Below are 55,814 nucleotides of genomic sequence, written 5' to 3'. Positions count from 1 at the left end.
TCGGGCCAATCGTCATCAGTGTTCCCGATATCACCAACACCGAGGCGGTGCTGACCAGGGTGATGAACATGCGCAAGGTACGCGACTATGCCTCGCCGGACGGCGAGGGCCAGGTCCACGTCTTCGAAATGGGCGCGGGCGGGCCGGCGGCGGAGCTTCATGTCGCCGTGCAGCCCGGGCTGGCGCCCGCAAGGCAAGGCGCCGGTGCGGTTCACCACGTCGCCTTCAGGGCGCCGGACCAGGAGACGTTGCATCATTGGACGGCGCGCCTTGCCGAATTCCGGCTGCCGTCGAGCGGCGAGGTCGAGCGTTACTACTTCCGCTCGCTCTATTTCCGTGAGCCGAACGGCATCCTGTTCGAGATCGCCACCGACGGGCCGGGGTTCACCGCCGACGAGCCGCTGGAAACGCTCGGCGAAAGCCTTGCCCTGCCGCCGTTCCTGGAGGCAAAACGCGCTTCGATCGAGGCTGGCCTCAAGCCGCTGAAGTAGATCGTTGCGCGGTTAGGTGCGGGCGCCGCGTTCCGGTTCTGGATCGCGTCGTCTTTCTTTCCCGGAGACCGAGCGAAACCGCTTTGACAGGTGACGGCGTTGCTGGTCAAAGGCGGCATGACGAAACTCCTCGCCCTTGTCATCGTCGGGTTCATGGTGATCCAGCTCATCAAGCCGCTCGGTTGGCCCGGGCTCAGGCGACGCGGCGATTTCTGGAAATTGGCGCTTCTTGCCATGGCGGCGATTTCGCTGGCGGCCGTGCTCGGGCATTTGACCTAAGCTGTCGCGCCGCTTGGCCATAGATATTCAGTCGCCAAGCACAGGGTCGACGAGATGTTCCGCCCAGGCCCGGTAGCCGGCCTCCGAGGCATGGAACCCGTCGGAGGCAAAACCGGCTTCAGGGTTGGTGATCGGCAGGCGCGGCGCTGGCACCGCGCCGCGTTCCAGGCAGAGGCGTTCGCCCATCCGGTTCATCGCGGTGGCGCGGACCTCGAGGATCTTGCCGAGCAGCGACGGCATGGCCGGCGCGCGCGTGAACTCCAGCACCGGCGACCATATCACGCGCGCCTCCGGCCATTTGGCGCGCAGCGCGTAGAGCAGGCCGCCGAACTCCTTCTTGAAGCGCGGCACGGAATGAAAATTCTTGGTGTCGTTGGTGCCGATGGCGAGCACGATATGCGTCCACGGATCGGCCGACAGGTTGGGCAGGACATGGTCGCGGATCTGGCCAGATGTCGCCGAATTGAAGCCGGCGGCACGCCAGCGCACAGCGCTGCCCGTGCGCTGCGCAATCAGCACGGCGAGCTGCGCGGCAAGGCCGTTTTCGGAATTGCCGATGCCGACCGACGCGGCGGAGGAATCGCCCAGGACCAGCAGCGAGATCACCGGGGCCTGGCCCGAGATCTCGTGCATGACCGGGCCTTGCGCCGGCAGCATGCGCGAGGTGCGGCGGCGCACGCCCAACCCCTGCCAGACATAGACCGGGAAGGCGAGCCAGGTGAGGACGGTCGGGAAACGCATGGCAATACCGTGAAATGACGAGGCAGCCTTAGCGCATGTTTTGATCGGCGTGAACGGATCCCGCCTCATCGACCCATGCCCTTTGTTTTGGCGCAATTCCGGACGGGAAACCGTTTCACGCTTTTTCTGAAATTGCCCTAGGGGCAAGCGTCGTCCTGCAGCGACCTGTTTCCATAGTCGTCGTGCAACCGCACCCAGTCCATCGAAGTGCCATAGGGGCCGGTCTCGCCGCGGCCTTTCGGCGCCATGTCGAGATATTGATAGGCGCCGATGAACTGCTCGCTGCCACGGGCGCGCGACATGAAGGTCAGGAAGATGTCACCGGCTTCCTCCCTGTAGAAGACAGTGGTGCCAGGCAGGTCCTTCGACGTCGATACCGGTGTCTCGAAGTTATAGACGGCTTCGCCGGAGGCGATCTGCCTGTCGGTGAAGGAGACCTGCATGTCGAAGTTGAAATCCGAGGCATAGGAGGACACCCAGTCGAATTTCCATCCCATGCGCTGCTTGTAAGGCAGCAGCTCGGCGAGCGGCGCGCGCGCGATCACGACAAGCGACACGTCATGATGCCTGAGATGCTGGTTGGCGCCGTCGATGTGATCGGCGACGAAGGCACAGCTCTCGCAGTGATGCGTCGAGCCCGGCGCGAACACGAAGTGATAGACGATCAGCTGGCTGCGGCCGGCGAAGAGATCGGCCAGTTTCTTTGGTCCGTGTTCCGTCTCGAAGACATAATCCTTCCGCACCTTCAGCCAGGGTAGCTGCCGCCGCTCGGCCGCAACGCGTTCGCGTAACCGCGTCAGTTCCTTCTCGCGGTTTAGATGTGCCTTGTGGGCCTCGAACCAGTCTTCGCGCGAAACGACCTTGTTGCGATGCATGTACTTCTCCCTGTCTGCACCCCAAGGACGAACGGGATGGGCGCGAGCCGACATCGCCGCTGCCAGGAATGCCCAGAGGAAATAAGAATGCGAATGCCTCGCCCCAAGGCCGGCGCGCCAAAACAAAAACCCGGGCACGTCGGCCCGGGTTTGAAGGGAAGGGATAGCAGGGGGTCTTCAGGCAGCCTGTTCCAGGCTCGCCTTCCATTTACCGAGTGCGGCCAGATGGTTCATGTGGGCGCGATGGGTGAAGGCGGCCTGGCCGGCGGCGATGTTCGATGCCTTGCCGCTCCAAGCCTTCTGCGGCGCGGCCTGCAGCGCGCGGCCGTAGGAGAAGGTCAGCTTCCACGGGTGTGGGCCGATGGCGTTGATGGCGTTGAGGTTGGCGGTCGCCTCCTCGTCCTCTTGGCCGCCGGAGAGGAAGGCGATGCCCGGTACCGCCGCCGGCACTGTCTCGCGGAACAGCTTTATGGTCTTTTCGGCGACGTGCTCGGGACTGTCCACGGTGCCCGACTTCTTGCCCGACAGGACCATGTTCGGCTTCAGGATCGTGCCTTCAAGCACGACGCGGGCCGCGTAGAGTTCGTCATAGAGCCTTGTCAGCGTCGCCTTGGAAACCTCGTAGCAGGTGCCGATGTCGTGGGCGCCGTCCATCAGCACTTCAGGCTCGACGATCGGCACGATGCCGGCTTCCTGGCAAAGGGCGGCATAGCGGGCGAGCGCATGGGTGTTCGCGCCGATCGAGGTGGCCGAGGGGACGCCCTTGGCGGTGTCGATGTCGATCACCGCGCGCCATTTGGCGAAACGGGCGCCGAGCTTGTAATAGTCGGCAAGCCGTTCGCGCAGTCCGTCGAGGCCTTCGGTGACGGTGTCGCCGGGAAATCCGGCCAGCGGCTTGGCGCCGGCATCGACCTTGATGCCGGGAATGGCGCCTGACGCCTTGATGATGTCGACCAGAGGCGTGCCGTCGGCGGCCTTCTGGCGGATGGTCTCGTCATAGAGGATGACGCCGGAAATGTACCTGGTCATCGCGTCCTTGGCGCGGAACATCATCTCGCGATAGTCGCGGCGACTGTCGGCGGTCGATTCGACGCCGATGACGTCGAAGCGCTTCTTGATGGTGCCGGAGCTTTCGTCGGCGGCCAAAAGGCCCTTGCCGTTGGCCACGATCGCGGCGGCAATGTCTTCGAGACGTTCGCTCATTCTGCTTCTCCTGAACCGGTTGATCTGCGCCTAGCAGAACACTACCGCCAAAGGAATGACGCCGGAAAGCTCGAATCGATTGAAAGTCGCCGGCGCCGCCGCCGGCTCCCTTCGAGTTGATCGGATTGCCGGGGAGCCGCCGAACGCTTCAGCGCTTCAGCACGTCGACGCCGGGCAACGGCTTGCCTTCCATCCACTCCAGGAAGGCGCCGCCGGCGGTCGAGACATAGGTGAAGTCGTCGGCGACACCGGCATGGTTGAGCGCCGCCACCGTATCGCCGCCGCCGGCGACCGAGACCAGCTTGCCGGCCTTTGTGCGCGCGGCCGCATGTTTGGCCGCCGCCACCGTGGCGTGATCGAACGGCTCGATCTCGAAGGCGCCGAGCGGACCGTTCCAGACCAGCGTCGCCGCGCGGTCGATCCATTCGCCGATCGTCGTCACGGTCTTGGCGCCGACATCGAGGATCATGCCGTCGGCCGGCACGTCGGAGATGGCGACGGTCTCGCAGGCGGCGCCCGCCTTGAACTGCTTGGCGACGACGCCGTCGACCGGCAGGATGATGGCGCAGCCGGCTTCGGCGGCCTCGATCATGATCTGCTTGGCGGTCGGGGCCAGGTCATGCTCGCAAAGCGACTTGCCGACATCGGTGCCGCGCGCGGCGAGGAAGGTGTTGGCCATGCCGCCACCGATAACCAGCGCGTCGACTTTCTTCACCAGGTTCATTAACAGGTCGATCTTGGTCGAGACCTTGGCGCCACCGACGATGGCGACGACCGGACGCACCGGATTGCCCAGGCCCTTCTCCAGCGCCTCGAGTTCGGCCTGCATGGTGCGGCCGGCAAAGGATGGCAGCAGGCGCGCCAGCCCTTCCGTCGAGGCGTGCGCCCGGTGGGCCGCCGAAAAGGCGTCGTTGACGAAGATGTCGCCATTGGCGGCGAGCCGTTCGGCAAAGGCGGGATCGTTCTTCTCCTCGGCCTTGTAGAAGCGGGTGTTTTCGAGCAGCAGCACGTCGCCCTTGTCCATGGCGGCGACAGCGCTGCCCGCCGTGTCGCCGACGCAATCGGAGGCGAAGCCGACGGGGCGGCCGAGCACCTGCGCGGTGGCCCTGGCGATAGGCTCCAGCGAGAATTCGGCCGAGGGGCCATCCTTGGGCCGGCCGAAATGGGCGAGCAGGATGACCTTGGCACCCTTGCCGGACAATTCGGCGATGGTCGGCGCGATGCGCTCGATGCGGGTGGCGTCGGTGACCTTGCCGTCGGCGACGGGAACGTTGAGGTCGACGCGCACCAGCACGCGCTTGCCGCTTATGTTGCCGATGTCGTCCAGTGTCTTGAAGGCAGCCATGCCGGTCCCTTTCGTCTGAAAATCGCCGGGACCATACCCCGCATCGGCGGCGATGCAAGGCTTAGGCCGAGGTCGGATGCGAAATTTTGAGACCGGCGCGGACATAGTCCGTGAATACCACTCCGGCGTATGTGGGGGCGGTGCAAACGGTCGCCCGAGTCAGCGTTCGACCGATGCCTTCTCGACCGGCGGCTCAGGGGTGTCATCCGCTTGTGCCGCCACCTGCGCCTCGGCCGGCTTGCGCCAGTTGCGGATAAAGGCGCTCAGACGGTCGCCCATCTCGCCGGCGCTGAGGAAGACCGGCACCCGCGCCACCGGCGCGGTCGGCTCGAAGGACAGGCCGAGGCCCGTTATTCTGCCCTTGTCGTCGACATCCCTGACGATCAGCTCGATCGGGCCGAGCAGCACGCGGTCGGCATATTCGGCATGGCCGCCGAGCCGCGCCGTGACCAGCGCGCCGACGGTCTGTTTCTGCTCGGCCTCGGTGAGACCGGGCGCATAGGCGGCTTCCAGTTCGGCTGCGGAACGCGCCGGATCGACGGCGAAGGCACCGAAGAAATCGGCATCCTCCGGGTCGACTACGGCGCGGCTGGCAAACAGCTTGTCGAGCAGGCGCGGATAGCGGTCGGGCACGAAGATGTAGACCTGATCGCCGGCGGCGAGCCGGCCCATGTCCTGGAAACGCATCGAACGGCCGTCACGCAGCACCAGCGAGGGCCGGGCCCAGCGCGGGATGCGCTCGCCGCGCGCCACCGGGCTGCCCGGCGCCACGCGATAGGCAAGGAGCTCGTGATGCGCGGAGCCAGGCAGTTCCAGTTCGACCTTGTCCAGCGGTCCGAGCCGCGCCGGCACGATCAGACCGAGGCGACGCGCCAGCGGGCCGACCGTCCAGCCCTGGATGACCAGCGACACCAGAACGATGATGAAGGCGGCGTTGAAGATGCTGCGGCCGTTCTCCAGCCCGCCGAGCAGCGGTGTGATGGCGAGCAGGATCGAGACGGCGCCGCGCAGGCCGACCCAGGAGACGAAGGCGACTTCGGGACGCGGCAGGCGGAATGGGATCAGGCAGAGCCACACGGCGACAGGTCTGGCAATGAACATCAGGAACAGGCCAAGCGCTATCGCAGGCACCATGATCGCCGGAAATTGCGAGGGCGTGGCGAACAGGCCGAGGATGAGGAACATGATGATCTGCGCCAGCCACGACATGCCGTCCTGGAAGCGCTTCAGGATGGTGACGGCGCGGATGTCGGAATTGCCTGCGATGAGCCCGGCGATATAGACCGCCAGGAAGCCCGAGCCGCCAATCGCGCCGGCGGCCGCGAAGACCATCAGCGACAGGGTCAGCACGAAGATCGGCAGCAGGCCATGGTCGAGGTTGAGCCGATCGACCAGGCGTACGATGGCGAGGCCGCCAAGCACGCCGACGATGGCGCCGAGGCCCATGTTGACGAGGAAGCCGAGGATCAGGTTGGTGACCAGGACATTGGCTTCGGGATTGGCGTGGGCGGCGATGATCTCGACCAGCGTGATGGTCAGGAAGATGGCGATCGGATCGTTGGTGCCCGATTCCACCTCGAGCGTGGAGCGCACGCGCTCGCGCAGATTGATCTCGCCGGCGCGCAGCAGGAAGAACACCGCCGCCGCGTCGGTCGAGGCGACGGCGGCACCGAGCAGGAAGGATTCCAGCCAGCTGAGATCGAGCAGATAGTTGGCGGCGGCGCCGAACAGGCCGGTGGTGAGTAGCACGCCGAAGGTCGCCAGCGACAGGGCCGGTCCTGCCGCCTGCCGCAAGGCGTTGAGCGGCGTGCCGAAACCGGAATCGAACAGAATGACGGCGAGCGCCAGTGAGCCGGCAAAATAGGCGATACGGGCGTTGTCGAACTGGATGCCGAGGCCGTCGGCTCCGGTGGCGAGCCCGATGCACAGAAACAGGAGCAGGAGCGGGGCGCCGAAGCGGAAGGCGATCAGGCTCGAAAACGCGGCGGCGACAACAAGCGCCGTGCCGACCAGCGTAACGAGATAGATCGCATGCTCCATCCGTGATTTGCCCCTCGAATTCCTCTGCTTGCTGGCTTTACGGGAGAGTGGGGCGAAGGCGTGACCAGTGCAAGGCGGGAGGGTGGTTTTTTGCCCCGCGCCGCCGATTTTCGCGTTGCTGCTCCGGCAAACGAAAACGCCCGGACGAAGCCGGGCGTTTCGAGTGTCGGGAAGACAGATCCTCGATCAGGCGATGGTCTTGCCGAAAGCCACGGCGGTGTCGCTCATGCGGTTGGAGAAGCCCCATTCATTGTCGTACCACGACAGCACCGAAACGAAGTTGCCGTCCATCACCTTGGTCTGGTCGAGCGCCATGATCGAGGAGCGCGGATCGTGGTTGAAGTCGATCGACACGTTCGGGTGATGGGTAACGCCGAGGATGCCCTTCAGCTTGCCGTTGGAGGCGGCGATGACCGCTTCGTTGATTTCCTGGACCGTGGTCGCGCGCTTGGCGATGAACTTGAAGTCGACGACCGAGACATTCGGCGTCGGCACGCGGATCGAGATCCCGTCGAGCTTGCCCTTGAGATCGGGCAGCACGAGGCCGATCGCCTTGGCGGCACCGGTCGAGGTCGGGATCTGCGACAGGGCGGCGGCGCGGGCGCGGTAGAGATCCTTGTGCATGGTGTCCAGCGTCGGCTGGTCGCCCGTATAGGAATGGATCGTCGTCATCATGCCCTTTTCGATGCCGACCGTTTCATGCAGGACGGCCGCAAGCGGCGCCAGGCAGTTGGTGGTGCAGGACGCATTCGAGATGACGATGTGGTCCTTGGTCAGCTTGTCGTGATTGATGCCGTAGACGACGGTGAGGTCGGCGCCGTCGGCGGGAGCCGAGACCAGCACGCGCTTGGCGCCGGCGGTCAGGTGCGCGGCGGCCTTGTCGCGGGCGGTGAAGATGCCGGTGCATTCGAGCGCGATGTCGACGCCGAGTTCCTTCCACGGCAACTGTGTCGGGTCCTTGATCGCCGTGACCTTGAACTTCTCCTTGCCGACGGTGATCTGGTCGCCGTCGACCGACACTTCATGGGGGAAGCGGCCGTGCACGCTGTCAAAGCGCAGCAGGTGGGCATTGGTCTCGACCGGGCCGAGATCATTGACGGCGACGACCTCGATGTCCTTGCGGCCGGACTCATGGATGGCGCGCAGGATGTTGCGGCCGATGCGGCCAAATCCGTTGATGGCAACTCTGACGGTCATTATTCTCTCCCTGGGAGCTGGAAGGCGATTGGTCCGCAGCTTCATAGCGGCGGACGGGCGAAGAATCCAGCCGCAGCGGGCCAGATTTAAATCGATTAGGTTAGGCCAGTTCGGCGAAACCGCTTTTCACGCGATCTCGCCGGATTTTGTTTGGTGCATGTCGTTCCCAACGCCGCGATGCAATTTTGGGCGACCTGCCCGGGCCTCACTTGCCGTGAAGGCGGGCTTCAGCGGCCTTGGCAGCCGCATCGGCGGTGATGCCGAAATGCGGATAGAGCTGCTCGATGGTGCCGGAGGCGCCGAAGCCGGTCATGCCGATGAAGATGCCATCGGAGCCGATGAGATGGTCCCAGCCCTGGCGGATGCCGGCCTCGATCGCCATCTTGATCGGCGCGTCGCCAATGGTCTTCTTGCGATAGGCGTCGCTCTGCTTGTCGAACAGTTCGAAGCAGGGCACCGAGACGACACGGGTCGGGTGGCCATGCTTTTCCAGAAGGTCGCGGGCGCCGAGCGCGATCTCAACCTCGGAGCCGGAGGCGAAGATCGTCACCGCGGCTTCACCGCTGGCGGCGGCGAGTTCATAGGCGCCCTGGCTGCTCAGGTTCTTTTCGGTGAACTCGGTGCGGACGGTGGGCAGGTTCTGCCGGGTCAGCGCCAGCGTCGACGGCGTCTTTTCGGATTCGAGCGCGATCTGCCAGCATTCGGCGGTTTCCACGGCGTCGGCCGGACGGAACACATTGTGGTTCGGGATGGCGCGCAGGGCCGCCAGGTGCTCGACCGGCTGGTGGGTCGGGCCGTCTTCGCCCAGACCAATGGAATCATGGGTCATGACGAAGATCGAGCGAATGCCCATAAGCGAGGCAAGCCGCATCGAGGGGCGGGCATAGTCGGAGAAGCACATGAAGGTGCCGCCATAGGCGATGAGACCGCCATGCAGCGTCAAGCCGTTGATCGCGGCAGCCATGCCATGCTCGCGGATGCCGTAGTGGACATAGCGCTGGCCGTAGTCGTCCGGCGTGATGTTCTTGGTCTGGCTGGTCTTGGTGTTGTTGGAGCCGGTCAGATCCGCCGAGCCGCCGATGGTCTCCGGCACCGCGCCATTGATCACTTCGAGCGCCATTTCCGACGATTTGCGGGTGGCGACCTTCGGCTTGTCGGCCGAGAGCTTCTTCTTGTAGTCGGCGATGACGGCGTCGAAATTGCCCGGCAGCTTGCCGGCGAGGCGGCGCTCGAATTCGGCCTTCAGCTTCGGATCGGCCTTGGCCAGGCGGCCTTCCCAGTCGGTGCGCGGCTTGGCGCCGGCCTTGCCGGCGGTGCGCCAGGCGTCGAGGATGTCAGCCGGAATCTCGAAGGGCGGCGAGTCCCAGTTGAAGAACTTGCGCGCGCCCGCGATCTCGTCGGCGCCGAGCGGTGAACCGTGCGCCTTGTTGGTGCCGGCCTTGGTCGGGGCGCCGAAGCCGATGGTCGTCTTGCAGGCGATCATCGTCGGCTTGTCGGAATGGCGGGCAGCTTCGATGGCATAGGCGATCGCTTCCGGATCGGTGCCGTCGATATGGCTGGCGTTCCAGCCGGAGGCCTGGAAGCGGGCGACCTGGTCGGTGTTGTCGGCGAGCGATACCGGGCCATCGATCGAGATGTTGTTGTTGTCCCAGAAGACGATCAGCTTGTTGAGCTTGAGGTGACCGGCAAGCGCGATGGCTTCCTGGGACACACCTTCCATCAGGCAGCCGTCGCCGGCCAGCACATAGGTGTAGTGGTCGACGAGGTCATTGCCGAAGGCGGCGTTCATGATGCGCTCGCCGAGCGCGAAGCCGACCGAATTGGCGAGGCCCTGGCCGAGCGGGCCGGTCGTGGTCTCGATGCCGGTGGCATGGCCGTATTCGGGATGGCCCGCCGTTTTCGAACCCAACTGGCGGAAGTGCTTGATCTGGTCGATGGTCATGTCTTCGTAGCCTGTCAGATGCAGCAACGAGTAGAGCAGCATCGAGCCATGGCCGGCCGACAGGATGAAGCGGTCACGGTCGGCCCAGTGCGGGGCCTTGGGGTCGTATTTCAGGAAGCGGGTGAACAGCACCGTGGCGATGTCGGCGCAGCCCATGGGCAGGCCGGGATGGCCGGAATTCGCCTTCTCGACGGCGTCCATGGAGAGAAAACGGATCGCATTGGCCATCCGGTCATGTTGTTCACGCGACGTCATGGTTCCTCCGAGGTGGGGGTTTGAGGGCTTGGGAGAGCCCTTGAAAAGGGTGCGCGACACATAGCAGGCGCGGGCTTTTAGTCAACAAATCGGGTGCAGATTTGCCGGTCTTGTGATGCCGTCGGCGGGCCTACATTAGCGTTAGCGGGGGACAGTCGCGAGAGCTTTGTTGACGTTGCCTTCACCCGGTGCCTAATGTTTCTGACATAACGCGTTCTGAACGCGAACGATTCGGTGATGGGCAGGGCACAGGACGAAGGCCATGACCGGGGAAACCACGCTCAAGGAAGTAATCGCCAGGCTGAGCAAGGCCATCGAGGGGCTGGAAAATGCCGTCGCGGCCAAGCTCGAGCATGAACGAGACTATTCGGAAGCCGAGGCCGAAGTGCAGCGGATGAATGCCGATCGCTCCCGGCTGGCGCAGGAGCTCGACAATTCCGAAGCGCGCGCCGAACGGCTGGAAGACGCCAACAAGGAAGTCTCGCGACGGCTGGTGACCGCGATGGAAACCATCCGCGCCGTGTTGGACAGATAGGAGCTGGCCCGATGGCACAGGTCACGGTTTCAATCGACGGCAAGCAGTACCGCATGGCCTGCGACGAGGGCCAGGAAGAGCATCTGATCGATCTCGCCGAACGCTTCGACCGCTATGTCTCGCATCTGAAGGATTCCTTTGGCGAGATCGGCGACCAGCGGCTGACCGTCATGGCCGGCATCATGGTGATGGACGAGCTTTCCGAACTGCAGAAGCGCGTCAAGGGCATGGAAAGCGAAGTGCTGACCTTGCGCAAGACGCGCGACGAGGCGCTGACCAAGGCCGACAAGAGTGACAGCGTGCTGACCAGCGCGCTTGGCGCCCTGGCGCAGCGGATGGAAGATCTGGCGACGTCGCTGGCGATCACCAAGGCCTGAGGCGCGCCTCGCCGATCCCTGGCGTTTGTCTCATGCCCGATGTCGCGCCTTATTTTTCGCGCCCGATCCGCGGACACGGAAAAATTTTTGCCCGCCGGCTGAATAGCCGTCATCTCCAGCGTTTAATCAGTCACGCTGCGGTGCTACGATCGGGTGCCGGCACCGGCCGGCGAAAAGAATACCGGCTACATTTCACAAGGGGTAGGGATAGGTCATGAGTCTTCGTATCAACGACATTGCGCCGGACTTCACCGCAGAAACCACGCAGGGAGCCATCAAATTCCATGACTGGATCGGCGACGGCTGGGCGATCCTGTTCAGCCATCCGAAGAATTTCACGCCGGTCTGCACGACCGAGCTTGGTACGATGGCGGGTCTCGAGGGCGAGTTCAAGAAGCGCAACGTCAAGATCATCGGCATTTCGGTCGACCCGGTCGAAAGCCACGGCAAATGGCAGGACGACATCAAGACGGCCACCGGCCATTCGGTGCATTATCCGCTGATCGGCGACAAGGACCTCAAGGTCGCCAAGCTCTATGACATGCTGCCAGGCGGCGCCGGCGAGACCTCGGAAGGCCGCACGCCCGCCGACAACGCCACCGTGCGCTCGGTCTACGTCATTGGACCGGACAAGAAGATCAAGCTGGTGCTGACCTATCCGATGACGACAGGGCGCAACTTCGACGAGATCCTGCGCGCGGTCGATTCCATGCAGCTCACAGCCAAGCACCAGGTGGCGACGCCGGCGAACTGGAAGCAGGGCGAGGACGTCATCATCACCGCCGCCGTTTCCAACGAGGATGCGATCAAGCGCTTCGGCGCCTACGAGACCATCCTGCCTTATCTCAGGAAGACCAAACAGCCTTCCGCCTGAAGCCAACGCGTCGCAACCGTTTTTGGTTTTTCCGCTTCTGCGAGCCAAGTCATGCTTGACTGGCCCGCGGGAGCGGACAACCATGCCCGCAATGGGTTCCGGTGGAGAAAATCGTTCCTGCCGGCCGTGGGGTGAGGGAGCCGGACGTGGATGTAGCTTTGGCCAGGCCTTTGGTCAGCGGCTTCTATGACAAGCCGACCGGGGCCATTCAGTATGTCGTCACGGACCCGGCGACGAAGCGATGTGCCATCATCGATCCGATCCTGGATTTCGACGAGAGATCCGGCGCAACCGGTACGAGGAGCGCGGATGCCCTGCTCGGTTTCGTCGGGGAGAACGGGCTGGAGCTCGAATGGATCCTCGACACCCACCCGCACGCCGACCATATCTCGGCGGCGCATTACCTCAAACAGAAGACCGGAGCGCCGATGGCGATCGGCGACAGGATCGTCGACGTCCAGGCCCTGTGGAAGGTCATCTACAACTGGCCCGATTTTCGCGCCGACGGCACGCAGTGGGACAGGTTGTTCGCCGAGGGCGAGACGTTCCGGATCGGAACCCTTCCGGTCAAGGTGCTGTTCTCGCCAGGACATACGCTGGCGTCGATCACCTATGTGGTGGGGGATGCGGCGTTCGTGCATGACACGATGTTCATGCCCGACAGCGGCACGGCGAGGGCGGATTTCCCCGGCGGCAGCGCCGCACGGCTCTGGCGCTCGATCCAGGGCATCCTGGCGTTGCCCGACGAGACGCGTGTCTTCGTCGGCCATGACTATCAGCCCGGTGGCCGCGAGCCCTTGTGGGAAAGCACCGTGGCGATACAGAAATCCACCAACACCCATCTTGTCGCCGCGCGCACCGAGGCCGAGTTCGTGGCGCTACGCGAGGCGCGCGACCGCACATTGCCGATGCCGCGGCTGATCCTGCATGCGCTGCAGGTCAACATGAATGGCGGCCGGCTGCCGGAACCGGAAGCCAATGGCCGGCGGTACCTCAAATTTCCACTGGACGGGTTGTGAAGTTTAGTCCTTCTCCCCGTCACTATACGGGGAGAAGGTGGCGGCAGCCGGATGAGGGGCGGCGCCGACGTTTGGCGATGATGTTTGGCAGTTGCTGCGCCGGTGGCAATCGCGCAATCTCGGTGCCGCCCCTCATTGTCCTGCCGGACATTTCTCCCCGTAGAGTGACGGGGAGAAAGGGCTGTGTCGTCGGCTTCGCCAAACAAAAAAGCGGCGCCAGTTTCCTGACGCCGCCTTGATATTCCTGGCTGATCCCGGCTTTAAGCCGCCGGCTGTGCCTCGATGGTACGCAGCGCCTGCATCTGGCGCTTGGCGGCGGCCTTGACGGCATCCTGCACCTTCTCGAAGGCGCGCACCTCGATCTGGCGAACGCGCTCGCGGCTGATATCGAACTCGGCCGACAGTTCTTCCAGAGTGAGCGGCTCCTCGGCGAGACGACGCGCCTCGAAGATGCGCCGCTCGCGATCGTTGAGCACGGCCAGAGCGCCCGACAGCATGCCGCGCCGGTTTTCCAGCTCGTCCTGCTCGATCAGCATCTCTTCCTGGCTTTCGTGGTCGTCGACCAGCCAGTCCTGCCATTCGCCGGACTCGCCTTCCGTCGCCCGGATCGGCGCGTTGAGGGACGCGTCGCCGGACAGGCGGCGGTTCATCGACACCACTTCGGCCTCGGAAACGTTCAGCCGCGTAGCGATCTCGGCGATCTGGTCGGGCTTGAGGTCTCCGTCGTCCAGCGCCTGGATCTTGCCCTTCACCTTGCGGAGATTGAAGAACAGACGCTTCTGGTTGGCAGTCGTGCCCATCTTGACGAGGCTCCACGAGCGCAGGATGTATTCCTGGATCGAGGCCTTGATCCACCACATGGCGTAGGTGGCGAGACGGAAACCACGCTCGGGTTCGAATTTCTTGACGGCCTGCATCAGGCCGACATTGCCTTCCGAGATCACCTCGCCGATCGGCAGGCCGTAGCCGCGATAGCCCATGGCGATCTTGGCGACGAGCCGCAAATGGCTGGTGACGAGCTTGTGCGCGGCCGTGGTGTCTTCGTGCTCGGCGTAACGCTTGGCGAGCATGTACTCTTCCTGCGGCTGCAGCATGGGAAAGCGGCGGATTTCTTCCAGATAGCGGCTGAGGCCGCCTTCGCCGGAAACGATACTGGGTAATGACTGGGCCATGATAGCGCCCCCTCTCTATTGGAGTGATGCCCCCGAAACGCGGCGGGCATGTGACGCGAGCACCAAAAGGCTCGCCCGCGACATCAGAACTTATACAGGAACAAAACCAGAAAAGACAGGCATTTGTTCAACACGAAACAGTGTGTCACGTTGAAGTGAACAATGCCACTCAGGTTTTTTGATGGCAGGTTCAGAGTTTGCGAAAGCTGCCGACGAGTTCCTCCATGTCCCCCGGTATCGGCGCCTCGAACCTCATCGTTAGATGGGTAGTGGGATGCCGAAATGCAAGGAGCCAGGCATGCAAAGCTTGCCGGGAAAATGCCTTGACCTGACTTTTCAGGGGCTCCGGCAGTCGGTTGGCCTTGGTGCGGAACGCCAGGCCGTAATCGGGGTCGCCGATGACGGGGTGGCCGATATGGGCCATGTGAACGCGGATCTGGTGGGTGCGGCCGGTTTCCAACCGACATTCGACGAGGCTTGCGGTGGCGAATTCCCGCTGGTCCTCGCCGAAACGCTCCTGCACGGCAAAGCGGGTGACGGCGTGGCGCGCGTCGTCGCGGCCTTCCGGCACGACAGCGCGGCGCACCCGGTCGGCGGCGCGGCCAAGCGGCGCGTCGATCGTTCCGGTCGGCCTCTGGGGTATGCCCCAGACCAGCGCAAGGTAGGCGCGTTCGAGGTCGCCCGTCAGGCCGTGGTCGGCGAAGGCCTCCGACAGCGCCTTGTGGGCGCGGTCGGTCTTGGCGACCACCATGACGCCGCTGGTCTCCTTGTCGAGGCGATGGACGATGCCCGGCCGGCGTACTCCGCCGATCCCAGACAGGCTGTCGCCGCAATGGTGGATCAGCGCATTGACCAGCGTGCCGGTCCAGTTGCCGGCGCCGGGGTGCACGACCAGCCCGGCAGGCTTGTTGATGACGATCAGTTCGTCGTCTTCATAGAGCACGTCGAGCGCGATGTTCTCGCCCCGTGGCTGCGCCGGTTCCGGCTCCGGCATGGCGACCGAAACATTTTCGCCTGCGCTCATCTTGCGCTTGGTTTCGTCGACCGGCTTGCCGTCGATGACGACGGCGCCTTGCCTGATCAGCATCTGCACGCGACTGCGTGACATGTCCGGGCCGAGGGCCGCCGCCAGCCACTGGTCCAGGCGTTGGCCGGCCGCATCCGCGCCGGCGACCAGCAAGGTGGGCGCAGCCCCCATCAACAGGTCCTCTATCAATTCGGGGGCCTCTTCGCTATGAGCGCTCATCGAAAAACCATTCTGGAATATTTGCCATGGCCCGGCCCGATGCCGATGAAGAACAGGAAAAGCCGCTTGACCCCGAGGTCGACAAGCTGCGCGGCAAGCTCATCCGCTTCATGGCCATTAATCTCGGCCTGCTCTTTCTGGCTCTTATGGTGGTGATCGCGGCGATTGTCTACAAATCACGCAAGGCGCCGCCGGCCAACCCGGCGCTGTCCGGCGACGTCCAGACGCCGGCGGGCGAGCCGGCCAGCGCCGATATCGTGCTGCCGGTGGGCGCCAAGGTGGTCAGCCAGTCGCTGTCGGGCGATCGTCTTTCGATCGATGCCGATCTCGCCGACGGCAGCCGTGCGATCTTCGTCTATGACATCGCCGAGCGCCGCCTGATCGGCCGTTTTGCAATCCGCAACAAATAGACAGGCAAAGACGATGGCCGGATACTCCGAACATCGCCGTGTCGCGACCGTGGCGCTGGTCGTCGCCGACTATGACGAAGCGATCGCCTGGTATGTCGGCCGGCTGGGCTTTCTGCTGCTCGAGGACGTCGATCTCGGCGACGGCAAACGCTGGGTGATCGTCGCGCCGGCAAACGGGCAGGGCGCCAGGCTGCTGCTTGCCGAGGCATCCGACGAGGCGCAGAGGAAAAGCATCGGCAACCAGACCGGCGGCCGGGTTTTTCTCTTCCTCGAAACCGACGATTTTGCCGGCGATCATGCCGCGATGTTGGAGAAGGGCATCGAATTCCGCGAAGCGCCCCGTTTTGAGCCCTATGGAACGGTGGCGGTTTTCGCCGATCTCCACGGCAATCTGTGGGATCTGATCCAGCCGAAACGCTAGCTTGCGGGCTGTTTTTCGTCCGCTGCCGCAAAGCCGCCGAACCCCAGTTGCTTTTTCCCAGCCGCCAGCCTATATCGCCCCTTCTTGAGCGCGCCCATCGTCTAGCGGTCAGGACACCGCCCTCTCACGGCGGGAACAGGGGTTCGATTCCCCTTGGGCGTACCAAGCAACGGCGCGGTCGTTGATCTCCAGACAATCCAACAACACCGGCCAGTACCGGCATGGGCTCTGCATGCCTCGAAAGAGCGCGCAAATGCCGCGAGAGCCGGGGACGTCGTGTGCCCGGATCCACCCAATTTAAGTCAGGCCGCGGCGCTTGAAAGCGCTGCGATCTCTGATACTTGCGGGGCGGGGTAGCTTTCGCGGCAACGCGGATTTCGGGTCGGGTAGAGTTTGGAATGACTTCCGTGACGATGATATGCACGCACTGCCATGGCGGCGGCAAGGTTTTCGATTGCTCCAGATGGCGTGCGTCAAAAGGGCATTGCTGCCCGCAAGGGACGCATCAAAGTGGTTGTCCCGGAAAGACCATGGTGTGCGCGCAGTGCGCGGGTCTCGGGACGGTGCCAGAAGCCGAATTCAGGGCGGTCGCATAGGCCGTCCTGCCGCAAGAGGATGGCTTCGCGGCTCAGCGATTCCCGACTGGGCGCGTGGGACGACAGGCGCGTTAAGGTTTGGTTTACCAATAGCCTGTCTATTGGGGTCAATTCGCTTTCGGCCCGCGACCACGGATGTACTGGCGCAACTGCCGAGGTGAAAAGGAAAGGTCGGCTCAGTGCCGGCCTTTTTGTTTTCGGCTATTGGCTCACATTGGCCATGCTCTGTCCGAACAACTTTTTGGCAAGGGATATTGCCATTGCCGGTGTTGGCTCTACCATCGATCCCGGCGGTCCCGTGCGGATTGCCGGCTGGTCGTGACGATGAGGGCTTGCGATGAAGGGTGTTGCCGAACTGGTCATTGCGGGTGTGATGTCGACAGGGATCGTCTGTCCGTCGAATGCCGCAACACTCAACAACATGGACGATGTCGGAGCCGCGATCCAGTCATGCTGGACGCCGCCCGCCGATGCCGGGAATTCGACTGTAACCCTGAGCTTCAGCTTCAAGCGCGACGGCACTCTGATCGGTCCGCCGCGGCCAACCGCGGCCAAGGTGGCCGGGGACGAGAAGGCGCGCAAGTCGTTCATCGACGCGGCCGTCGCCGCGGTCAAGAATTGCACGCCGCTGAATTTTTCACCTGATCTGGCGCAAGGCATTGGCGGCAACGTCTTCACGTTGCAACTCGTTTCACCCAAGAAATAGCTTTCAAGACAATTGCTGCCGGGCCTTTTTCCCCAGCCGGCAGTTCAATGGCTCAGGCGCCGCAGTTCTGCATGCCGTGCCAGGTCCGGTGTCTCAAAGACATAGTCGCTCCAGGCCGATTCCGGAATCTGCCCGGCCAGATAGCACTCCAGCAATAGGTTTTGCTCGGCATTGAGCGGCCGTGGGGCACGGTCGTGATCCAGCCCGAGAGAGTGAAAAAGGTTTCTTGTCAGTTCCGATACCGTGAAGTGGATCGACATCTGCGTTCTCCTTCGCCCTTCAACGCAGCAGCACGGGCAAAGGTTTCAAGGCCAGTCAGCGGTAACGCCTGATTGATCGCGTGGCTCGACGCATCGGCCTGCCGACGGCCGCGACCCCGGGGCTGTCTCCGTTGTTTCCCGGTTCGTCTCAATCTTGAAATAAAAATGTAATATCGAATTTACAGGCCGAACTATATTACACTAGATGAAGGTCTGCTCAGGCAAGAATTCTTAAAGCATTAGATACAGCTCATCTAGTGAAAGTTTATCCAAGTCGAAAGAGCGTGGTTCCGGACTATCGGCAAGAAGGATCATGGCGTTCAGATGACCCGTTTCTACCTTTTCATGATGATCGCGCTGGTAACGGTCGCCGCGTCTACGCTTGGCACGACATCTTCCTACGCGGACAGTTGTGGTGCGATCAGAAGTCAGTTGCTGTCAGCTGGCGGAGGTGTGAGCCCGGCACTGGCTCAGCTTCGTCGCCAGCTCGCGGCAATCCAGGGCCTGGAGAAGCAGCGCAGATGCACCGCGCAAAGTGCCGCGGGCGGCTTCTTCAACGCTTGCGCCGACCTGGCTCGAAACCGGACGGAGGTGCAGCGCCAGATCGCGGCTGCTTCCAATTCCGGTAGGGACAATTCGAGCCTGCGGGCACGGTTCGCGGCGCTCGGCTGTTCATCGGGAGCGAAGCAGGAGCGCCCGGCGCAGAGGGCCCAATCCGCGACGGCAGCGGCCGGGACCATGGTCGGCGGCAATGCGATGCTGTTTTGCGTTCGCCTGTCGGATGGATATTTCTTCCCCGCGCCAAAGTCGCAATTCGCCGGCAGCGGCGATCTCAAGGAAATGGCCGATCAATGCCGCTACATCTGCGACGATGCGGCGGTCGATCTCTACACGCTGAGCGATGTCAGCCAGGAAACCGACAGCATGGTGGCGCTCGACACGCGCAAACCATACACCGAGTTGCCGGCCGCTTTCCGGTATCGTGACGATGCCAATTTCAAGGCCTGTGACGTCAAGCGTTACTATCAGCGGGTTGCCGAACTGAGGGCCAGGACGGTGACGCCCACGAACATGACCAATGCCATTATCCCTTTGCCTCAGGCAAAGCCGGACCTCGGCAGCGTCGCGGCAATTCCAGACTCCGACAGCGAGGCTCCGGGTGCCGCCCAGCTGCAGTCGATCGAGGCCGGCAAGCGGACCGTGCGTGTGGTCGGCCCCGCCTTCTTCCCGGCTGAGTGACCACGAGCGTTTTCGCGGGAACGGCCGTCTTCGGTGAGCCTGTCGTTTGCCCGCAGGAACCAGGATCCGGCTGGAACATGGACCTGTTCCCGGCGTTGAGGTCGGTATCGGGCAGGAGAAACGCCATGGCCACGTCTAGGGAAATGAGGGTCCTGGAGATCGTCGAAGACGGCTCCCTGACTACCGACCAGAAGATCGCCGAATTGCGCAAGATCGAACCCGAGGCGCGCGGACTGCAGCGGGCGGCGTCGGAGGGGCCAATGGGCGACGATGACGGCTGGCAGGACGATCTGCGCCAGGTTCGGCTAGCGCTCGACAAACTCGGGGCCAAGGAACCGAGGAAGGGCACGGCATCGCTGTAGGATCCTGTTCGCCGGAGCAGCTCGGCGATCCTGTCAAGCGCAGAGCCGTCCTACTCGCAGACCATGCGAACCCTTTGGCCGGGTGCGCTCACGTTCCTGCATGCCAATTGTTTTTCGGAGTCCGATGACTGCGGAGGCGGCGGTGATACCTTGGTCTGATACCGCCTGTGCACGGCAGGCTTGGCTCTGCGGTCGGAAACCCGCCCGGGTTGCTGGGGCGGTCCCGGAAAGGCGCCAGTGCCGACCTGAGGCTGGTAGTCGATATTGGGCGGCGGCCGGTCCCAGATCCGCCTGGCGTCGAGCGGTCGTGGGATAATGACCGTGCCGTCATAGCTGCGCGAGCAGCCGCCGCCGAAAAGCAGCGCCACGCCCAGCAAGAAAGGCCCTATCCGTCCATACATTAGCACCACCCCTGCGCATGCTTATAGCGCGGCCTTGCTCCACGCCACAACCGGACGGAATAACGCAGCAGGAACAGGCCGGTTGCGCCGTTAAGGTTAGCGGATCGTTAATGCTTCTGCGGCACATTCCGCCGACGAACCGCGGAGGGAGGGTTCGGCCTTGATTTTCGGGGTGGGGACAGCATGGCGGAAGTGGACGAAACAATCGGCGCGCGCGGCAAGCGCGACCCCGGCAAAGCCGCCGCGCATGGCGGCGACGGATCATCCGGCGTCGACATGGATGGCGCCGACGTGCTGCGCCAACTCGTCGACGCGGCTTCGGACTGGACCTGGGAAACCGATGCGGAACTGCGCTTTTGCTGGCTCTCACAAGGCTACCAGGCGGCGACGGGTATCGATCCGGCTGACGTGCTTGGCCGGTTCCGCTTCGATTTTCTCAATCAGGTCCTGAAGGGCAACCGCAGCGCGGCAGGCCATCTGGAGGATTTGCAGGCGCACCGGCCGTTCCGCGACTTCGTCTACGAACTGAAGGGCGGCCGCCCCGACTGCCGCTGGGTGCTGACTTCAGGCTTCCCGCGTTTCGACGGCGACGGAAAATTTGCCGGCTATCGCGGCATGGGCCGCAACGTCACCGCGCTGGCCAGCGCCTTCGAGGGCATGGAACCGCCGGTTGGCGGCGAGCCAGTCCGGCATCTTGCCGATCTCGAGCGGACGATGGACGCCATGCATATGGGCGTCGTGCTTCTGGACGCCAGGCTCGACACACTGATCGTCAACAAAGCCTATCGCGATCTCTCCAGGATTCCGGATGGGGCCGTGACCGTCGGCGCGCCGTTCAGCCTGTTGATGGAACTCAACCGCCGCAACGGCATCTATGGCGACATCGACGAGAAGCAATGGCAGCGCTACCTCGCCACCCGCGTCGAGGAGATCAGGGCCGGTACCGTCGCGCCTCGGGAGTTTGCCCACGCCGACGGGCGGACCATGATGTTCTCCGTCACGGCTCTATCGGGAGGCAAACGCCTGTTGACCTACTATGAGGTCACCGAGGTCAAGCGGCGTGACGCCGAGATCGAGAATGCCAACGCCAAGATCGCCGAGACTTTCGCCAATCTGCGCACCATGGTCGATCAGATGCCGATCGGTGTTCTCGTCCTCGACGCCGACATGCGTGCCGAGGTCATCAACCGCGCCTTTTACGATTTCTGGCAGATCGACGCCCGGCGCGCCGAGACCGGCTGCAGCTTCCGCGAGCTGATGGACGCGAGCCGCGACATCGACCCGTATGGTTCGGACGACGCGACATGGCAGCGGCATGTGGCCGAGCGCGAGGCTGAAATCAGGGCCGGCATAGCCGGATCGCGGCAGTTCCCGCGCAATGACGGCCGGACGCTGATCTCGTCGATGGCGCCGCTGGCCGGCGGCAAGCGGTTCATTTCCTATGTCGATGTCACCGACATGAAGGATCGCGAGGCCGAACTCGCCGAAGCGCTGGAAAAGGCGCGGCTGGCGGAAGCGGTGATCAACGGCGTCAAGGATCCGATCTTCGTCAAGGACGACAATCTGCGCTTCGTCTTCGTCAACGAGGCCTTCGCGGCGCTGTTCAAGCAGGCGCCGCAAGCCATGCTTGGCAGGCCGGGAAGCGATTTCCTCGGGCCGGACCAGGTCGCGCTGTTCGAAAGCAGCGAACGCGAGGTGCTGGCCAGCGGACAGCAATACGAAGTGGAAGAAAGCTTCGAGGCCGGCGGCGCCGGCCGTTCGCGCATCGTCAGGAAGAATCGCGTCCGCGTGGCAAGCGGCCGCGACTATGTCGCCGGCTTTCTCTTCGACATTTCCGACATGAAGCGGCGCGAGACCGAAGCCGAAGATGCGCGCAAGCATCTCGCCAACGTGCTGGAATCGCTGCCGGCCGGCGTTATCATCTACGACCGGGACGACAAGTTCGTCTTCGCCAACCACAGGCTGCAGGATACGCTGCCGGCGTTGAAGCCCTTCTGGCAGCCCGGCCGCACCTTCCGCGAAGCGCTGGAGTTCGGCCATTCGGTCGGCTATTTCCGTTCGAGCGGCGATCCTGGGATCGACAGCCTGTACGAAGTCGACCCCGAACGCTGGCTCGACCGCATCCTGGCGCGGTACCGTCTGCCCAATTCCTCCTATGAGCGCCTCAATGCGGATGGGCGCTGGTACCAGGTCTATGACATGCGCACCGGCGACGGCACGTTCATCGGCGTGCGCGTCGACATCACCGACCTGAAGAGCCGCGAGGCGGCGCTTCGTGACTCGATGCGCCAGATCGATCTCTTCCGCCACGTCATGGACGAGTTGCCGGTGGCCGCCTTCATCAAGGCGCAGGACCTGAGCATCGAATTCGTCAACAAGGCGTGGTGCGCGCTAACCGGTCTCACCAAGGACGATGTCATCGGCCGGACCGACCGCCAGCTGTTCAGCGGCGAGGAAGCGGAGGGCTTCAGCCACGACGACACCGATGTCGTGACGAACGGCAATGTGCGCGAGGTCGAGGAGCCCGTTACCCATCGTGACGGTACGGTGCGGCAGTTGATGACGCGCAAGAGCCGCCTTGTGGCCACCGACGGATCGGTGCATCTCGTGGGCTCCAGCACCGATATCACCGACGTCAAGGCACGCGAGCAAGCCCTGGAAGAGAGCATGCGCGAGAACGAGGTGTTCCGCAGCCTTATCGACAACGTACCGGTGTCGATCTACGCCAAGCGCTCCGACCTCCGGCAATTCTATGTCAACAAGGGCTGGTGCGACCTCACCGGCTTCAGCAAGCAGGAGGCGATCGGCAAGACCGACGTCGAGATATTCGGGCCGGATGGCGAGGCCTTCGTGGCCAGCGATCTCGCCGTGCTGCGTACCGGCGAGACCCAGGAGATCCAGGAGACGGTTCGCCTTCCCGACGGCAGCGTCAGGCATCAGTTCGCCCGCAAGGGCGCAATGATCGCCTCCGACGGTTCGCTCTACCTGATCGGTTCCACTACCGACATTACGGAGCTCAAGCAACGCGAAGCGGAGCTCAGCGAGGCACGCCAGCGCGCCGTGCTCGCCGACCGCGCCAAGTCGGAATTCCTCGCCAATATGAGCCACGAAATCCGCACGCCGATGAATGGCGTGCTGGGCATGGCTGAACTCCTGGCCAAATCCAATCTCGATCTGAAGCAGAAGACGTTCACCGACATCATCGTCAAATCGGGCAACGCGCTCCTGACCATCATCAACGACATCCTGGATTTCTCCAAGATCGATGCCGGCCAGCTGGTGCTCGATCCGGCGCCCTTCAATCTCGCCGAGGCGATCGAGGACGTGGCGACGCTGGTGTCGACGCGGGCCAAGGAAAAGGACCTCGAGCTCATCGTGCGTATCGAGCCGCGGCTCGAAAGGCTGTTCATCGGCGATGTCGGCCGCATCCGGCAAATCGTCACCAACCTGCTCGGCAACGCGGTGAAGTTCACCGATGAAGGCCATGTGCTGGTCGACGTGACCGGAGAACGGGTTCCGACGGGAACCAGGCTGACGATCTCGGTCACCGACACCGGCATCGGCATCCCCGAGGAAAAGCTGAAACTGGTGTTCGAGAAATTCAGCCAGGTCGACACGTCGTCGACGAGGCGCCACGAAGGCACCGGCCTTGGCCTTGCCATTACCTCGCGGCTGGTCGACCTGATGGGCGGCGACATCGGCGTCGAGAGCGCCGAGGGCAAGGGATCGACCTTCTGGTTCACGGTGACGCTGCCCGGGGCCGGGCAGCAGAACGGGCAGCGCATCACGCCGGTGGACGTGACCGGCGCACGCGTGCTGATCGTCGACGATAATGCCGTCAACCGCGCCATCCTGACCGAGCAGATGACCTCTTGGACGTTCGATTCCTGCGCTGCCGAAAGCGGCGCCGAAGGCCTCAAGGTGCTGATCGCCGCGGCAGCTTATGGCGTGGCGGTCGACTGCGTGGTGCTCGACTACCAGATGCCCGAGATGACCGGCGCCGAAATGGCGCGCATCGTGCGCAATACCGAGGGCCTCGCGGACACGCCGATCATCATGCTGACCTCGGTCGACCAGTCGCTTGCCAACACCAGCTACCGCGATCTTGGCATCGACGCGCAATTGATCAAGCCGGCACGCTCCTCGGCGCTCCTGGAGACGCTGGTCGCGACCATCCAGCGCCATCGCCACACCACCAGCGGCCACGCCGTTCAGCCGCCAGCGGGCGAGGTGCTCGAGGTTGCCCTGCGGTCGTCTCTGGCGGTAGCCGAGCAGCGCGCGCAGCTGCAGCCGCCACCGGTTCGTCCCAGGCCGCCTGCCCCGGTCGGCGGGCATAGGCTGGATATCCTCGTGGCCGAGGACAATGAGGTGAACCAGATGGTCTTCACCCAGATCCTCGGCGAGACCGGCTATGGTTTCGAGATCGTCGGCAATGGCCGCAAGGCGCTCGACGCTTTCCGCACGCTCAATCCGTGCATGATCCTGATGGATGTCTCGATGCCTGAGATGAGCGGTCTCGAAGCGACGGCCGCGATCCGCCTGCTGGAGCAGGAAACCGGCACGCATGTGCCGATCGTCGGCGTCACCGCGCATGCGCTCAAGGGCGACCGCGAACGCTGCATGGAGGCGGGCATGGACGACTATCTGCCCAAGCCTATCAGCCCAAGGGCCTTGCTCGAGAAGGTCGAGCGCTGGGTCGGCGCCGGCCGTCAGGTCCATCGCAACGCGGGATAGCACCCGCGTCGCCCCGATTTCAGGATCCGGCGAGGCAGGGAATCAGCAGGGGATTTGCCGCTACCCCTGCGTGCAGTGACTATGGTGCGATCGCGCCATATCAAAGACCGTCTCCAGCCGGAACAATAGCAAAATCGAATTCCGCTCTTCTCGGTTACGGGCGGGAGCAGCGACCGCCTGCAAGAAACAGCGTCACCTACCCCAACGGACCTGTTTTTGGCGATGGCCCGGCCATGACACGCTCTGGCTGCGAGCAACGCGCTCCCGTCCGGATTTTATTCACGTGGGAAAGCTCGGTCGAATCCCGGGTGATTCCAGCCGCCGGTCGGCTCAAGCCCCTGATTCCGGCGGTAAACCCGGACCGGGCCGCGAGCGCCGGGCATCAGCGCCTTTCCCGGTGCGGGCGACGCGTTACCGGGCTGACACGAAACTGTCATGCGACTGTTATAATCGAAGGCTATTGGCCTCAGCGGGCGCCGGAGGAAATGGCGCCGAGAGACCATCTTCCGAACAGGAGCAGGCCACATGAGACATTTCATCCGCTCGGCGGCCGTTGCGATTGCAATGGCTGCGGCGTCCACCCTCACCCTTTCCGCAGCAATGGCAGCTGACCTTTCCGGCGCCGGCTCGACCTTCATCTATCCGGTGTTCGCCAAATGGGCCGACACCTACAAGAAGGACACCGGCATCGGCCTCAACTATCAGTCGATCGGCTCGGGCGGCGGCATCAAGCAGGTCATCGCCAAGACCGTGACCTTCGGCGCCACCGACAAGCCGATGTCCGACGCCGATCTGGAAAAGAACGGCCTCGTGCAGTTCCCGATGGTGATGGGCGGCATCGTGCCGATCGTCAACCTCACGGGCATCAAGCCGGGCGAACTCGTCCTCGACGGCAAGACGCTGGCCCAGATCTATCTCGGCGCCATCACCACCTGGGATGACGCCGCGATCAAGGCGCTGAACCCCTCGCTCACCCTGCCGTCGACCGCGATCGCCGTCGTGCATCGTTCGGACGGCTCGGGCACCACCTTCAACTTCACCGACTACCTCGTGAAGCTCTCGCCCGACTGGAAGGACAAGGTTGGTTCGGACACGGCCGTCGAATGGCCGACCGGCGTCGGCGCCAAGGGCAGCGAAGGCGTTGCCAACACCGTCAAGCAGACCGACGGCGGCATCGGCTACGTCGAATATGCCTATGCCAAGCAGAACAAGCTGTCCTACTCCAAGATGCTGAATGCAGCCGGCAAGGTCGTCGAGCCGTCGCTCGAATCCTTCGGCGCCGCCGCTTCGAATGCCGACTTCAAGACTGCCAAGAACTTCAACGTCATCATCACCAACGAGCCCGGCGACGCCACCTGGCCGATCGCCGCCTCGACCTGGGTGCTGATCCACAAGGCTCCGGACGATGCCGCCGCCACCGGCGAAGCGCTGAAGTTCTTTGCCTGGGCCTACAAGGACGGCAAGGAAACCGCCAAGGCGCTCGACTACGTGTCGATCCCCGACAGCGTCGTCGACCTGATCAAGGCTTCGTGGAAGGCCGACATCCAGGCCGGCGGCAAGCCGGTCTACGCTGGCGAGTAACATCACCCGAAGGAGCGCCGCTTTACGCGGCGCTCCTTTTTCTCAACACAAAGAGCCGAGCTTGACATGAGTGCTGTCCAGGAAGCCTTGCCAGCCATCAAGGGCTCGCGCGATGCCATCGTCAAACGTTTCGCGCTGACGGACACGATCTTCCATGCGGCGACCCGTGCCGCCGCGATCCTGGTTCTGGTCCTGCTTGGCGGCGTCGCCATCTCGTTGTTTGCCGGTTCCTGGCAAGCGCTCTCGACCTTCGGCTTTTCCTTTCTGACCACGGAAAGCTGGAACCCGGTGACCGAGAAATTCGGTGCGCTGGCGCCCATCTACGGCACCATCATCACATCCGCCATCGCCATCCTGATTGCCGTGCCGCTCGGCATTGGCATCGCGATCTTTCTCACCGAACTTTGCCCGCGCGCATTGCGGCGCCCGATTGGCATGGCGGTCGAACTGCTCGCCGGCATCCCCTCGATCATCTACGGCATCTGGGGCCTGTTCGTGCTGGCACCGTTCCTGCAGACGACGGTGCAACCCTTTATCATCTGGCTGTTCCATGGTGTTCCCGGGCTCAACAATCTGTTTGCCGGCCCGCCCTATGGTATCGGCCTGCTCACCTCGGCGATGATCCTCGCCATCATGATCCTGCCTTTCATCACCTCGATCACCAAGGACGTGTTCGACACGGTGCCGTCGGTGCTGAAAGAGTCGGCCTACGGCATCGGTTGCACGACCTGGGAAGTGACGCGGCGCGTGGTCATTCCCTATACCCGGATCGGTATCATGGGCGGCGTCATGCTCGCCCTTGGCCGTGCGCTCGGCGAAACGATGGCCGTCACTTTCGTCATCGGCAACGCGCACCGCATCTCGACTTCGCTGTTCGCGCCCGCCACGACGATCTCGGCAACCATCGCCAACGAATTCACCGAAGCCGTTGGCGATCTCTACACCTCCTCGCTGGTGGCGCTCGGCCTGATCCTGTTCGTCATCACCTTCCTCATCCTTGCCATCGCACGCTACATGCTGATGCGCATCGACGCCCGTACGGGAGCCTGACCGATGTCGACAGCCGCATCGCTTCACCAAAGCCGCAAGCGCAAGAATGGCGTGATGATGACGCTGTGCGTCGTCGCCGCCGGCATTGGCCTCGCCTGGCTGGCGCTTATCCTCGGCGCGCTGCTCTACAAGGGCCTGTCCGGCGTCTCGCTGGCCGTGTTCACCGAAATGACGCCTCCGCCCGGCGACGCCGGCGGCCTGCTCAATGCCATCTACGGCAGCGTGGTGATGACGATCATCGCCGTGATCGTCGGCACGCCGATCGGCGTGCTCGCCGGTACCTACATGGCCGAATACGGCCGCTTCTCCAAGCTCACCACCATCGTGCGCTTCATCAACGATATCCTGTTGTCGGCGCCATCGATCATCATCGGCCTGTTCGTCTACGAGCTGATGGTGCGGCCGATGGGACATTTCTCCGCCATTGCCGGCGCCGTTGCGCTGGCCATCCTGGTCATTCCGGTCGTGGTGCGCACCACCGAGGACATGCTCAACCTGGTGCCGAACGCGCTGCGTGAAGCCGGCACCGCGATCGGCGCGCCGCGCTGGGTGGTCATCAAATCTGTCGCTTACCGCGCCGCGCTCTCCGGCATCGTCACCGGCATATTGCTCGCCATCGCCCGCATCTCCGGCGAGACGGCGCCGCTGCTCTTCACCGCGCTCAACAACCAGTTCTGGTCGAGCAATCTCAACGCGCCGATGGCCAGCCTGCCTGTCACCATCTTCCAGTTCGCTCTCAGCCCCTATGAGGAATGGCAGCAACTGGCATGGACCGGCGCACTCATAATCACCCTGACGGTTCTCGGCCTGAGCATTTTCGCCCGCAGCCTTACCGGACGCAGAGAGGACAGATGAAACCGATGTTGTCCACCGAGTTGAACACGCCCGAAGTGGCCGTGGATAAGGCCAAGATCGAGGTCAAGAACCTCAACTTCTACTACGGCCAGTCGAAGGCGTTGAAGGATATCAGCCTGTCGCTGCCCGAGCGCAGCGTCACCGCCTTCATCGGCCCGTCGGGCTGCGGGAAGTCGACGCTGCTGCGCGTCTTCAACCGCATCTACGAGCTCTACCCGAAGCAGAGCGCCGACGGCCAGGTGCTGCTCGACGGCCAGAACATCCTCGACCGCTCGCAGGATCTCAATCTCCTGCGCACCAAGATCGGCATGGTGTTCCAGAAGCCGACGCCGTTCCCGATGTCGATCTACGAGAACATCGCTTTCGGCGTCCGTCTCTACGAGAAGATCAGCAAGTCCGAGATGGACGGCCGTGTCGAACAGGCGCTGAAGCGCGCGGCATTGTGGACCGAGGTCAAGGACAAGCTCAACGCCAGCGGCCTCAGCCTGTCGGGCGGCCAGCAGCAGCGTCTTTGCATCGCCCGCACCGTGGCGGTGAAGCCGGAAGTCATCCTGCTCGACGAACCAGCCTCGGCGCTCGATCCGCTGTCGACCGCCAAGATCGAGGAACTGATCGACGAGCTGCAGGCCGACTACACGATCGTCATCGTCACCCACAACATGCAGCAGGCGGCGCGCGTGTCGCGCCAGACGGCGTTCATGTATCTGGGCGAACTGGTCGAATTCGACAAGACCGAGAAGATCTTCACGTCGCCTCGCGAGAAGCGCACGCAGGACTACATCACCGGCCGCTTCGGCTGATATCACGCATACGAGGACCAGGATCATGGCCGAACACACAGTCGCAGCCTTCGATGAGGATCTCGGACAGATCAGCAGGCTGATCAGCGACATGGGCGATCTCGCCGGCACGATGGTCGGCGGCGCCACCAAGGCTCTGCTGAATTCCGACAACGCGCTGGCACAGCGCGTCGTCTCCGACGACGCCATCATGGATGCGCGCCAGCGCGAACTCGACGACCGCGCCATCACCCTGATCGCCAAGCGCCAGCCGATGGCCGACGATCTGCGTCATGTCGTCGGCTCGATCCGCATGGCGGGCGACCTCGAGCGCATCGGCGACCTTGCCAAGAACATCGCCAAGCGTGTCGGTTCCGTCGGCCTCACCGCCACGCCGCGCGACCTGTCGCACTCGATCGATTCCATGGCGCAGCTGGTGCTGATCCAGGTGCAGGGCGTGGTCGAGGAATATGCGGCCGGCGATGCCGCCGCCCTCGCCAAGCTCAGGAATGACGACGAACGCATCGACGTCAAATACACCTCGGTGTTCCGCGAACTGCTGACCTACATGATGGAGGATCCGCGCAACATCACGGCTTGCACGCATCTCTTGTTCTGCGCCAAGAATCTCGAGCGCATCGGCGACCATGTGACCAACATCGCCGAGAATGCGTATTATGTGCTGACCGGAACGCAACTGCCCGCCAATCGTCCGAAGCAGGACGAGACGGCGATGTCGGCGCCGGCGGCTTGACGATAGGATGATCTGCCAATGATCGCGCCACGCATCATGGTGGTGGAGGACGAGGAGCCGCTCGGCGTGCTCCTCCGCTACAATCTGGAATCGGAAGGCTACCAGGTCGAGGTGGTGCCGCGCGGCGACGAAGCCGAGATCCGCCTCCAGGAGAATGTGCCCGACCTCCTGGTGCTCGACTGGATGGTGCCGGCTGTTTCCGGCATCGAACTCTGTCGGCGCCTGCGAATGCGGCCCGAGACCGAGAGGTTGCCGATCATCATGCTGACGGCGCGCGGTGAGGAGAGCGACCGCGTGCGTGGCCTTTCGACCGGCGCCGACGACTATCTGGTCAAGCCGTTCTCGACGCCGGAATTCATGGCCCGGGTCAAGGCGCTGCTGCGTCGCGCCAAGCCGGAAGTGCTGTCCAGCGTGCTCAAGGTCGGCGACATCGTGCTCGACCGTGAATCGCACCGGGTCTATCGCAAGAAGAGCGAAATCCGGCTCGGACCGACCGAGTTCCGGCTGCTCGAATTCATGATGCGCCATCCCGGCCGGGTGTTCTCGCGCAGCCAGTTGCTCGACAATGTCTGGGGCGAGACGATCTATATCGACGAGCGCACGGTGGACGTGCATGTCGGCCGGCTGCGCAAGGCGGTCAACAATGGCCGCATGCCCGACGTCATCCGCACCATCCGCGGGGCGGGCTACGCGATCAGGGAAGACTAGGTCGAGGGCGGCTACGCCCCTGACTTCGTCATCCACGAGCGGAGCAAGGAGCGAAGCGACGCGGCGCAGACCCGAGGATCCGTGCCGGGACCTCGACGCGTCGCCGCAGTGCAGAATTCTGCGCCGTTGCACTCTACGATCGAGGTCACGGCATGGATCCCAGGGTCTCCGCGACGCCGCTTCGCGGCTGCTCCGCCCAGGGATGACGACCTTGAGGGCGCTCGGCCAACCTCCAGCATTGGTGGTGATTCACCGGAGCGTTCGCTCAGGCGACGCTCTTCCCAGCACTGCCTCTCGCCTGCACGCCCGGCGCGAAAATCTCCTGGTCGACGAAGGTCAAGGCGCGCATGGCGCAGCCTTCGCGGATGAGCGGCAGTTCGTTCGGCTCGGTGTCGAAGGAAATCGATTCCGAATGCTGGCCGCCGGCGGTCTGGGCGATGGCCTCGCGCAAGGCCGGCTCGATCAGGTCGAAGGCGGCGGCACTGACACCGACCATGGCGACCGGCGCCGGGTCGATCAGCGCGAACAGGCTGCCCAGCCCATAGCCCAGCGCCTCGCCCGCCTTGCGATACGCTTCGCGCTCCGGTCCGTCTTTCTCCCTTGCCGTCGCGGCGAGTGTCCGCATCTGCGCGTCGCTGACATCGGCGACCGGTTCGGCGTCCTCGCCAAGCTGCCTGGCATTACGCCAGATGGCATAGTTGCCGGCATAGGCCTCGACGCAGCCGCGCCGCCCGCAACGGCAGAGCGCGCCGCCCGGGCGATGGATCATGTGGCCGAATTCGCCGCCCGATGAATGGGTGCCGGTGAACAGTTCGCCCTTGAGCACCAGGCCCATGCCGATGCCGTGCGAGAGCAGGATGGCGATGAAGTCGTCGCGGTAGCGTTGAGGGTCGCGCCAGCGCAACGCCACCGCCATCATGTTGCAGTCGTTCTCCATGGTGGCGGGGATGCCGAATTCGGCTTCGAGTATGTCGGCGAAGGCAATGTCCGTCTGCGGCGTGATCGGCGACCACAGCATGGCACGCGCCTCGGTGTCGGTGATGCCCTGGATCGCCAGCGCGATGCGGGCAACACTGCGGACATCGAGATCGGGGTCCTCGATGCGGCGGCGCACTATTGCCGTGCATTCGCCGATCAGCGCCTCGCGCGACATGGTCAGCGTGTCCAGCCGGCGCTGCTCCTCGGCGACCACCTGGCCGGCATAATCGATGACGGCGACGGATAGGAAATTCAGCGACAGCACCACGGTCATCACAGCCGCGGCCTCGGGGTTGAGGCCGAGGCCAACCTGCGGCCGGCCGCGTTTGAGTGAGCCGGCCTCGTTCGGCTTGCCTTCGGTCAGGATACCTTCGCCGATCAGGTCGGCGGATATCGCCGATATGGTCGAGTGGCTGAGGCCAGTGGTGGCGGCGATCTCGGTGCGCGAGGGCTGACCATCCCGGCGCACGGCTGCAATCACCATTGCGCGGTTGCGCCGGCGCAGATCGTCGTGGCGGATTCCCACCGACATGCTTTCCCTCCCGGTTGCCGCGGTTCTTGATCCCCCTCGAATACCTCCGGCAACAGGGTCAAACACTGGCAGAAGCGGCCGGTGCTGTCATTTATTTATTGCGAGGCTCGAAAAAAAATTTCCGGCACCTCAAAATCCATCAGAATCGATGTTGACAGTGTTCCGGTGATGGACCAGTGTTTTTTCGAGGCTCGAAAAAATAGAGCCTTTGTGCCGGCCTTCGGGCCAGTTTGGTCGCGCCATACGCGGCGCAGGGAGGATATCATGAAGAGATTCACAGCCGCCATCCTGGCGGGTGTCGCCATGTCGCTGACACTGGTGTCGGTCGCGCAGGCGAAGGACAAGGTCATCGGCGTTTCCTGGTCCAACTTCCAGGAAGAGCGCTGGAAGACCGACGAGGCCGCCATGAAGAAGGCGATCGAGGCCGCGGGCGACAAGTACATTTCCGCCGATGCGCAGTCCAATCCCGGCAAGCAGCTGACCGATGTCGAGAGCCTGATTTCGCAGGGCGCCAATTCGCTGATCATCCTGGCGCAGGATGCCTCGGCCATCGGTCCGGCGGTGCAGAAAGCGCTCGACGAGGGCATTCCGGTCGTCGGCTATGACCGCCTGATCGAAAACAAGGACGTCTTCTACCTGACCTTCGACAACAAGGAAGTCGGCCGCATGCAGGCCCGCGAAGTGTTCAAGGTGAAGCCTGAAGGCAACTACGTCTTCATCAAGGGCTCGGGTGCCGACCCGAATGCCGACTTCCTGTTCTCGGGCTCGATGGAAGTGCTGAAGGAAGCCATCGACTCGGGCAAGATCAAGAATGTCGGCGAGGCCTATACGGACGGCTGGCTGCCCGCCAACGCCCAGAAGAACATGGAGCAGTTCCTCACCGCCAATGACAACAAGGTCGACGCGGTGGTCGCGGCCAATGACGGCACCGCCGGCGGCGTCGTCGCGGCGCTGACGGCGCAGGGGCTCGCCGGCACCGTGCCGGTCTCTGGCCAGGACGGCGACCACGCCGCGCTCAACCGCATCGCGCTCGGCACCCAGACCGTGTCGGTGTGGAAGGACGCCCGTGAACTCGGCAAGAACGCCGCCGAGATCGCCTCGCAGCTCGCCGACGGCAAGAAGATGACCGACATCGCCGGCGTGAAGGACTTCACGACGCCTGGCGGCAACACCGTCAAGTCGCTGTTCCTGACCCCGGTCGCCATCACCAAGGATAATCTCAACCTCGTCATCGACGCCGGCTGGATCAAGAAGGACGAAGTCTGCGCGGGCGTCGCCGCCGGCAGCGTTGCGGCCTGCAACTGAGTTTGACCGCTTGAAGAAATGAAGGCGCCGCGGCCCAAAGCCGCGGCGTTTTCTCAAAAAGATTTGTGTTTCCGCATCACGCGGATAGCTTCTAGGCTGGCTTCGGCATCCGCGTAGACGGCCAGCCGGTTGGAGGAAATCATGACCGATACGACGTCCAACCCGCAGGCCGATACCGCGCGCGCCTCGGAACTCGGCGCGGTCGCCCGGTTCCTGAAGGCGACCGAGATCGACACCCGCATGCTCGGCATGATCGGCGCCCTGCTGCTGATCTGGGTCGCGCTGCATGTGATTTCGAGCCTGCGTCTCGGCGTCAATCCGCTCGATTTCGACAGCCGCACGTTTCTCACGCCGCGCAATCTGTGGAACCTGTCGGTGCAGACGTCCGCGGTCGCCATCATGGCTTGTGGCATGGTGCTGGTCATCGTCATGCGCAACATCGACCTGTCCGTCGGTTCCGCCGAGGGCCTGATCGGCATGGTCATGGGTTTTGCGCAGGTGCATTTCCTGGTTCGGTTCGTGGGGCTTGAACTCGGCAACCCATGGATCTGGGTCCTGGCTCTGGTCATCGGCCTGGCGCTCGGCCTTTTGATCGGCGCCTTCCAGGGCTTCGTCATTGCCTATCTCGAAGTGCCGGCCTTCATCGTCACGCTGGGCGGCCTGCTGGTCTGGCGCGGCGCCGCCTGGTGGGTCACGTCAGGCCAGACGGTGGCACCGCTCGACGCCACCTTCCAGCTGATGGGCGGCGGCCCGGCCGGATCGATCGGCGCCACCTGGAGCTGGGTCGTGGGCATCGTCGCCTGCCTGGCCGTCGTGTTCGCGCTGTTCAACGGGCGCGTGCAGCGCAAGCGCTTCCGCTTCCCGCTGCGGCCGGTCTGGGCCGAGACGCTGCTCGGCGCCGTCACCTGCGCCGTCATCATGGGCGCGGTCTGGCTGGCCAACTCCTATCCATGGCCGATCGGCATCGTGAACCGCTACGCGGCCGCCAACAACATCACCGTACCCGAGGGCGGCCTGTTCATCGCCCACGGCATCGCGATACCGGTGCTGATGGCGGTCGCCGTCGGCCTGGTCATGACCTTCATCACCAACCGCACCCGTTTCGGCCGTTATGTCTTTGCCATAGGCGGCAATCCGGAAGCGGCCAATCTCGCCGGCATCAACACGCGCTGGATCACCATGAAGGTGTTCATGATCATGGGCGTGCTGGCCACGATCGCAGCCGCCATTTCGTCGGCCCGGCAGAACTCCTCCACCAATGTGCTTGGCACATTGGACGAGCTGCTCGTCATTGCCGCGGCCGTCATCGGCGGCACGTCGCTTGCCGGCGGCTCGGGAACGATCATCGGCGCCATGCTCGGCGCATTGCTGATGCAGTCGCTGCAGTCGGGCATGGTGCTGCTCGGCGTCGACTCGCCGCTGCAGAGCATCGTCGTCGGCGCCGTGCTGGTCATCGCGGTGTGGCTCGATACCGTCTATCGCAAGCGGGTTTAGGGATACGATCATGGCTGACAAAACCGCTCCCGCAACTGCCCCCGCAACCGCCCCCATGGGCACGCCGCTGGTCGACATGCGCAACATCTCGATCGCCTTCGGCGGCATCCGTGCCGTCGACGACGCGTCGATCGACCTTTTCCCGGGCGAGGTCGTAGCGCTGCTCGGCCACAACGGCGCCGGCAAGTCGACGCTGATCAAGATCCTGTCCGGTGCCTACAAGCGCGATGCCGGCCAGATCTTCGTCAATGGCGAGGAGGCAGCGATCTCCAACCCGCGCGACGCCAAGAAATACGGCATCGAGACGATCTACCAGACGCTGGCGCTGGCCGACAATGTCGATGCCGCCGCCAATCTGTTCCTCGGCCGCGAGCTGATGACCGCCTGGGGCACGCTCGACGACGTCGCCATGGAGGCCGAGGCGCGCAAGGTGATGGGGCGGCTCAATCCCCGCTTCCAGCGCTTCAAGGAGCCGGTGATCAAACTGTCAGGCGGACAGCGGCAGTCGGTGGCGATCGCACGCGCCATCCTGTTCAACGCCCGCATCCTGATCATGGACGAGCCGACGGCGGCACTCGGCCCCCAGGAAACGGCACAGGTCGGCGAACTGGTCAGGCAGCTCAAGTCCGACGGCATCGGCATTTTCCTGATCAGCCACGACATCCACGACGTGTTCGAGCTCGCCGACCGGGTTTGCGTGATGAAGAACGGCCAGGTGGTCGGCACGGCACGCACCACGGACGTCACCCAGGACGAAGTGCTGGGCATGATCATCCTGGGCAAATGTCCTCCAGGTGCCATACCGGGGCCGGGGGCGCTGAGGATCGCCGCCTGAGGCCGGCCGCAGGCCGGCCGGGCCGCTCGGGCACGCCCCGTTGCCGTTCACGTGATATGCCAGTGATCACGATGGCTTGGCCTGACCATTGTGTTGGCCCGGCGACTTGCCCATAAAGGTCCTGTTTTGCTCATGGACCGCATCATCCGTTGAAGAAGCTTTTTCCAATCGTCGCGTTCATAGCCGTTGCATTGATCAGCATGACCATGGCGGGGTTCGCTTATTTCGCGACGCAGGAGGCCGCCCGCATTAAGTTCGAAGGGGCGGCCGATGACGCCCTCAACCGGATCGAGAGCCGCATCGACCTGCATCTGTCGCTGTTGCGCTCGACACAGGCCCTGTTCGATGCGCGCAACGGCGATATTTCCCAGAGCGAGTTCAAGGCCTTCTTCAAGGCGCTGGATATCGACAGCAATTTTGCCGGCCTGCGCGGCATCGGCTTCCTGCGGCTGGTCAAGACGGGCGACGAAGCCGCAGTGGAGCGCGACATCCTCCACGATTTCGGCGCCAGCCATCCGGTCTATCCGGATACGACGCAGCCCTGGCGCACGCCGATAGCCCTTTTCGAGCCGCTGGATCCGTCCAACCAGGCCAGCATCGGCTATGACATGTTCAGCGAGCCGGTGCGGCGCGTGGCGATCGAAAAGGCGATGGCCGACGACCAGCAGCATGCAAGCGGGCTGGTGCAGCTCGGCCAGGGCACGGGCGTCGCGCAGACCTTCACCGGGTTCCTGGTCTTCGTGCGGCTCAATGTAGAAACGGCGCCGGAGGTCATCAACGCATCGCGATCCTCGACCGCCGGCTTTCTCTATGCCGCCTTCCGGGCCCGGGACCTGTTCCAGATCGCGCTGAGCCGTGCGCCGCTGCTGCCGGTCAACACAGAGATTTACGACGGAGCGGTGAACGGCGACAATCTGTTGTTCCGCTCGGAGACGCCACCGGTTTCATCCCTGGGAGACCGGCTGCTGGTCACCCGCAAGATGACCGTGGCGGGGCGCCCTTGGACCGTTTTGTTCAGGCCGACCAGCGCCTTCTCGCAACCCTCGTCGCGCGCCATCCCCGTCATGCTGGGAATGTTCGGCCTGCTCCTGGCCGGTGCCATCGCTCTGGTGGCGCGCTACCAGGAGCGGGCCTATGACGCGGTATCGGCCTTGCATGAGACAATGGAAAAGAGCCTGCTCGAAAAGGACCTGATGCTGCAGGAGATGAAGCATCGCATCAAGAACTCGATCACCAGGGTGCTGGCGATCGCGCGGCAGACGGCGTCGCGGGCCACCGACGTCAATGAGTTCTCCGCTTCCTTCTCGGCCAGGCTGCAGGCGATGGCCGCCTCGCAGGATATGCTGACGCGCTCGCGCTGGCAGAAAGCCGACCTTGCCGATCTGCTGCGAATCGAGCTCGGCCAGGTGTTCGGCAAGGAACTGCCGGAGGGTCTCCTGTCAGGCCCGGAGGTGCTGCTCGACGAAACCACGACGCAGGCGCTTGGCCTGACCTTTCACGAACTCGCCACCAATGCGCTGAAATATGGTGAAGCCGGCAATTCCGCCAATTCCTCCAAGGGAGATTGGGCGCTGAAAGTGAACTGGTCGCTGGAAGGGCGTGGGCGCGAGCGGATGCTGGCGCTGAACTGGCGGGAAGTCGGGAAAAACAGGATCGAGGCGCCGGCCGTAACCGGATTCGGCACCAAACTGATCGACCTCAACGTCACGCGCGAATTGCGCGGCACGATCAAGCGCGATTTCCAGGCTGACGGCCTGAAGGTGGAAATCAGAATTCCGTTGGTCGGCTAAAATCCTGCCGGTCGCCAGCGTCGAACGCTAAGAAAATCCGGAGGCCGGACACGGCCCCCGGATCTGTATTCCATCAGAGCGGTTCAGCGTTTCATGGAATCGCCGAACAGCGCCTGGAAATGCTTCGATCGCTGAATTAGTTGCAGCGGGCCGTGTAGATCCGGCCGCGATGATCGCGATACTGGCAGTAGCCGTTGCGCAGGTTGCGAACCAGCAGGCCGGACCCGGCACCGACGGCCGCGCCGATCAGCGCGCCCTTGCCGCCGCCGACCAATCCGCCTACGCCCGCGCCGATCAAGCCGCCGCCGACGACGTCCTGCTCAGTCGTGGTGCAGCCGCTGACGGCAACCACCGCAACCATGGCAATAAGTATTTTCCGCATAGAGTCACTCCTCACTTGTGTCCACACTTTAGTAAGCTCCAACCGCCATTTAGCACGAAACGATGGCCTTTGCTGCTGCAAATTTATTGTTGGCTAAGGTGGTCTTTTTCTGGGCGGATCGTGTTCGATGCCATGACGAGGTTGGAAATCACCAACGAAGCGTCAAGACTACCGTCTGGCCGCACCTTCCAGGCAATTTGATCGTAGTCGTCCTCCAGCGCGGGGTCGACCGCGAGGCATTTGGCGACAATATGCTGCGCCTGTCCCTGTACGTCGCCCATCGCGAAGGGGCGCTCAGCGGTGCATTCGTCGGCTGTTGCAAAAACACTGACTGGGACCTGCAATTCCCGACATTCGGCCATCGAGTTCGAGCAACCAATCACCAGTAACAACGCGGCTATGTGTTCCATGACAGATGTTCCTCTGGCCGCAATAACGGCCAACATCGTCAAAAAGTTCCTGTCCTTCCAAGGGAGTTACGCGAATACTTGGATGACAACAGGGCAGGACCTGAGTCAGGTCGACTGCCAGACAACGACCAGCAACATTGTCACGGTCAAGGCAAGAAGGAGCCCCTTCGCCAACCCTTATCTGCTCGAGGGGGTGTTTCTACGGAGGATTCGGCTTCCAGAAATTCGCCCATCGAAATACGTGCGGCTTGTTCCAGTCTGTTCATGTCGGCGACTGTCAAGACATCCTCCGGTATCGCGCTGCAAGCCTGCAAACAATGTCCGACGGCGGGGCAGGTTCCGGCGGTATCCGGGAAAACAGCATCCGCCCTTATGGTGAATAGCCGGTTAAGAATCGCTGCTTGCCGAGGCTCTCACTGCGTCTCGAAATTGCTGTGCGGAACGACAAGGCGATATTCGAGGTGGCCGCCGCCGATATTGAGGTCCGCGGTTCCGTTCAGGGATGCTGGCACCACCCGCTCCAAGGCGACGCTGCCGAATCGCTTTTGACCGCCGCGATCGTTGTCGGTCCCTATCTTTTCGGCCCATGTCAAAGACAGGGCTACCTCCCCAGTGGCGGCGGCGTCGAGGTTGGCGATGACCTCGACGAAACCGTCAGGCCGGGACAGGGCGCCATAGCTGACGGAGTTGACGGCGAGTTCGTGCATCGCCAGGCCGATATGCAGCGCGGCGTTGGGATTGAGGTAGGGATTGGCGCCACGGAAGCGCAGGCTGTGCGATGGGTTCGCTCCGTAGCGGCCGACCTGGCTCGCCACCAGCTCATGAAGGGCTGCCCCTCGCCAGTTGGAGGATGTCACCAGATCCTGGGAGGACGCCAGCGACTGCAGCCGGCCGCGGAAGCGCGTCAGGAAGTCGCCGACGCCGTCGGAATAACGACCGGTCTGGGTCGCGATGCTCTGGATGATCGCCAGCAGGTTTTTCGAGCGGTGGCTGACTTCACGCAGCAGCGTCGTCAATGTCTGTTCGCGCCGCTTCTGCTCGGTCGTCTCGACCATGGTGGTGACGACGCCTTGTACATCGCCATCGTCGCCTCGGTCGGCATCGACCCAAATCTGAAACCAGCGGACGCCATTCTCGACCGGAACACTGATTTCAAGGCGCTGAGGATCGCCGGTCGCGACCACATCGTGCTTGGCGGCGCCGATGCGATCGGCCTGCGCCGTCTGCAGGATGCCGTTCCCGTCGGCATCGTCGGAAGCCCAGGGCGCGCGCATGTTGCGGGCCCATACGGTCTTCATCTCGCGATCCTGGTAAAGGACGGAAATGCCGGCATTGTGCAGCGCGTGGAGAAGAGCCCGACCAAGCTGCATGCCACTTTCGGCCGGATGCATGGCGATGACTTCATCGCTCCGTGCGCCTTCCGTTCTATCTGAAGTCCTGGAGCGCATCGATCAATCTGTCCACCCAACTCTGAACGGCTCACTGTCGAATGGGTTCCCCCCTAAAAGCGGTCCGCCGGACGGTGTCCATTGAAGGACCCCGCCCGGCGGTGGCTGGAAACCGTTTGAGGGGTGCGGCTTCCAGTGTTCGCCTATGAGCCCCAGGCTCATGCCCTCTTGAACAGGCCGGCCAGAAGCGAAATGACCAGGAAGGCGAGGAAGATAAAGAACAATATCTGGGCGATACCGGCGGAGGTGCCAGCGATGCCGCCGAAACCAAGCGCGCCGGCAATAATCGCCACGACGAGAAATACGAGCGCCCAGTACAGCATGGTTCATCTCCTTCGAATGATGCGATAAAAACGTGGATGGATGCGGTTTGTTCCACCATTCGCCGAAAAAGACGGGGCTTGCAAATCGTTCCGGGCAGCGCCGGCTGGAAATTCGCCGGTAGCCGATCCGGCTTGTCAAAAAAGGCCGACGGATGGGTCGCATCCGGCGGCCTTTCTTTGATCTTGTCCGGCTTCCGGAGGCCGCGATCTATGCGGCAGCCTTGGCCTGCCGATCGAAGAACAGCGCCTGGCTGATCAGCGCCTTCACCATGTCGGGATTGAACGGCTTGGTCACGAGGAAGGCGGGTTCGGGGCGCTCTCCGGTCAGGAGACGCTCGGGAAAGGCGGTGATGAATATCACCGGCACCGATGTCGAGGAGAGGATTTCGTTCACGGCCTCGATGCCTGAGCTGCCGTCGGCGAGCTGAATATCGGCCAGCACCATCTTCGGTCGGGTCTTGCCGAACATCGTCACCGCTTCGGCATGGGTACGCGCCGTTCCAACCACCCGATGACCGAGGCTCTCGACCATCTCCTCTATGTCCATGGCAATCAGCGGTTCATCCTCGATGATCAGCACGTCGGTCGCCACCTGGCGTGAAATCTCGTTGCTTGCCTGAGCAAGCAACTCGGAGAATTGCTGGTCGCCGACATCGAGGATTTCGGCCGCCTCGTCCTCGCTGAAACCTTCGACGGCAACCAGCAGGAAGGCTTGGCGCGGAAGCGGCGCGATGGCATTGAGATTGGCGGCCGCGCGCTGTTCCCACGCCGATTGTGCCTGCTCCTGCGGGACGCGGATGGCAACCGATGTGAAGAGCTTGGCGAAAACCTTGTACAAGGCGATCCGGTCACTCGATGCCTCGGGGAAGATCTCGATGTCGGCGATGATGGCTTCGAGCATCGCGGCGACCAGCGCGTCGCCGCTCTCTTGCGATCCCGAGACGGCACGCGAAAAGCGGCGCAGGAACGGCAGGTGCGGTGCGATGGTGGCGGATAAACTCATGGTAAGACGTCTCCCTCAGATGACGCGAGTGCGCGGATTGCAGGTCAAGCTTGTTGCAAGCCCCGCTAATACAACGCGGGTTTTCCGAAAAAGTTCCGGCCTATATGGAACGAATAGACGGGAACGGCGTTTGATGTCGGGATGGGCAACCCAGACGAGGGTGTCGCTTGCCTTGTGTTGTGTTGTTATGGGCGGCGTGGGCGCTGGGACTATAAGGGCGAAATGAAGGATATGACGAAAGATATTTTGGCTGGCGCCGCGGGCAGGCGCCGGAACGGTGCCGGCGACCCGCTGGGGCCGAACTCCGAAATCGGACGCAAACTCAAACAATATTACGACGAGCTGGTCTCCGACAATGTGCCGGATCGCTTCGCCCAGTTGCTCAGCCAACTGGAACAAGCCGAACCCGCACAGAAGAAGGACTAGATCATGGCCGCGGTCTCCCAAGGCTTCAAGACCGATCTGCTTGGGGCAATCCCGAGCTTGCGGGCCTTTGCCGTGTCGCTGACGCAGAATGCCGACAAGGCCGATGACCTCGTTCAGGAAACGCTGGTCAAGGCCTGGGACAAGCATGAGAGCTTCCAGCCTGGCACCAATCTCAAGGCATGGCTTTTCACGATCCTGCGCAACGAATTCTATTCGCAGATGCGCAAGCGCGGCCGCGAGGTGCAGGACAGCGACGGCATCATGACGGCCCGGCTTGCGGTGCATCCGGCACAGCACGGCCAGCTCGACCTCAAGGATTTTCGCGGCGCCCTCGAGCAATTACCGGAGGACCAGCGCGAAGCCATCATCCTGATCGGCGCATCGGGATTCTCCTACGAGGAGGCCGCCGAAATCTGCGGTTGCGCGGTCGGAACGATCAAGAGCCGCGTCAGCAGGGCTCGTACACGCCTTCAGGAAATCCTGAAAATCTCCGGCGAGGACGAGTATGGTCCCGATGCGATCTCCGCCCAGGTCACGGGCACGGCGGCACATTGAAATACGGGCTGCATCACGGCAATTCGAGTGCCGTCGCGTCAGTCTTAGCCGGGGGAGCCGCGACCGTAGGCTAGCGCCACCGCTTCAACGAGGTCTTCGCCTGAATAGGGCTTGGTGACCAGCCTCACCCCGGGAAAGGATGCCTTGATCTCGTCCGCATCGGAGTAGCCGGACGCAAACACGAACGGGACGCCGGTCTCCCGCAGGCCCGCGGCGAATTCGAGCGTCGAAGCGCCGCCCAGCATCAGATCGACAATGGCCGCGTCGAAATGCGTCGCGACCTTACGGCCGTCGATCTCGGCCAGGTCCCGGGCAACCACCACCTCGCCCGCACCGTGGTCACGGCAGAGTTGCTCGACATCCATGGCTATGAGGAATTCATCCTCCAAGACAAGAATGCGCAATCCGTCAAGTAATTGGGGCACAGGCAATCGCTCCTTGAAACGCCGGGATTCATGATCGCAATTTGGTGTCTTGTCATTTAAAAAAGACATGCGCCGGCGACGAAACAGCGATCTTGGGCAAGCGCGTGAAACTGGCCTGCCGACCGGCAGACTTTCGCAACGGGGGATCGAAATGCCAAGCCAGATCGGGCGCTCTTCTTCAAGCCGGCAATATCCTTGCGAGCAGTGCCCATTACGGCCCTTGCCGGTGTTCCGGGAGTTCGAGAAACCGGAGCTGGCCTTCATCAGTAAATTCAAGAAGGGCGAGCTCACGGTCGACAAGGGTGCCACTGTTCTCGTGGAAGGAAGCCACAGCGCCCATCTCTACACCGTGCTGTCCGGCTGGGCATTTCGCTACAAGCTGTTGCAGGACGGCCGCCGACAGATCCTCAATTATCTCATGCCTGGCGATCTCATCGGCCTGCAAGGCAGCGTCATGGGGGAGATGCAGCATTCCGTCGAGGCCCTGTCGCCGATGCTGCTTTGCGTGTTCGAACGCGATAACCTGCATGAACTCTACCGCAACCATCCCGGTCTCGCCTACGACATCACCTGGATCGCGTCGCGCGAAGAGCGCATGCTGGACGAGAACCTGCTCAGTCTCGGCCGCCGCAGCGCGATCGAGCGTGCCGCCTATCTTATCGCCTTCATCGCCAGCCGCGCCAAGGTCGTCGGACTGAACGGCAAGCAAACCATCCAGATTCCGATCACGCAGCAGCACATCGCCGATACGCTTGGCCTGTCGCTCGTTCACACCAACAAGACGATCCGCAAGCTGATGGACCGCCAGCTGATCGTCTGGCGCGACGGCGGTTGCGGGGTCGTCGACAATGAAGGGCTGAAGCAGCTCGCCGGCTGGGAGGGGCTGGGCGAGGGCCGCCGGCCATTGATCTGACACCGCACTTCTTGCCCGGGCGGCGGATCGGGTGCGCATGACCGGGTTTTCGGCTAGTTTGTCCGGGCATCGGAACTTTGGGACGCACGGCGCGTTTGAAATCGAGCAATCACAAGGAGTTAAGCAATGGCAACCGCCGCAAGCAAGACCGCCAACGAAGCGCGGACGAATCCGGATCTCGAAGCCGACATCAGGCAGTTGAAAGCCGATATCGACAAGCTCACCAAACAGCTGGCCAAGACCGGCGAACACGGCTACGGCACGGCGCGCCGGGCGGCGGCCGAAGGCGTCGAACAGCTGCGCGCCCAAGGTGAGGCCGCCTTGGACAGCCTGCGCGGCAACGCCAGGGATATTGAGGCGCAGATGGTGGCAAGCGTACGCGAAAAGCCGGTGACGTCTCTTGCAATCGCCGCTGGCGTCGGCTTCCTGTTCGCACTGCTGGCGCGTCGCTAGTTCCGCCGAGATGGGACTGCTGGCTTCCCTGCTCTCGGCTTTCGCCTCGGGTGAAACAATGGCCGCCGTGCGGCGCGCGCGCACGGCGGCCGTCGTCTACGCGTTTGCAGCGTTGGCGGCATTCTGCGGCCTCGGCTTCCTGGTCGGGGCAGCTTATATCTGGACGTCGGTGCGGTATGGATCGCTAGCTGCCGCGATTGGTTTCGGTGTCGGCTTCCTGGTAATCGCGGGCCTTGTTCTTCTGATCCACCGGCTGATGGCGGGCGCCCGGGTCCGCCGCGAGGCAAGGCGGCGCAAGGCCGACATGAAGGCGATCGGCATTACGGCCGCGCTCGCCGTGCTGCCGACATTGCTGAAGGGAAAAGGCGGACTAGGGGTTATTCTTGGTCCGGCCGTGGCACTGGCGGCCTATGCCATCTACCGCGAGAACGTGAAGCCGGACACCGATCATCCGGATGATGCCGGCGAGGGGTAGTATGTCGGGCATCTGGACTGCCTCGTCTCACTCCGACAGATCCTCCAGCGGCATCGATATTTCGGCGAAGACCCCGTCCGGCCGGAATTCATGGGTCACTTCGCTCGAAATGACCTTGGCCAGACTGCGCCGGATGAGGATCGAGCCAAAGCCGTGCCGCTCGGGAGGCGCAACTTCAGGACCGCCGCTTTCGCGCCAGGTGAAAACGAGGCGCGGTCGCCTTTCCTGCCTTGCGCCTTCCAGCCGAGATCAACCTTGCCCGATGCAACAGACAGCGATCCATATTGCAGCGCGTTGCTGGCCAGTTCGTGCAGGATCAGCCCGAGCCCGACGGCCTGATCAGGCGACAGCAACAGATCGGCGCCGGAGATCGTCAAGCGTGGCTGGTCGGCGGTGTCGAAGGGCTTGATCTCGATCTGGACGAGTTCACGGATGCCGATGCCGCGCCATTCGCGGTCGGACAGCAGACCATGGGCAATACCCAGGGCCTGAAGCCGCGCGCGGAAGGCCTCGAGGAATTCGCTCGGCTGGCGGGCATGGCGCACGGTCTGCGTCGCCAGCGCCTGGACCGTTGCCAGCGTGTTCTTGACACGGTGGTTGAGTTCTCTGAGCAGCAGCCGTTGCCGTTCGTCGCCAAGCTTGCGTTCCGAGATGTCGTAGTTGACGCCGAAAATCAGCGTCGGCTTGCCGTCGCCATCGCGCTCGATGACACTGCCGCGCGTGGCCACCCATCGCGGTGGATGAAAGCCTTTCACCCGGTATTCGCCGAAATAGTCGTCGCTGCCGGTCAAGGCGTCGCGAAAGCGGGTTTCGGTTTGATAGACGTCGCGCGGGTCGATGGCGGTCAGGATGTCGCGCGCCCGCAAACGCGTCGAGCGCGGCAGGTTGAACAGTTCGGACAGCCTGACGTCGCACTCGATCATGTCCGTGCGGATGTCCCATGCCCAGCTGGCGAGCGACGCCGCGTCGAGGGCGATGGCGCGCCGCTTTTCCTCGCGCGCCAGTGCGGCCTCGGCGATCGCGCCGCTGCGGGTTGCATCCTTCAGGGTGAACAGGCTGCCGGCGAGACCGGCGAGCATCGTCAACTGGTCCAGTGTGGCGGTGGATGGAAAGACATGGGGTTTGCGATCCATCACGCACAGCGTGCCGATCCTGGCGCCGGCCACGAGCATCGGCGCGCCTGCGTAGAAGCGCACATGATGCTCGCCTGTGACCAGCGGGTTGTTCTTGAAGCGGGGATCCGCCGTCGCATCGGTCACCACCATGGGGCCGTCACCGGCGGCGATGGCGTGGGCGCAGAAGGAAATTCTGGTCGCCGTTTCCGTTTCGTCGAGGCCAAAGCCATGACTTGAACCATTGCCGCTCGAGATCGACAAGCGTGACCAGCGCTATCGGTGCCTGCATTACGGCCGCGGCGAGGTTGCTGATGCGGTTGAAATCCACGTCGATCGTCGAATCGATCACCTCCAGCCCACGCAGCACGGCGAGCCGGTCTTCGTCCTTCACCGCGCGCGCGACCTCGGCTGGCAGACCCAGCGCTGCTTCCGCCTTGCTGCTCACCCAAGTCCCCAATGCCCAGTCCCGACTTCCGCCGTCCTGTTGGTCTCTTCGCCGGCACTGGTCCGGCTTGCCTGGAACCATCCTAGCGAGGAACCGTTACCCGACCATGTTTTGCCGGCCGCGTCAGCCGGCGCAAATCGAGACAAGGGCCGATCATGACCAAGATCATTCCCGAAAACAAAGCGCGTCAGGGACGGTGGGGCTGGCATGTCTTGTATATCCTGATCGCCGCGCTGCTCCTGAGCTTCGCGGCCTGGGGTGCCGCTGAAATCTATGGCCGGGCGGCCAAGACACCGGCGACCGAGCAAGGAAGCGCGCCGGGCGGCTAGTTTTTTGGCTTTCGTCGTTCGAGACCGCATCAGGCAGCCTTTGCCTCGGCGATGCTGGACGGCACCAGGACGTTGAGCGCTCCGGGATGGATTTCGATCGTCGTCTCACGATCGAGCCTGACCAGTTCGCCATCCATCACGGCCCGGAACTTTCTGCCGCCGGAATGGATTTTCAGCACCGTACGGTCGGCTTGGTGAATTTCGACATGCTCGTTGTCGCGCCACTTGCCGCGCGCAATGTCGAACAAGAACTTGAGCAGTTCGGCGCGTTGCTGCGCCACCGTCACATAGATACCGAGCACGCCGCCGGCAGGGTTGTCGGCATAAGGCAGATGGCCTTCGCCGAACAGATTGTTGGTGACGCCGATGCCTGATATGCGCGCCGTCACCTCGGCGTCGCCGATGCCGAGCGTGACGTTCATCGCCGGCGGGTTCTTGATCGTTGCCCAGGCCGCCTTGGCCGAAGCCCTGATCTTGCCCAGGCGCGAACCGAATTCCATCCCCTGGCGCAACTGCACCATCTTGGCGTGCATGCCGATCGAGAACTGGTGGACGAAGGGCTGGCCATTGGCCGTGGCCATGTCGACCGCGATGATTTCGCCGTCGGCGAAGGATTTCAGCGCGGCATCGAGCGACTGCGGAATGCCGAGGCCGCGCGCAAAAAGGTTCATCGTGCCGGCCGGCAGTATGGCGAGCGCCTTTTTCTTGCCCATCAGCCTCGCAGCCGCGGCCGAGATGGTGCCGTCACCGCCGCCGGCGAGCACGACATCGACGGCGCGGCGCGACACGGCGTTGTCGAGGGTTTCCACGACATCCCTGCCGGCAACGATATCGATGCTGAGAGCGTGGCCCGCCGATTCCAGCGTCTGACGCATCCGGTCGGAGAAAGCCGAGATATCGGTGGTGCGCAAGGTGCCGCCGTCTCGGTTCAGCACCGCTGCAAATTTCATGCTCCGCTCCGCCGATCAATCACAACCTGACCAGGACGCGCCCAGCCGGAGGCTGAACGCGGCGGACTTGGAAAGGTTCCGGTTGCGCCGCAATCCAGGCCGGATTCGAAGCTGGGTAGCGCGCATTCGCTTCGTGGGAACAACAGCATGGTCACGACGTTGTGAACCTGTAGAGATGCCGCGTCCGATCTCCCCAGCGACGGTTCAACCGGGCGCGGCGTGCACGAAATCAGCACGAGGAGAGACTATCATGATCCGCACCCTTTTAGCCACGACCGCCCTTGCGACAATGGTCGCGACCGGTGCCTTCGCCCAAAGCACTGCAACCCCGGCCCCCGCGAAGCAGCCTGCGACGCAGGAGCCGGCCGCGCCGGTGGTGCACGCTGAGGGCAGCATCGTCACCAATATCATCGGCGAAACCGTCTACAACGGCACTGGCGACAATGCCGAGAATATCGGCAAGGTCACTGATGTCGTCTTCGACAAGGACGGCATGGTGAAATCCGTCGTCATCGGTGTCGGCGGCTTCCTTGGCGTCGGAACCAAGAACGTCGCCTTTGACTATGACAAGCTGCAGTGGGCCGAGAAGAACGGTGACCGCTGGCTGGTCGCGCAGACGACCAAGGACGAGCTGACGGCGCATCCGGAATTCGACAGCAAGGCTTATGCGCTGGCCCCGGCCGCATCGACGACTGCCCAGGCGCCGGCCACGTCGACAGACACCGCACAGAAGCCCGCGGAGGCGAATGCGGAACCGGTGAAACAGGCTGATGGCAATCTGGCCACAAACATCATTGGCGAAAATGTCTACAACGGCACAGGCGACGACGCCCAGAAGATCGGCGACGTGAACGACATCGTGCTGACCAAGGAGGGCAAGGCGCAGTCGCTGATTATTGGCGTGGGCGGCTTCCTCGGCATGGGCGAGAAGAACGTCGCCTATGATTTCGCCAAGGCGCAGTGGGCACAGAAGAATGGCGACCGCTGGCTGGTTGCGCAGACCACCAAGGAAGAACTGCAGGCGCAGCCGGACTTCAACCGCAAGGCTTATGATCCGGTGCCGGCCACGACGGCATCGAACGAGCCGGCGGCAACCGCCCCCGCCACCGCGACGGCTCCTGCTGCCGCTCCGGCGGACAAGACGGCGGCGGCGCCGGCTGACGCCACCGCTCCCGACCAGACAAAGACCGCGGCCATCGACAAGTCGAAGCTGACGGAGATGCCGATTGGCGAGATCAGGGCTGACGATCTGAAGGGCACGACCGTCTATGGCGCCAACGACGCCAAGGTCGGCGAGATCGGCGATGTCGTGCTGGCGCCCGACAAGAAAACCGATGCTGTGATCGTCGACGTCGGCGGCTTCCTCGGCATCGGTTCGAAGGAGGTCGCGGTTGGCATGGATAATTTGAAGTTCATGACCGACAAGGACGGCAAGAAGTACCTCTATACGACCTTCACCAAGGAGCAGCTCGAGAAGCAAGCGGCTTACGACAAGGGCTCCTACGCGCAGAAGCGCGACGAGCAGCGTCTGATCGTTCGATAGGCAAGGAAACGGGCGGTAGGGGAGATCCCTTACCGCCCTGCCTGCGACCTTGCGTATCCAGTCACCCCGTTTTCCGTCAGTTCCGAGAGTGCAAGCGACTGGTCGAGATGTTCGGCCCGCCAGGCAAGCAGCCTTTCGGCGAATTCCAGGCGGGTGGAGCGATGTGCCGGACTGCTGGCGAGGTTCTTAATTCGCCAGGGTCGTTCTCCATGTCGAAGAGCAAAGGCGGCAAGCCCCCGCCAAAATGCACGTATTTGAATTTCTGCGTGCGGATGACAGCGAGGTTGCACTGGCGCGAGGTAAGGCCGAAGTGCCGTTCGGCTTCACCGTCCGCGACCGAGCGAAAGTCGAACTCCCAGTGCGCGGCGTCGCGCCAAACGGCGGGCGTTCCACCGCTCAGGAAGGGTTTCAGCGAGCACCCGTCAAGATGCGGTTCGGGAGCCACGCCGAGCAGGTCGATGAGCGTAGGCAAAATGTCCACAGCTTCGGTGAAGCGATCGACAGTGCTGCCAGCGGCCTTGCGATGGCGGGGATCGCGGATGATCAGCGGGATGTGATAGCTGCCGTCGAAATAACCGCCTTTGCCCAGCATGAAATGGTCGCCCATCATTTCGGCGTGGTCGGAGGTGAGCACGATGATGGTGTTGTCCCAGGCGCCTTCGGTCTTCAGCGCTTGCCAGAGGCGGCCGAGCTGTGCGTCGACTTCGGAGATCATGCCGTAATAGATGGCTCGGATGCGGCGGAAATCATCCTCGCTCCAGTCGTGTACCTTGCCCGTGGCACCGGGGCGGAACCTTGCGCGGTTTTGCCGGCCAAGATCATAGGCGATGTAGGGGTGGCCCTGAGATTCGGCTCGCCAACTTTCCGCACGGTGAAAAGCCGGGCCGTCCGCCGGATCGTATCGGGTGTTGTACGGTTCCGGCACAATGAAGGGCGGATGCGGGCTGATAAAGGAAAGATGGGCAAACCATGGCGCGGCCTCCTCTTGCTCGCCCAGCCAGCGCATGAATTCGCCGGCAAGGAAAGCCGTTGGCGTCTGGTCCTTGGAGTAGACGGGTGGCGCTTCAGTCACCGCACCATCCGCCTCGCCCACGGGACGATGGATGTCGGGACTTCCAGCGCTGGCATCGATGCCCTGCTGCTTCAGCCATGACAGCCACTGTTTCTGATGTTCGGGGAGCAATTGGCGCACCGTGAAGCCGGGCAGCACGCCTTCATAGCTGTGCAATCGTGGATCACCCGCTGCCAGCTGGCGCGGGTCGAGCGACACGTCGGTATAGCCGAACAAGGTCGGATCGTAACCGACGCTGCGCGCGGCAAGCGCGATGTTGCCGTGGCGGGCATCGAGCGGCGTGCCGTTGCGGCAGACACGGTTGTTCATCTGATAGAGGCCTGTGTAGAGGCAGGCGCGCGCGGGCGAGCACGGAGCCGCGCCGCCGTAGTGGCGCTTGAACAGCACACCTTCGGCGGCCAGCGCATCGGCATTCGGCGTCTTCACCTGGAGATGGCCGGCAGTCGACAGGCAGTCACCGCGCCACTGGTCGCAGGTAATGAGGAGGACATTTGGCCGCCTGCCTTTTCCAGTCACTTGCGCTACCCCTTCCCAGCACGTTCGAATGCGCACATGGAAGCGATTCCATCAGCCGCGCAAGGCCAGGGCCGTTGGCAGAATGGTGAACGAGTTTCTTGTCACTGTTCACTTTTACAGCACAGTCCATTCTGTGTTTGCGGCCTTTGCCCCAACAGATCGTGTCCTCATATTGGCGTGGACAGCGGCGAGGGCCGCACACACACCAAGGGAAGGAGCAGAGACCATGCTCGACCAGATCAAGGGCCTGCATCACGTCACCTCGATGGCCAGGGATGCACGGCAGAACAATGATTTCTTCACCCACAAGCTCGGCTTGCGCCGGGTCAAGAAGACGGTCAATTTCGACGCGCCTGATGTCTACCATCTCTACTATGCCGACGAGGTCGGAACGCCGGGTTCGGTGATGACCTATTTTCCGTTTCCCAACATCGGCAAAGGCCGCCATGGCGTCGGCGAAGTCGGCACCACGGTCTACTCCGTGCCGGACGGCACGCTCGCCTATTGGGAAAAACGCTTCACCGACGAAGGTGTAGCCAATGTCGCCCGTGAGGAAAGTTTTGGCCAGAAGCGGCTCAGATTTGACGGTCCGGACAGCGACGGCTTTGCCCTCGTCGAGGACAAGGCCGACACCAGGGCGCCCTGGGTGAAGGGCGGTGTTGCCGCTGACGAGGCGATCCGCGGCTTTCATTCGGTTTCGCTGAGGCTGAAGGATGGAGGCGCCACCGAGGAGCTTTTGAAGTTCATGGGCTACGAGGAAGTCGACAAGTCAGGCAATGTCAGGCGGCTCGCCGTCAAGAACGGCAACGGCGCCGATGTCGTCGACATCGAATCGCTGCCGACGGCCCCCTTCGCCGATCTCGGCGCCGGCTCCGTCCATCATGTCGCCTTCGCCGTAGAGAACCGCGCCAAGCAGCTTGAAGTGCGCAAAGCGCTGATGGATACAGGCTATGGCGTGACGCCGGTGATCGACCGCGACTATTTCTGGGCGATCTATTTCCGCACGCCCGGTGGCGTGCTGTTCGAAGTCGCCACCAACGAGCCGGGCTTTGACCGTGATGAGGACACCGCCCATCTCGGCGAGGCGCTGAAGCTGCCCACCCAGCATCAGCACCTGCGGCCCTATCTCGAACAGCATCTGCAGAAGCTGGAGGGCTGAGCGATGAGCAAGGACGCTTTCATCCACAAGATGCTGCCCGGTTCGCCGGGTGGTCCGCTGCTCTTCGTCTTCCATGGCACGGGCGGCGACGAGAGCCAGCTTGTCTCGCTGGGGCGCGATCTGGCGCCCCAGGCCACCATCATCTCGCCGCGCGGCGATGTTTCAGAACAAGGTGCCGCGCGTTTCTTCCGCCGCACCGGCGAAGGCGTCTACGACATGGACGACCTTGCGCGGGCGACGGGCAAGATGGTGGGCTTCGTCAAGGCCCATGTCGAGGCGACGACGCCATCGGCCGTGCTCGGCCTCGGCTATTCCAACGGCGCCAACATCCTGGCCTCGCTGGTGTTCGAAGCCCCTGATCTTTTCGACGCCGCGGTGCTGATGCATCCGCTGATCCCGTTCGAGCCGGAGGTGAAAGGCAGCCTTGCCGGCCGTCAGATCCTGGTGACCGCCGGCAGGCGCGATCCGATCTGCCCGCCGAACCTGACGGCGCGGCTCGAAGCCTATTTGCGTGCCGATGGCGCCGATGTCACAGTGGAGTGGCACGAAGGCGGGCACGAGGTGCGGCCAAACGAAATCGAGGCGGCGCGGCGGCTTTTTGCCGGTGCCCAAGGAGTGTAAAGAGATGCCCGATCAGCTGCCAGAGATCGAACTTGAAGATCGCGGTTCCAAGGGTCGCTACGTCCTGCGCGGCGCCGGCGGCGCCGAAGCCGAAATGACCTTCACCAAGATCGGCGAGCACCAGCTCATCATCGATCACACCGAAGTGCCGGACGCCTTTCGCGGCCAGGGCGCCGGGCTTCGGCTCGTCACCCGCGCCGTCGAGGATGCGCGGGCGGCGGGCAAGAAGATCATCCCGCTCTGCCCGTTCGCCAACGCCCAGTTCCGCCGCCATCCGGAATGGGCCGACGTGCTGAAGCAATAGGTCGGACAGGCTTTGTCATTTGCGCGGGTAGCACATCTTGCCTAAGTGGGTATGATATATCGCTCCCGCGCCGATGAACGAACCGAATGACCCCCCTATGACCGAATCCGACCTCGTCCCCGTCTTCGACGGCCATAACGACACGCTGCTGAGGCTCTATCAGTCCAAGGACAGGGACGTCGAAAAGCTGTTCGTCGAAGGGAAATCGGGCGGCCATATCGACCTGCCGCGCGCCAAGGCCGGCGGATTCGCCGGTGGCATGTTCGCCATCTTCCCGCCGCCGGTCGAGAAAGCGCGGCGCAGCGCCGTGCCTTCGGCGCCGAGCGACAGCGAGCCGTTGCCGCCCGAGGTTCCGCGCGCCGATGCGCTCAACTCGACGATCGCGATGGCGTCGATCCTGTTCCGGCTGGAGCGTGCCGGCGCATTGGCGGTATGCCGCAGTGCCGGCGATGTGCGCCACGCCATGGCGCAAGGCACGGTTGCCGCAGTGTTCCACATCGAGGGCGTCGAGGCGATCGATCCTGAACTCACCATGCTCGACGTGCTGCATGCCGCGGGCCTGCGTTCGCTCGGCATCGTCTGGAGCCGGCCGAACGCGTTCGGCCACGGCGTGCCGTTCCGCTTTCCGTCCTCGCCCGACACCGGACCCGGCCTGACCGATGCCGGCAAGGCGCTGGTCAAGGCGTGCAACGAACTGAAGATCATGATCGACCTCTCGCATCTCAACGAGAAGGGCTTTCGCGATGTCGCTGAAATCAGCAATGCGCCGCTGGTCGCCACCCATTCCAACGTGCACGCGATCTGCGGCCATTCGCGCAATCTGACCGACTGGCAACTCGGCGCGATCCGCGAGTCCGGCGGCATGGTCGGCCTCAACTTCGCCACCGGCTTCCTGCGCGAGGACGGCCGCATGAATGCCGACACCAGCCTCGACATCATGGTGCGCCATATCGATTCCCTGCTGCAGGCTCTGGGCGAGGACGGCGTCGGTCTCGGCTCGGATTTCGACGGCGCCATGATCCCGGCCGTCATCGGCGACGTCGCCGGTCTGCCTAAACTCGTCGATGCGCTGGCGGCGCGCGGTTTCGGCCGCGCGCTGATCGAAAAGATCGCCTACCGCAACTGGCTAAGCATGCTCGAGCGCACGATCGGCTGAGCCGGCGCTACTTGTCGTAGCCCATGCGCTTCAGCCAATCCTTGCCGACGCCACGGTCGCGAATGATCGGCAACGGGTTTTCCGAATCGAGCCTGGCGCAGATCCGGTAGACCTCCAGGGTCTCCGCACTCATCTCGTCGCGCTTGTAGAAGAACATGGCGGCGGCGTAGCGCGTTCGGCCCGACCATTTCTCACCGAGCGGCGTGTTGACCAGTTCCCACTGTTCGGCGGCTTCGCCTTCTTCCTCGGCCATGCTCAGAAATCCGCCGGCGGGTTTGCGGTGCGGCGGTCGAGCTTGATGAAGGGGCGCGCCACCACCTTGGCCCGTTTCATCAGCTTCTGGTACTGCAGCTCGCGCATGGCGTAGATCTCGACCCAGAGGTCTTCCACGACAGTATCACCATAGGGCCGCGCCAGCGAGGCGATGGCGATGTTGCGCTTCGCCATCGGCGACCACATGGCGGCGCTAACCAAGCCGACTTCCTGGCTCTTCTTGTAGTAGACGATGGCGTGTTCGGCCGGGATGTTGCCCTCGATCTCCAGCCCGACCAGGACATGGCGCAGTCTGCGTCTTGTCCTCGCTTCGAGGATGGCGCGGCGGCCGTTGAAATGGGCCTTTTCCAGATCGATCATGAAGCCGAGCCCGATCTCGTCGGGCATGCGCAGGCGGTCGGCGCGGATGGCGTGTTCGGCGGTGGTGAAATCGGCATTGGCGACAATCAGCCCTGCTTCGAGCCGCGCGCGGTTGAGCGCGGTATAGCCGATGGCCCTGATGCCGCGCAGTTCGCCTGCCGTCATCAGCCGGTCCCAGAGACTCAGCGCCTTGTCGGCCGGCACGAACACTTCGTAGCCGAGATCGCCGGTGAAGCCGGTGCGTGAAATGATGACCGTGCCGCCGTCGTGCGGGAACTCGGCGAGGTCGAATATTTTCAGCTTCTCGACACCGGTGAAGCCCGCATCGCGCAACACGGCGAAAGATGTGGGGCCTTGCAAGGCGAGCCCGGCGACGGCCTCGGTTTCTTCCTCGACGGTGACGTCGAAACCAAGGGCGCTGTCCAGCAGCCAGGGCAGATGCCGCTCCTGCGAACACAGCCGGAAGCGGGTTGGCGAAAGTCGGAACAGCGTGCCGTCATCGAGGACAAAACCTTCATCGTCACACCACGCGGTGTAATGAACGCGGCCGGGCCTGAGTTTGGTGACATCGCGCAAGGTGACGCGGTCGAGGAAGGCTTCGGCATCCGGGCCTTCGATGCGGTATTTGGTCATCGGCGAGATGTCGAAGACTGCCGCCTGGCTGCGGATGGCGAAATATTCGAGCTCCTCGTCCCAGAGCGAATGCGGCGCGCGGTAGCCGGCCCAATTGTACCAGTCCTGGGTCTTGGCCAGCGCATCGAGGCGCGGCTGGAACGGCGTGCCGAGACGCAGCGTGCGGAAGTGGGTTTGCGCGAGGGTGCGGGCAGAAACAGCCGCATTGGCTGTCGTTGCAACGGGCTTCTTCCTGGTTGCCTGAGCCATAACCTACCCTTTCATCGCGATGATGCGCCGCGCGGCATTCAACCCGGGCGCACCGGAAACACCACCACCGGGATGCGAACCAGCACCGGCCAGGAACAGCTCGTCGAGCGGCGTGTCATAGCCCGACCAGCCAGAGACAGGACGCGAGATCAGCATCTGATCTGCCTGCAGTTCACCATGATGCCAGTGACCACCGGGCATACGGTAGCGCTTCTCGATGTCGGCAGGCGTCAGAAGCTCGGCATGGCGCACCGTCTTGCCGATGCCAGGCGCGTAGGCTTCCAACCGAGCCAGGATTGCCTCGAGGAATTTCGGCTTGCCGGCGTTCCAACCCTCTTTCAACTGATAGGGCGCGTATTGCACCACGGCTGACAGCACGCAGGCGCCGTCTGGCGCCAGCGACGGGTCCGCAAGGCTGGGCAAGGTTATCTCCATCGCCGGCTCGGGCGAGAACTCGCCGTACTTCGACGGATTGAAGGCACGCTCGACATGGTCGGGGGAGGGGGCGATGACGAGCCGCCCCTTGTGGTCGGCGGCATCGGCGCCAGTGAATTGGGGTGGCCGGTCGAGCGCCAGATGGAGCTTGGCGGCATCACCCTTCATGCGGATATTTTTCACCTTGCGCATGAAGCCGGTATCGATCCCGCGTGGTCCGACAAGATCGAGGAAGGTGGTCACCGGGTTGATGGCGGAGACGATCGTCCTGGCGCGAAGCTCCTCGCCATTGTCGAGGACGACGCCGACGGCGCGGTCTTTCTCGACAATGATCCTTGCGACGGGCACCGATGTGCGGATCGTGACGCCGGCCTTTTCGGCGGCAGTGCGGATGGCCACGACCACCGCGCCCACGCCACCCCGTGGCAGCAGTTGCGCTCCGGCCGCACCGCCGATCTCT

The 55,814-nt window shown here is 63.3% G+C and carries 55 protein-coding genes, 1 tRNA gene and 2 pseudogenes (2 of these 58 only partly in view); 35 read left to right on the top strand and 23 right to left on the bottom strand.

Annotated features, from left to right (window positions below; genetic code table 11):
* On the top strand, positions 1-491 hold the 3' portion of the coding sequence (locus EN850_RS24925; RefSeq protein WP_135917171.1) for a ring-cleaving dioxygenase. 463 nt of this gene lie to the left of the window's left edge; only the last 491 of its 954 coding nucleotides appear in the window; its start codon lies off the left edge, out of view; its stop codon occupies positions 489-491.
* Positions 492-608: 117 nt separating this feature from the next.
* Positions 609-770 (top strand): hypothetical protein, encoded by a 162-nt coding sequence (locus EN850_RS24920; protein ID WP_015315363.1) that lies wholly within the window; start codon positions 609-611, stop codon positions 768-770.
* 27 nt (positions 771-797) lie between these two features.
* Here EN850_RS24920 and EN850_RS24915 read toward each other — a convergent pair whose 3' ends face one another.
* The 7 genes from EN850_RS24915 to tkt all read right to left on the bottom strand — a co-directional run bounded on the left by EN850_RS24915 (position 798) and on the right by tkt (position 10,368).
* On the bottom strand, positions 798-1,511 hold the full coding sequence (locus tag EN850_RS24915; RefSeq protein WP_136092484.1) for an SGNH/GDSL hydrolase family protein: 714 nt from the start codon (positions 1,509-1,511) through the stop codon (positions 798-800).
* 137 nt (positions 1,512-1,648) lie between these two features.
* Positions 1,649-2,386 carry a thioredoxin family protein gene (locus EN850_RS24910; protein ID WP_135920026.1) on the bottom strand — a complete coding sequence of 246 codons (738 nt, stop codon included), beginning with the start codon at positions 2,384-2,386 and terminating at the stop codon, positions 1,649-1,651.
* A 177-nt stretch (positions 2,387-2,563) separates the two neighbouring features.
* The gene (locus tag EN850_RS24905; RefSeq protein ID WP_135929515.1) at positions 2,564-3,589 is read right to left on the bottom strand and encodes a class I fructose-bisphosphate aldolase; all 1,026 of its coding nucleotides are present in this window, start codon (positions 3,587-3,589) and stop codon (positions 2,564-2,566) included.
* 148 nt (positions 3,590-3,737) lie between these two features.
* Complete coding sequence (locus tag EN850_RS24900; protein ID WP_135929514.1) at positions 3,738-4,934, bottom strand: phosphoglycerate kinase; 1,197 nt, start codon at positions 4,932-4,934, stop codon at positions 3,738-3,740.
* Between the two features lie 159 nt (positions 4,935-5,093).
* Positions 5,094-6,974 carry a potassium/proton antiporter gene (locus EN850_RS24895; protein ID WP_136092483.1) on the bottom strand — a complete coding sequence of 627 codons (1,881 nt, stop codon included), beginning with the start codon at positions 6,972-6,974 and terminating at the stop codon, positions 5,094-5,096.
* 186 nt (positions 6,975-7,160) lie between these two features.
* A complete protein-coding gene (gene gap / locus EN850_RS24890; protein WP_135863121.1) occupies positions 7,161-8,171 on the bottom strand; it encodes a type I glyceraldehyde-3-phosphate dehydrogenase in 1,011 nt (336 codons plus the stop codon).
* 205 nt (positions 8,172-8,376) lie between these two features.
* A complete protein-coding gene (gene tkt / locus EN850_RS24885; RefSeq protein WP_135863119.1) occupies positions 8,377-10,368 on the bottom strand; it encodes a transketolase in 1,992 nt (663 codons plus the stop codon).
* 262 nt (positions 10,369-10,630) lie between these two features.
* Here tkt and EN850_RS24880 point away from each other — a divergent pair, with 262 nt between their 5' ends.
* The 4 genes from EN850_RS24880 to EN850_RS24865 all read left to right on the top strand — a co-directional run bounded on the left by EN850_RS24880 (position 10,631) and on the right by EN850_RS24865 (position 13,173).
* Positions 10,631-10,903 (top strand): DUF4164 domain-containing protein, encoded by a 273-nt coding sequence (locus EN850_RS24880; RefSeq protein WP_015315371.1) that lies wholly within the window; start codon positions 10,631-10,633, stop codon positions 10,901-10,903.
* Positions 10,904-10,914: 11 nt separating this feature from the next.
* Positions 10,915-11,280, top strand: a complete 366-nt coding sequence (locus EN850_RS24875) for a cell division protein ZapA (RefSeq protein WP_127277837.1) — start codon at positions 10,915-10,917, stop codon at positions 11,278-11,280.
* A gap of 214 nt (positions 11,281-11,494) precedes the next feature.
* Positions 11,495-12,154, top strand: a complete 660-nt coding sequence (locus tag EN850_RS24870) for a peroxiredoxin (RefSeq protein ID WP_015315373.1) — start codon at positions 11,495-11,497, stop codon at positions 12,152-12,154.
* A 146-nt stretch (positions 12,155-12,300) separates the two neighbouring features.
* The gene (locus EN850_RS24865) at positions 12,301-13,173 is read left to right on the top strand and encodes an MBL fold metallo-hydrolase (protein ID WP_136092482.1); all 873 of its coding nucleotides are present in this window, start codon (positions 12,301-12,303) and stop codon (positions 13,171-13,173) included.
* Positions 13,174-13,433: 260 nt separating this feature from the next.
* Here EN850_RS24865 and rpoH read toward each other — a convergent pair whose 3' ends face one another.
* Positions 13,434-14,345, bottom strand: a complete 912-nt coding sequence (gene rpoH / locus EN850_RS24860) for an RNA polymerase sigma factor RpoH (RefSeq protein WP_015315375.1) — start codon at positions 14,343-14,345, stop codon at positions 13,434-13,436.
* A 190-nt stretch (positions 14,346-14,535) separates the two neighbouring features.
* Positions 14,536-15,591, bottom strand: coding sequence for an RluA family pseudouridine synthase (locus tag EN850_RS24855; protein WP_136092481.1), 1,056 nt, complete (start codon positions 15,589-15,591; stop codon positions 14,536-14,538).
* Positions 15,592-15,617: 26 nt separating this feature from the next.
* Here EN850_RS24855 and EN850_RS24850 point away from each other — a divergent pair, with 26 nt between their 5' ends.
* The 5 genes from EN850_RS24850 (at position 15,618) to EN850_RS24830 (ending at position 17,724) form a co-directional block, all read left to right on the top strand.
* A complete protein-coding gene (locus EN850_RS24850; RefSeq protein WP_136092480.1) occupies positions 15,618-16,001 on the top strand; it encodes a fimbrial protein in 384 nt (127 codons plus the stop codon).
* A 13-nt stretch (positions 16,002-16,014) separates the two neighbouring features.
* On the top strand, positions 16,015-16,422 hold the full coding sequence (locus EN850_RS24845) for a VOC family protein (RefSeq protein WP_136092479.1): 408 nt from the start codon (positions 16,015-16,017) through the stop codon (positions 16,420-16,422).
* Positions 16,423-16,512: 90 nt separating this feature from the next.
* Positions 16,513-16,587, top strand: a tRNA-Glu gene (locus EN850_RS24840).
* A gap of 450 nt (positions 16,588-17,037) precedes the next feature.
* On the top strand, positions 17,038-17,340 hold the full coding sequence (locus EN850_RS24835; protein WP_135863110.1) for a hypothetical protein: 303 nt from the start codon (positions 17,038-17,040) through the stop codon (positions 17,338-17,340).
* 15 nt (positions 17,341-17,355) lie between these two features.
* Positions 17,356-17,724 (top strand): cell envelope integrity protein TolA, encoded by a 369-nt coding sequence (locus EN850_RS24830; RefSeq protein WP_136092478.1) that lies wholly within the window; start codon positions 17,356-17,358, stop codon positions 17,722-17,724.
* Positions 17,725-17,768: 44 nt separating this feature from the next.
* Here EN850_RS24830 and EN850_RS24825 read toward each other — a convergent pair whose 3' ends face one another.
* Entirely contained in the window at positions 17,769-17,984 is a 216-nt protein-coding gene (locus EN850_RS24825; RefSeq protein WP_135882131.1) for a hypothetical protein, read from the bottom strand.
* A gap of 324 nt (positions 17,985-18,308) precedes the next feature.
* Between EN850_RS24825 and EN850_RS24820 the strand changes: the two genes are divergently transcribed.
* The 9 genes from EN850_RS24820 (at position 18,309) to phoB (ending at position 30,447) form a co-directional block, all read left to right on the top strand.
* Positions 18,309-19,223 carry a DUF2865 domain-containing protein gene (locus EN850_RS24820; protein WP_127872068.1) on the top strand — a complete coding sequence of 305 codons (915 nt, stop codon included), beginning with the start codon at positions 18,309-18,311 and terminating at the stop codon, positions 19,221-19,223.
* Positions 19,224-19,348: 125 nt separating this feature from the next.
* Entirely contained in the window at positions 19,349-19,585 is a 237-nt protein-coding gene (locus tag EN850_RS24815) for a hypothetical protein (RefSeq protein WP_136092477.1), read from the top strand.
* 584 nt (positions 19,586-20,169) lie between these two features.
* Positions 20,170-24,720: a PAS domain-containing protein gene (locus tag EN850_RS24805; RefSeq protein ID WP_189591223.1), complete on the top strand. Its 4,551-nt coding sequence runs from the start codon at positions 20,170-20,172 to the stop codon at positions 24,718-24,720.
* 525 nt (positions 24,721-25,245) lie between these two features.
* Positions 25,246-26,301, top strand: coding sequence for a phosphate ABC transporter substrate-binding protein PstS (pstS, locus tag EN850_RS24800; protein WP_127277560.1), 1,056 nt, complete (start codon positions 25,246-25,248; stop codon positions 26,299-26,301).
* 66 nt (positions 26,302-26,367) lie between these two features.
* Positions 26,368-27,351: a phosphate ABC transporter permease subunit PstC gene (gene pstC / locus EN850_RS24795; protein WP_136092476.1), complete on the top strand. Its 984-nt coding sequence runs from the start codon at positions 26,368-26,370 to the stop codon at positions 27,349-27,351.
* A gap of 3 nt (positions 27,352-27,354) precedes the next feature.
* Positions 27,355-28,206, top strand: a complete 852-nt coding sequence (pstA, locus tag EN850_RS24790; RefSeq protein WP_135863100.1) for a phosphate ABC transporter permease PstA — start codon at positions 27,355-27,357, stop codon at positions 28,204-28,206.
* Positions 28,203-29,006, top strand: coding sequence for a phosphate ABC transporter ATP-binding protein PstB (gene pstB / locus EN850_RS24785; RefSeq protein WP_127277554.1), 804 nt, complete (start codon positions 28,203-28,205; stop codon positions 29,004-29,006). Before pstA ends, pstB begins: the two co-directional genes overlap by 4 nt.
* A 25-nt stretch (positions 29,007-29,031) precedes the next feature.
* Complete coding sequence (phoU, locus tag EN850_RS24780; protein ID WP_127277552.1) at positions 29,032-29,739, top strand: phosphate signaling complex protein PhoU; 708 nt, start codon at positions 29,032-29,034, stop codon at positions 29,737-29,739.
* 18 nt (positions 29,740-29,757) lie between these two features.
* Positions 29,758-30,447, top strand: coding sequence for a phosphate regulon transcriptional regulator PhoB (gene phoB / locus EN850_RS24775; protein WP_032917568.1), 690 nt, complete (start codon positions 29,758-29,760; stop codon positions 30,445-30,447).
* 265 nt (positions 30,448-30,712) lie between these two features.
* Here phoB and EN850_RS24770 read toward each other — a convergent pair whose 3' ends face one another.
* Entirely contained in the window at positions 30,713-31,957 is a 1,245-nt protein-coding gene (locus EN850_RS24770) for an ROK family protein (RefSeq protein WP_135917184.1), read from the bottom strand.
* 264 nt (positions 31,958-32,221) lie between these two features.
* Here EN850_RS24770 and xylF point away from each other — a divergent pair, with 264 nt between their 5' ends.
* The 4 genes from xylF to EN850_RS24750 all read left to right on the top strand — a co-directional run bounded on the left by xylF (position 32,222) and on the right by EN850_RS24750 (position 37,381).
* A complete protein-coding gene (gene xylF, locus EN850_RS24765; protein WP_127277547.1) occupies positions 32,222-33,262 on the top strand; it encodes a D-xylose ABC transporter substrate-binding protein in 1,041 nt (346 codons plus the stop codon).
* A gap of 141 nt (positions 33,263-33,403) precedes the next feature.
* Entirely contained in the window at positions 33,404-34,756 is a 1,353-nt protein-coding gene (locus EN850_RS24760; RefSeq protein WP_127277544.1) for a sugar ABC transporter permease, read from the top strand.
* Positions 34,757-34,766: 10 nt separating this feature from the next.
* A complete protein-coding gene (locus EN850_RS24755; RefSeq protein WP_127277541.1) occupies positions 34,767-35,591 on the top strand; it encodes an ATP-binding cassette domain-containing protein in 825 nt (274 codons plus the stop codon).
* Between the two features lie 149 nt (positions 35,592-35,740).
* Positions 35,741-37,381 carry a CHASE domain-containing protein gene (locus EN850_RS24750; protein ID WP_136092475.1) on the top strand — a complete coding sequence of 547 codons (1,641 nt, stop codon included), beginning with the start codon at positions 35,741-35,743 and terminating at the stop codon, positions 37,379-37,381.
* 136 nt (positions 37,382-37,517) lie between these two features.
* On the opposite strand, the gene EN850_RS24745 is transcribed toward EN850_RS24750, so the two are convergent.
* The 5 genes from EN850_RS24745 to EN850_RS24725 form a co-directional block, all read right to left on the bottom strand.
* On the bottom strand, positions 37,518-37,763 hold the full coding sequence (locus EN850_RS24745; protein WP_027141909.1) for a YMGG-like glycine zipper-containing protein: 246 nt from the start codon (positions 37,761-37,763) through the stop codon (positions 37,518-37,520).
* An 83-nt stretch (positions 37,764-37,846) separates the two neighbouring features.
* Positions 37,847-38,173, bottom strand: a complete 327-nt coding sequence (locus EN850_RS24740) for a hypothetical protein (RefSeq protein WP_135863092.1) — start codon at positions 38,171-38,173, stop codon at positions 37,847-37,849.
* Between the two features lie 413 nt (positions 38,174-38,586).
* Positions 38,587-39,621 (bottom strand): sensor histidine kinase, encoded by a 1,035-nt coding sequence (locus EN850_RS24735; protein WP_136092474.1) that lies wholly within the window; start codon positions 39,619-39,621, stop codon positions 38,587-38,589.
* Positions 39,622-39,779: 158 nt separating this feature from the next.
* Positions 39,780-39,944, bottom strand: a complete 165-nt coding sequence (locus EN850_RS24730; RefSeq protein ID WP_027031438.1) for a DUF1328 domain-containing protein — start codon at positions 39,942-39,944, stop codon at positions 39,780-39,782.
* A gap of 208 nt (positions 39,945-40,152) precedes the next feature.
* Positions 40,153-40,947 (bottom strand): response regulator, encoded by a 795-nt coding sequence (locus EN850_RS24725; protein ID WP_127280180.1) that lies wholly within the window; start codon positions 40,945-40,947, stop codon positions 40,153-40,155.
* Positions 40,948-41,169: 222 nt separating this feature from the next.
* Here EN850_RS24725 and EN850_RS24720 point away from each other — a divergent pair, with 222 nt between their 5' ends.
* Both EN850_RS24720 and EN850_RS24715 read left to right on the top strand, forming a co-directional pair.
* Positions 41,170-41,373 carry a NepR family anti-sigma factor gene (locus EN850_RS24720; RefSeq protein ID WP_127280183.1) on the top strand — a complete coding sequence of 68 codons (204 nt, stop codon included), beginning with the start codon at positions 41,170-41,172 and terminating at the stop codon, positions 41,371-41,373.
* A 3-nt stretch (positions 41,374-41,376) separates the two neighbouring features.
* Positions 41,377-41,928 carry an RNA polymerase sigma factor gene (locus EN850_RS24715; protein ID WP_010911883.1) on the top strand — a complete coding sequence of 184 codons (552 nt, stop codon included), beginning with the start codon at positions 41,377-41,379 and terminating at the stop codon, positions 41,926-41,928.
* 44 nt (positions 41,929-41,972) lie between these two features.
* Here the strand turns inward: EN850_RS24715 and EN850_RS24710 are convergent, their stop codons facing one another.
* On the bottom strand, positions 41,973-42,353 hold the full coding sequence (locus EN850_RS24710) for a response regulator (RefSeq protein WP_245464483.1): 381 nt from the start codon (positions 42,351-42,353) through the stop codon (positions 41,973-41,975).
* A 151-nt stretch (positions 42,354-42,504) separates the two neighbouring features.
* On the opposite strand from EN850_RS24710, the gene EN850_RS24705 reads away from it, so the two are divergent.
* The 3 genes from EN850_RS24705 (at position 42,505) to EN850_RS24695 (ending at position 44,194) form a co-directional block, all read left to right on the top strand.
* Entirely contained in the window at positions 42,505-43,266 is a 762-nt protein-coding gene (locus tag EN850_RS24705) for a Crp/Fnr family transcriptional regulator (protein WP_127872060.1), read from the top strand.
* Between the two features lie 126 nt (positions 43,267-43,392).
* Positions 43,393-43,719 carry a DUF883 family protein gene (locus tag EN850_RS24700; RefSeq protein ID WP_136092473.1) on the top strand — a complete coding sequence of 109 codons (327 nt, stop codon included), beginning with the start codon at positions 43,393-43,395 and terminating at the stop codon, positions 43,717-43,719.
* A gap of 10 nt (positions 43,720-43,729) precedes the next feature.
* Entirely contained in the window at positions 43,730-44,194 is a 465-nt protein-coding gene (locus EN850_RS24695) for a hypothetical protein (protein WP_135882123.1), read from the top strand.
* A gap of 27 nt (positions 44,195-44,221) precedes the next feature.
* Here the strand turns inward: EN850_RS24695 and EN850_RS24690 are convergent.
* Positions 44,222-45,754: pseudogene (locus EN850_RS24690) on the bottom strand (HWE histidine kinase domain-containing protein).
* 155 nt (positions 45,755-45,909) lie between these two features.
* Here EN850_RS24690 and EN850_RS36465 point away from each other — a divergent pair.
* Positions 45,910-46,083, top strand: coding sequence for a hypothetical protein (locus EN850_RS36465; RefSeq protein ID WP_189343577.1), 174 nt, complete (start codon positions 45,910-45,912; stop codon positions 46,081-46,083).
* 29 nt (positions 46,084-46,112) lie between these two features.
* Here EN850_RS36465 and EN850_RS24685 read toward each other — a convergent pair whose 3' ends face one another.
* Entirely contained in the window at positions 46,113-47,033 is a 921-nt protein-coding gene (locus EN850_RS24685) for a diacylglycerol kinase family protein (RefSeq protein ID WP_135932644.1), read from the bottom strand.
* 250 nt (positions 47,034-47,283) lie between these two features.
* On the opposite strand from EN850_RS24685, the gene EN850_RS24680 reads away from it, so the two are divergent.
* The gene (locus tag EN850_RS24680) at positions 47,284-48,576 is read left to right on the top strand and encodes a PRC-barrel domain-containing protein (RefSeq protein ID WP_136092472.1); all 1,293 of its coding nucleotides are present in this window, start codon (positions 47,284-47,286) and stop codon (positions 48,574-48,576) included.
* A 29-nt stretch (positions 48,577-48,605) separates the two neighbouring features.
* Here the strand turns inward: EN850_RS24680 and EN850_RS24675 are convergent.
* Positions 48,606-50,164: pseudogene (locus tag EN850_RS24675) on the bottom strand (alkaline phosphatase family protein).
* A gap of 226 nt (positions 50,165-50,390) precedes the next feature.
* On the opposite strand from EN850_RS24675, the gene EN850_RS24670 reads away from it, so the two are divergent.
* The 4 genes from EN850_RS24670 to EN850_RS24655 all read left to right on the top strand — a co-directional run bounded on the left by EN850_RS24670 (position 50,391) and on the right by EN850_RS24655 (position 53,404).
* A complete protein-coding gene (locus EN850_RS24670; protein ID WP_135932645.1) occupies positions 50,391-51,323 on the top strand; it encodes a VOC family protein in 933 nt (310 codons plus the stop codon).
* Positions 51,324-51,326: 3 nt separating this feature from the next.
* Positions 51,327-51,944 (top strand): alpha/beta hydrolase, encoded by a 618-nt coding sequence (locus EN850_RS24665; protein ID WP_127278574.1) that lies wholly within the window; start codon positions 51,327-51,329, stop codon positions 51,942-51,944.
* Positions 51,945-51,948: 4 nt separating this feature from the next.
* The gene (locus tag EN850_RS24660; RefSeq protein ID WP_015315410.1) at positions 51,949-52,248 is read left to right on the top strand and encodes a GNAT family N-acetyltransferase; all 300 of its coding nucleotides are present in this window, start codon (positions 51,949-51,951) and stop codon (positions 52,246-52,248) included.
* Between the two features lie 97 nt (positions 52,249-52,345).
* The gene (locus EN850_RS24655; RefSeq protein ID WP_136092471.1) at positions 52,346-53,404 is read left to right on the top strand and encodes a dipeptidase; all 1,059 of its coding nucleotides are present in this window, start codon (positions 52,346-52,348) and stop codon (positions 53,402-53,404) included.
* 7 nt (positions 53,405-53,411) lie between these two features.
* Here the strand turns inward: EN850_RS24655 and EN850_RS24650 are convergent, their stop codons facing one another.
* The 3 genes in view from EN850_RS24650 to EN850_RS24640 are tightly spaced (at most 3 nt apart) and all read right to left on the bottom strand, a layout consistent with a single transcriptional unit that may run on beyond the window.
* A complete protein-coding gene (locus EN850_RS24650) occupies positions 53,412-53,657 on the bottom strand; it encodes a hypothetical protein (protein ID WP_127872049.1) in 246 nt (81 codons plus the stop codon).
* Positions 53,658-53,659: 2 nt separating this feature from the next.
* Positions 53,660-54,919, bottom strand: coding sequence for an aminomethyltransferase family protein (locus EN850_RS24645; protein ID WP_127872048.1), 1,260 nt, complete (start codon positions 54,917-54,919; stop codon positions 53,660-53,662).
* Between the two features lie 3 nt (positions 54,920-54,922).
* Positions 54,923-55,814: the 3' portion of an NAD(P)/FAD-dependent oxidoreductase gene (locus tag EN850_RS24640; RefSeq protein ID WP_136092470.1), read on the bottom strand. Its footprint extends 674 nt past the window's final position; the window shows 892 of its 1,566 coding nt (coding positions 675-1,566); its start codon lies beyond the right edge, outside the window; it ends in the stop codon at positions 54,923-54,925.

Origin of the sequence: Mesorhizobium sp. M8A.F.Ca.ET.207.01.1.1 (assembly GCF_004794715.1) — a bacterium.
Taxonomy (GTDB): domain Bacteria; phylum Pseudomonadota; class Alphaproteobacteria; order Rhizobiales; family Rhizobiaceae; genus Mesorhizobium.
Note: the sequence above shows the minus strand (reverse complement) of the source record. Positions and strands in the feature narration are given on the sequence as shown.

Excerpts from the sequence above, each read along its gene's own strand:
- EN850_RS24920 (WP_015315363.1), top strand. The coding sequence starts at position 609 with ATGACGAAACTCCTCGCCCTTGTCATCGTCGGGTTCATGGTGATCCAG.
- EN850_RS24915 (WP_136092484.1), bottom strand. The coding sequence starts at position 1,511 with ATGCGTTTCCCGACCGTCCTCACCTGGCTCGCCTTCCCGGTCTATGTC.
- EN850_RS24910 (WP_135920026.1), bottom strand. The coding sequence starts at position 2,386 with ATGCATCGCAACAAGGTCGTTTCGCGCGAAGACTGGTTCGAGGCCCAC.
- EN850_RS24905 (WP_135929515.1), bottom strand. The coding sequence starts at position 3,589 with ATGAGCGAACGTCTCGAAGACATTGCCGCCGCGATCGTGGCCAACGGC.
- EN850_RS24900 (WP_135929514.1), bottom strand. The coding sequence starts at position 4,934 with ATGGCTGCCTTCAAGACACTGGACGACATCGGCAACATAAGCGGCAAG.
- EN850_RS24895 (WP_136092483.1), bottom strand. The coding sequence starts at position 6,974 with ATGGAGCATGCGATCTATCTCGTTACGCTGGTCGGCACGGCGCTTGTT.
- gap (WP_135863121.1), bottom strand. The coding sequence starts at position 8,171 with ATGACCGTCAGAGTTGCCATCAACGGATTTGGCCGCATCGGCCGCAAC.
- tkt (WP_135863119.1), bottom strand. The coding sequence starts at position 10,368 with ATGACGTCGCGTGAACAACATGACCGGATGGCCAATGCGATCCGTTTT.
- EN850_RS24880 (WP_015315371.1), top strand. The coding sequence starts at position 10,631 with ATGACCGGGGAAACCACGCTCAAGGAAGTAATCGCCAGGCTGAGCAAG.
- EN850_RS24875 (WP_127277837.1), top strand. The coding sequence starts at position 10,915 with ATGGCACAGGTCACGGTTTCAATCGACGGCAAGCAGTACCGCATGGCC.
- EN850_RS24870 (WP_015315373.1), top strand. The coding sequence starts at position 11,495 with ATGAGTCTTCGTATCAACGACATTGCGCCGGACTTCACCGCAGAAACC.
- rpoH (WP_015315375.1), bottom strand. The coding sequence starts at position 14,345 with ATGGCCCAGTCATTACCCAGTATCGTTTCCGGCGAAGGCGGCCTCAGC.
- EN850_RS24855 (WP_136092481.1), bottom strand. The coding sequence starts at position 15,591 with ATGAGCGCTCATAGCGAAGAGGCCCCCGAATTGATAGAGGACCTGTTG.
- EN850_RS24850 (WP_136092480.1), top strand. The coding sequence starts at position 15,618 with ATGGCCCGGCCCGATGCCGATGAAGAACAGGAAAAGCCGCTTGACCCC.
- EN850_RS24845 (WP_136092479.1), top strand. The coding sequence starts at position 16,015 with ATGGCCGGATACTCCGAACATCGCCGTGTCGCGACCGTGGCGCTGGTC.
- EN850_RS24835 (WP_135863110.1), top strand. The coding sequence starts at position 17,038 with ATGGCTTCGCGGCTCAGCGATTCCCGACTGGGCGCGTGGGACGACAGG.
- EN850_RS24830 (WP_136092478.1), top strand. The coding sequence starts at position 17,356 with ATGAAGGGTGTTGCCGAACTGGTCATTGCGGGTGTGATGTCGACAGGG.
- EN850_RS24825 (WP_135882131.1), bottom strand. The coding sequence starts at position 17,984 with ATGTCGATCCACTTCACGGTATCGGAACTGACAAGAAACCTTTTTCAC.
- EN850_RS24820 (WP_127872068.1), top strand. The coding sequence starts at position 18,309 with ATGACCCGTTTCTACCTTTTCATGATGATCGCGCTGGTAACGGTCGCC.
- EN850_RS24815 (WP_136092477.1), top strand. The coding sequence starts at position 19,349 with ATGGCCACGTCTAGGGAAATGAGGGTCCTGGAGATCGTCGAAGACGGC.
- EN850_RS24805 (WP_189591223.1), top strand. The coding sequence starts at position 20,170 with ATGGCGGAAGTGGACGAAACAATCGGCGCGCGCGGCAAGCGCGACCCC.
- pstS (WP_127277560.1), top strand. The coding sequence starts at position 25,246 with ATGAGACATTTCATCCGCTCGGCGGCCGTTGCGATTGCAATGGCTGCG.
- pstC (WP_136092476.1), top strand. The coding sequence starts at position 26,368 with ATGAGTGCTGTCCAGGAAGCCTTGCCAGCCATCAAGGGCTCGCGCGAT.
- pstA (WP_135863100.1), top strand. The coding sequence starts at position 27,355 with ATGTCGACAGCCGCATCGCTTCACCAAAGCCGCAAGCGCAAGAATGGC.
- pstB (WP_127277554.1), top strand. The coding sequence starts at position 28,203 with ATGAAACCGATGTTGTCCACCGAGTTGAACACGCCCGAAGTGGCCGTG.
- phoU (WP_127277552.1), top strand. The coding sequence starts at position 29,032 with ATGGCCGAACACACAGTCGCAGCCTTCGATGAGGATCTCGGACAGATC.
- phoB (WP_032917568.1), top strand. The coding sequence starts at position 29,758 with ATGATCGCGCCACGCATCATGGTGGTGGAGGACGAGGAGCCGCTCGGC.
- EN850_RS24770 (WP_135917184.1), bottom strand. The coding sequence starts at position 31,957 with ATGTCGGTGGGAATCCGCCACGACGATCTGCGCCGGCGCAACCGCGCA.
- xylF (WP_127277547.1), top strand. The coding sequence starts at position 32,222 with ATGAAGAGATTCACAGCCGCCATCCTGGCGGGTGTCGCCATGTCGCTG.
- EN850_RS24760 (WP_127277544.1), top strand. The coding sequence starts at position 33,404 with ATGACCGATACGACGTCCAACCCGCAGGCCGATACCGCGCGCGCCTCG.
- EN850_RS24755 (WP_127277541.1), top strand. The coding sequence starts at position 34,767 with ATGGCTGACAAAACCGCTCCCGCAACTGCCCCCGCAACCGCCCCCATG.
- EN850_RS24745 (WP_027141909.1), bottom strand. The coding sequence starts at position 37,763 with ATGCGGAAAATACTTATTGCCATGGTTGCGGTGGTTGCCGTCAGCGGC.
- EN850_RS24740 (WP_135863092.1), bottom strand. The coding sequence starts at position 38,173 with ATGGAACACATAGCCGCGTTGTTACTGGTGATTGGTTGCTCGAACTCG.
- EN850_RS24735 (WP_136092474.1), bottom strand. The coding sequence starts at position 39,621 with ATGCGCTCCAGGACTTCAGATAGAACGGAAGGCGCACGGAGCGATGAA.
- EN850_RS24730 (WP_027031438.1), bottom strand. The coding sequence starts at position 39,944 with ATGCTGTACTGGGCGCTCGTATTTCTCGTCGTGGCGATTATTGCCGGC.
- EN850_RS24725 (WP_127280180.1), bottom strand. The coding sequence starts at position 40,947 with ATGAGTTTATCCGCCACCATCGCACCGCACCTGCCGTTCCTGCGCCGC.
- EN850_RS24720 (WP_127280183.1), top strand. The coding sequence starts at position 41,170 with ATGAAGGATATGACGAAAGATATTTTGGCTGGCGCCGCGGGCAGGCGC.
- EN850_RS24715 (WP_010911883.1), top strand. The coding sequence starts at position 41,377 with ATGGCCGCGGTCTCCCAAGGCTTCAAGACCGATCTGCTTGGGGCAATC.
- EN850_RS24705 (WP_127872060.1), top strand. The coding sequence starts at position 42,505 with ATGCCAAGCCAGATCGGGCGCTCTTCTTCAAGCCGGCAATATCCTTGC.
- EN850_RS24700 (WP_136092473.1), top strand. The coding sequence starts at position 43,393 with ATGGCAACCGCCGCAAGCAAGACCGCCAACGAAGCGCGGACGAATCCG.
- EN850_RS24695 (WP_135882123.1), top strand. The coding sequence starts at position 43,730 with ATGGGACTGCTGGCTTCCCTGCTCTCGGCTTTCGCCTCGGGTGAAACA.
- EN850_RS36465 (WP_189343577.1), top strand. The coding sequence starts at position 45,910 with ATGACCAAGATCATTCCCGAAAACAAAGCGCGTCAGGGACGGTGGGGC.
- EN850_RS24685 (WP_135932644.1), bottom strand. The coding sequence starts at position 47,033 with ATGAAATTTGCAGCGGTGCTGAACCGAGACGGCGGCACCTTGCGCACC.
- EN850_RS24680 (WP_136092472.1), top strand. The coding sequence starts at position 47,284 with ATGATCCGCACCCTTTTAGCCACGACCGCCCTTGCGACAATGGTCGCG.
- EN850_RS24670 (WP_135932645.1), top strand. The coding sequence starts at position 50,391 with ATGCTCGACCAGATCAAGGGCCTGCATCACGTCACCTCGATGGCCAGG.
- EN850_RS24665 (WP_127278574.1), top strand. The coding sequence starts at position 51,327 with ATGAGCAAGGACGCTTTCATCCACAAGATGCTGCCCGGTTCGCCGGGT.
- EN850_RS24660 (WP_015315410.1), top strand. The coding sequence starts at position 51,949 with ATGCCCGATCAGCTGCCAGAGATCGAACTTGAAGATCGCGGTTCCAAG.
- EN850_RS24655 (WP_136092471.1), top strand. The coding sequence starts at position 52,346 with ATGACCGAATCCGACCTCGTCCCCGTCTTCGACGGCCATAACGACACG.
- EN850_RS24650 (WP_127872049.1), bottom strand. The coding sequence starts at position 53,657 with ATGGCCGAGGAAGAAGGCGAAGCCGCCGAACAGTGGGAACTGGTCAAC.
- EN850_RS24645 (WP_127872048.1), bottom strand. The coding sequence starts at position 54,919 with ATGGCTCAGGCAACCAGGAAGAAGCCCGTTGCAACGACAGCCAATGCG.